Origin of the sequence: Actinophytocola sp., from assembly GCF_036555685.1 — a bacterium.
In the GTDB taxonomy this organism is placed as follows: Bacteria; Actinomycetota; Actinomycetes; order Mycobacteriales; family Pseudonocardiaceae; genus Actinophytocola.
Window position 1 is genome coordinate 1 of sequence record NZ_DATBKY010000161.1, and the last position, 56,337, is coordinate 56,337.

56 protein-coding genes (1 of these 56 only partly in view) are annotated in these 56,337 nt (G+C 71.9%); 11 read left to right on the plus strand and 45 right to left on the minus strand.

The features are described from left to right. The 5 genes from carB to pyrR form a co-directional block, all read right to left on the minus strand. The coding region (gene carB, locus VH969_RS15505; protein WP_331974638.1) for a carbamoyl-phosphate synthase large subunit at positions 1-2,066 on the minus strand (2,066 nt) is incomplete at its 3' end. Next, positions 2,053-3,174, minus strand: a complete 1,122-nt coding sequence (gene carA, locus VH969_RS15510) for a glutamine-hydrolyzing carbamoyl-phosphate synthase small subunit (protein WP_331974641.1) — start codon at positions 3,172-3,174, stop codon at positions 2,053-2,055. The genes carA and carB, both read right to left, overlap by 14 nt. Further along, a complete protein-coding gene (locus VH969_RS15515; RefSeq protein WP_331974643.1) occupies positions 3,171-4,460 on the minus strand; it encodes a dihydroorotase in 1,290 nt (429 codons plus the stop codon). The genes carA and VH969_RS15515 overlap by 4 nt, the downstream gene beginning before the upstream one ends. Continuing rightward, complete coding sequence (locus VH969_RS15520) at positions 4,457-5,392, minus strand: aspartate carbamoyltransferase catalytic subunit (protein ID WP_331974645.1); 936 nt, start codon at positions 5,390-5,392, stop codon at positions 4,457-4,459. Before VH969_RS15520 ends, VH969_RS15515 begins: the two co-directional genes overlap by 4 nt. Then, positions 5,389-5,976, minus strand: a complete 588-nt coding sequence (gene pyrR, locus VH969_RS15525) for a bifunctional pyr operon transcriptional regulator/uracil phosphoribosyltransferase PyrR (RefSeq protein ID WP_331974647.1) — start codon at positions 5,974-5,976, stop codon at positions 5,389-5,391. Before pyrR ends, VH969_RS15520 begins: the two co-directional genes overlap by 4 nt. Before the next feature lie 256 nt (positions 5,977-6,232). Here pyrR and bldD point away from each other — a divergent pair, with 256 nt between their 5' ends. Further along, positions 6,233-6,721 (plus strand): transcriptional regulator BldD, encoded by a 489-nt coding sequence (bldD, locus tag VH969_RS15530; RefSeq protein ID WP_075123575.1) that lies wholly within the window; start codon positions 6,233-6,235, stop codon positions 6,719-6,721. 63 nt (positions 6,722-6,784) lie between these two features. Here the strand turns inward: bldD and VH969_RS15535 are convergent, their stop codons facing one another. The 4 genes from VH969_RS15535 to VH969_RS15550 all read right to left on the minus strand — a co-directional run bounded on the left by VH969_RS15535 (position 6,785) and on the right by VH969_RS15550 (position 9,905). After that, positions 6,785-7,708 (minus strand): DMT family transporter, encoded by a 924-nt coding sequence (locus VH969_RS15535; RefSeq protein ID WP_331974651.1) that lies wholly within the window; start codon positions 7,706-7,708, stop codon positions 6,785-6,787. A gap of 73 nt (positions 7,709-7,781) precedes the next feature. Beyond that, a complete protein-coding gene (gene nusB / locus VH969_RS15540; protein WP_331974653.1) occupies positions 7,782-8,201 on the minus strand; it encodes a transcription antitermination factor NusB in 420 nt (139 codons plus the stop codon). Continuing rightward, complete coding sequence (gene efp / locus VH969_RS15545) at positions 8,202-8,765, minus strand: elongation factor P (RefSeq protein ID WP_331974655.1); 564 nt, start codon at positions 8,763-8,765, stop codon at positions 8,202-8,204. It abuts the gene before it with no gap. A 33-nt stretch (positions 8,766-8,798) separates the two neighbouring features. Next, positions 8,799-9,905 (minus strand): M24 family metallopeptidase, encoded by a 1,107-nt coding sequence (locus VH969_RS15550; RefSeq protein ID WP_331974657.1) that lies wholly within the window; start codon positions 9,903-9,905, stop codon positions 8,799-8,801. A 38-nt stretch (positions 9,906-9,943) separates the two neighbouring features. On the opposite strand from VH969_RS15550, the gene VH969_RS15555 reads away from it, so the two are divergent. Then, on the plus strand, positions 9,944-10,414 hold the full coding sequence (locus VH969_RS15555) for a B-4DMT family transporter (RefSeq protein WP_331974659.1): 471 nt from the start codon (positions 9,944-9,946) through the stop codon (positions 10,412-10,414). Here VH969_RS15555 and VH969_RS15560 read toward each other — a convergent pair. From VH969_RS15560 to VH969_RS15635, 16 genes are all read right to left on the minus strand, one after another. Then, entirely contained in the window at positions 10,378-11,907 is a 1,530-nt protein-coding gene (locus VH969_RS15560) for a glycoside hydrolase family protein (RefSeq protein ID WP_414638521.1), read from the minus strand. The two genes, VH969_RS15555 and VH969_RS15560, sit on opposite strands and share 37 nt — an antisense overlap. Before the next feature lie 57 nt (positions 11,908-11,964). Further along, positions 11,965-12,861 (minus strand): GNAT family N-acetyltransferase, encoded by an 897-nt coding sequence (locus tag VH969_RS15565; RefSeq protein ID WP_331974663.1) that lies wholly within the window; start codon positions 12,859-12,861, stop codon positions 11,965-11,967. Then, positions 12,858-13,286, minus strand: a complete 429-nt coding sequence (gene aroQ, locus VH969_RS15570; RefSeq protein WP_331974665.1) for a type II 3-dehydroquinate dehydratase — start codon at positions 13,284-13,286, stop codon at positions 12,858-12,860. Before aroQ ends, VH969_RS15565 begins: the two co-directional genes overlap by 4 nt. 59 nt (positions 13,287-13,345) lie before the next feature. Continuing rightward, positions 13,346-14,422, minus strand: a complete 1,077-nt coding sequence (gene aroB / locus VH969_RS15575) for a 3-dehydroquinate synthase (RefSeq protein WP_331974667.1) — start codon at positions 14,420-14,422, stop codon at positions 13,346-13,348. Between the two features lie 71 nt (positions 14,423-14,493). Further along, a complete protein-coding gene (locus tag VH969_RS15580) occupies positions 14,494-15,618 on the minus strand; it encodes a DNA glycosylase AlkZ-like family protein (RefSeq protein WP_331974669.1) in 1,125 nt (374 codons plus the stop codon). A gap of 46 nt (positions 15,619-15,664) precedes the next feature. Next, positions 15,665-16,204: a shikimate kinase gene (locus VH969_RS15585; RefSeq protein ID WP_331974671.1), complete on the minus strand. Its 540-nt coding sequence runs from the start codon at positions 16,202-16,204 to the stop codon at positions 15,665-15,667. Next, positions 16,201-17,388, minus strand: a complete 1,188-nt coding sequence (gene aroC, locus VH969_RS15590) for a chorismate synthase (RefSeq protein ID WP_331974673.1) — start codon at positions 17,386-17,388, stop codon at positions 16,201-16,203. The genes VH969_RS15585 and aroC overlap by 4 nt, the downstream gene beginning before the upstream one ends. 23 nt (positions 17,389-17,411) lie before the next feature. Then, on the minus strand, positions 17,412-18,050 hold the full coding sequence (locus tag VH969_RS15595; RefSeq protein ID WP_331974675.1) for a prepilin peptidase: 639 nt from the start codon (positions 18,048-18,050) through the stop codon (positions 17,412-17,414). 70 nt (positions 18,051-18,120) lie between these two features. Next, positions 18,121-18,405 carry a hypothetical protein gene (locus tag VH969_RS15600; RefSeq protein WP_331974677.1) on the minus strand — a complete coding sequence of 95 codons (285 nt, stop codon included), beginning with the start codon at positions 18,403-18,405 and terminating at the stop codon, positions 18,121-18,123. A gap of 39 nt (positions 18,406-18,444) precedes the next feature. Then, positions 18,445-19,290: a shikimate dehydrogenase gene (locus VH969_RS15605; protein WP_331974679.1), complete on the minus strand. Its 846-nt coding sequence runs from the start codon at positions 19,288-19,290 to the stop codon at positions 18,445-18,447. Continuing rightward, positions 19,280-20,476, minus strand: coding sequence for an endolytic transglycosylase MltG (mltG, locus tag VH969_RS15610; protein ID WP_331974681.1), 1,197 nt, complete (start codon positions 20,474-20,476; stop codon positions 19,280-19,282). Before mltG ends, VH969_RS15605 begins: the two co-directional genes overlap by 11 nt. Further along, entirely contained in the window at positions 20,473-20,961 is a 489-nt protein-coding gene (ruvX, locus tag VH969_RS15615) for a Holliday junction resolvase RuvX (RefSeq protein WP_331974683.1), read from the minus strand. Before ruvX ends, mltG begins: the two co-directional genes overlap by 4 nt. A 19-nt stretch (positions 20,962-20,980) precedes the next feature. Next, positions 20,981-23,650: an alanine--tRNA ligase gene (gene alaS, locus VH969_RS15620; RefSeq protein ID WP_331974685.1), complete on the minus strand. Its 2,670-nt coding sequence runs from the start codon at positions 23,648-23,650 to the stop codon at positions 20,981-20,983. Positions 23,651-23,725: 75 nt separating this feature from the next. Further along, on the minus strand, positions 23,726-24,052 hold the full coding sequence (locus tag VH969_RS15625) for a hypothetical protein (RefSeq protein WP_331974687.1): 327 nt from the start codon (positions 24,050-24,052) through the stop codon (positions 23,726-23,728). Between the two features lie 73 nt (positions 24,053-24,125). Beyond that, a complete protein-coding gene (locus VH969_RS15630; RefSeq protein WP_331974689.1) occupies positions 24,126-24,539 on the minus strand; it encodes a DUF948 domain-containing protein in 414 nt (137 codons plus the stop codon). Positions 24,540-24,666: 127 nt separating this feature from the next. Further along, on the minus strand, positions 24,667-26,007 hold the full coding sequence (locus VH969_RS15635) for a replication-associated recombination protein A (RefSeq protein WP_331974777.1): 1,341 nt from the start codon (positions 26,005-26,007) through the stop codon (positions 24,667-24,669). A gap of 184 nt (positions 26,008-26,191) precedes the next feature. On the opposite strand from VH969_RS15635, the gene VH969_RS15640 reads away from it, so the two are divergent. Together VH969_RS15640 and VH969_RS15645 are read left to right on the plus strand one after the other, a co-directional pair. Then, complete coding sequence (locus VH969_RS15640; RefSeq protein ID WP_331974691.1) at positions 26,192-27,523, plus strand: ankyrin repeat domain-containing protein; 1,332 nt, start codon at positions 26,192-26,194, stop codon at positions 27,521-27,523. A gap of 28 nt (positions 27,524-27,551) precedes the next feature. Continuing rightward, a complete protein-coding gene (locus VH969_RS15645) occupies positions 27,552-28,121 on the plus strand; it encodes a hypothetical protein (RefSeq protein ID WP_331974693.1) in 570 nt (189 codons plus the stop codon). Here VH969_RS15645 and VH969_RS15650 read toward each other — a convergent pair. Beyond that, positions 28,118-29,107 carry a methyltransferase gene (locus VH969_RS15650; RefSeq protein ID WP_331974695.1) on the minus strand — a complete coding sequence of 330 codons (990 nt, stop codon included), beginning with the start codon at positions 29,105-29,107 and terminating at the stop codon, positions 28,118-28,120. The genes VH969_RS15645 and VH969_RS15650 overlap by 4 nt on opposite strands. 114 nt (positions 29,108-29,221) lie before the next feature. Between VH969_RS15650 and VH969_RS15655 the strand changes: the two genes are divergently transcribed. Further along, positions 29,222-29,983 (plus strand): metallophosphoesterase family protein, encoded by a 762-nt coding sequence (locus VH969_RS15655; RefSeq protein WP_331974697.1) that lies wholly within the window; start codon positions 29,222-29,224, stop codon positions 29,981-29,983. Here VH969_RS15655 and VH969_RS15660 read toward each other — a convergent pair whose 3' ends face one another. The 4 genes from VH969_RS15660 to aspS form a co-directional block, all read right to left on the minus strand. Further along, positions 29,984-30,445: a hypothetical protein gene (locus tag VH969_RS15660; protein ID WP_331974699.1), complete on the minus strand. Its 462-nt coding sequence runs from the start codon at positions 30,443-30,445 to the stop codon at positions 29,984-29,986. Positions 30,446-30,484: 39 nt separating this feature from the next. Further along, positions 30,485-31,684, minus strand: a complete 1,200-nt coding sequence (locus tag VH969_RS15665) for a hypothetical protein (RefSeq protein ID WP_414638522.1) — start codon at positions 31,682-31,684, stop codon at positions 30,485-30,487. A gap of 120 nt (positions 31,685-31,804) precedes the next feature. Then, a complete protein-coding gene (locus tag VH969_RS15670) occupies positions 31,805-32,746 on the minus strand; it encodes a DUF389 domain-containing protein (protein ID WP_331974703.1) in 942 nt (313 codons plus the stop codon). 3 nt (positions 32,747-32,749) lie between these two features. Continuing rightward, complete coding sequence (gene aspS / locus VH969_RS15675; protein WP_331974705.1) at positions 32,750-34,540, minus strand: aspartate--tRNA ligase; 1,791 nt, start codon at positions 34,538-34,540, stop codon at positions 32,750-32,752. Between the two features lie 423 nt (positions 34,541-34,963). Between aspS and VH969_RS15680 the strand changes: the two genes are divergently transcribed. Beyond that, positions 34,964-35,764 (plus strand): hypothetical protein, encoded by an 801-nt coding sequence (locus tag VH969_RS15680; RefSeq protein WP_331974707.1) that lies wholly within the window; start codon positions 34,964-34,966, stop codon positions 35,762-35,764. Between the two features lie 241 nt (positions 35,765-36,005). Here VH969_RS15680 and VH969_RS15685 read toward each other — a convergent pair whose 3' ends face one another. From VH969_RS15685 to pqqA, 8 genes are all read right to left on the minus strand, one after another. Then, positions 36,006-37,925, minus strand: a complete 1,920-nt coding sequence (locus VH969_RS15685; RefSeq protein WP_331974709.1) for an intein-containing Rv2578c family radical SAM protein — start codon at positions 37,923-37,925, stop codon at positions 36,006-36,008. A 161-nt stretch (positions 37,926-38,086) separates the two neighbouring features. Further along, complete coding sequence (locus VH969_RS15690) at positions 38,087-39,067, minus strand: FAD-dependent oxidoreductase (protein ID WP_331974711.1); 981 nt, start codon at positions 39,065-39,067, stop codon at positions 38,087-38,089. Between the two features lie 105 nt (positions 39,068-39,172). Beyond that, positions 39,173-39,748 (minus strand): isopentenyl-diphosphate Delta-isomerase, encoded by a 576-nt coding sequence (gene idi / locus VH969_RS15695; protein ID WP_331974713.1) that lies wholly within the window; start codon positions 39,746-39,748, stop codon positions 39,173-39,175. A gap of 69 nt (positions 39,749-39,817) precedes the next feature. Beyond that, positions 39,818-40,699, minus strand: coding sequence for a pyrroloquinoline quinone biosynthesis protein PqqB (gene pqqB / locus VH969_RS15700; protein WP_331974715.1), 882 nt, complete (start codon positions 40,697-40,699; stop codon positions 39,818-39,820). Continuing rightward, positions 40,696-41,781: a pyrroloquinoline quinone biosynthesis protein PqqE gene (gene pqqE / locus VH969_RS15705; RefSeq protein WP_331974717.1), complete on the minus strand. Its 1,086-nt coding sequence runs from the start codon at positions 41,779-41,781 to the stop codon at positions 40,696-40,698. Before pqqE ends, pqqB begins: the two co-directional genes overlap by 4 nt. After that, complete coding sequence (gene pqqD, locus VH969_RS15710; protein WP_331974719.1) at positions 41,772-42,029, minus strand: pyrroloquinoline quinone biosynthesis peptide chaperone PqqD; 258 nt, start codon at positions 42,027-42,029, stop codon at positions 41,772-41,774. The genes pqqE and pqqD overlap by 10 nt, the downstream gene beginning before the upstream one ends. Positions 42,030-42,032: 3 nt before the next feature. Next, positions 42,033-42,734, minus strand: a complete 702-nt coding sequence (gene pqqC / locus VH969_RS15715; RefSeq protein ID WP_331974721.1) for a pyrroloquinoline-quinone synthase PqqC — start codon at positions 42,732-42,734, stop codon at positions 42,033-42,035. A gap of 58 nt (positions 42,735-42,792) precedes the next feature. Further along, positions 42,793-42,894, minus strand: coding sequence for a pyrroloquinoline quinone precursor peptide PqqA (pqqA, locus tag VH969_RS15720; protein WP_331974723.1), 102 nt, complete (start codon positions 42,892-42,894; stop codon positions 42,793-42,795). Positions 42,895-43,048: 154 nt separating this feature from the next. Between pqqA and VH969_RS15725 the strand changes: the two genes are divergently transcribed. Then, positions 43,049-44,323: a YibE/F family protein gene (locus VH969_RS15725; protein ID WP_331974725.1), complete on the plus strand. Its 1,275-nt coding sequence runs from the start codon at positions 43,049-43,051 to the stop codon at positions 44,321-44,323. On the opposite strand, the gene VH969_RS15730 is transcribed toward VH969_RS15725, so the two are convergent. The 4 genes from VH969_RS15730 to VH969_RS15745 form a co-directional block, all read right to left on the minus strand. Continuing rightward, positions 44,295-44,924 (minus strand): hypothetical protein, encoded by a 630-nt coding sequence (locus VH969_RS15730; RefSeq protein ID WP_331974727.1) that lies wholly within the window; start codon positions 44,922-44,924, stop codon positions 44,295-44,297. The two genes, VH969_RS15725 and VH969_RS15730, sit on opposite strands and share 29 nt — an antisense overlap. Positions 44,925-44,926: 2 nt before the next feature. Next, positions 44,927-45,625 carry an MBL fold metallo-hydrolase gene (locus VH969_RS15735; RefSeq protein WP_331974729.1) on the minus strand — a complete coding sequence of 233 codons (699 nt, stop codon included), beginning with the start codon at positions 45,623-45,625 and terminating at the stop codon, positions 44,927-44,929. Positions 45,626-45,766: 141 nt separating this feature from the next. Then, positions 45,767-46,381 (minus strand): GGDEF domain-containing protein, encoded by a 615-nt coding sequence (locus VH969_RS15740; RefSeq protein ID WP_331974731.1) that lies wholly within the window; start codon positions 46,379-46,381, stop codon positions 45,767-45,769. 330 nt (positions 46,382-46,711) lie between these two features. Beyond that, a complete protein-coding gene (locus VH969_RS15745) occupies positions 46,712-47,287 on the minus strand; it encodes an LOG family protein (RefSeq protein ID WP_331974733.1) in 576 nt (191 codons plus the stop codon). 67 nt (positions 47,288-47,354) lie between these two features. On the opposite strand from VH969_RS15745, the gene VH969_RS15750 reads away from it, so the two are divergent. Next, positions 47,355-48,308 carry a nucleoside hydrolase gene (locus tag VH969_RS15750; RefSeq protein ID WP_331974735.1) on the plus strand — a complete coding sequence of 318 codons (954 nt, stop codon included), beginning with the start codon at positions 47,355-47,357 and terminating at the stop codon, positions 48,306-48,308. Positions 48,309-48,311: 3 nt separating this feature from the next. Here VH969_RS15750 and VH969_RS15755 read toward each other — a convergent pair whose 3' ends face one another. Beyond that, positions 48,312-50,546, minus strand: coding sequence for a tetratricopeptide repeat protein (locus VH969_RS15755; protein WP_331974737.1), 2,235 nt, complete (start codon positions 50,544-50,546; stop codon positions 48,312-48,314). Positions 50,547-50,758: 212 nt separating this feature from the next. Here VH969_RS15755 and VH969_RS15760 point away from each other — a divergent pair, with 212 nt between their 5' ends. Together VH969_RS15760 and VH969_RS15765 are read left to right on the plus strand one after the other, a co-directional pair. Then, a complete protein-coding gene (locus VH969_RS15760; RefSeq protein WP_331974739.1) occupies positions 50,759-51,598 on the plus strand; it encodes a peptidylprolyl isomerase in 840 nt (279 codons plus the stop codon). A gap of 175 nt (positions 51,599-51,773) precedes the next feature. Continuing rightward, entirely contained in the window at positions 51,774-52,511 is a 738-nt protein-coding gene (locus VH969_RS15765; protein ID WP_331974741.1) for a helix-turn-helix domain-containing protein, read from the plus strand. On the opposite strand, the gene VH969_RS15770 is transcribed toward VH969_RS15765, so the two are convergent. Further along, the gene (locus tag VH969_RS15770) at positions 52,487-54,799 is read right to left on the minus strand and encodes a RelA/SpoT family protein (RefSeq protein ID WP_331974743.1); all 2,313 of its coding nucleotides are present in this window, start codon (positions 54,797-54,799) and stop codon (positions 52,487-52,489) included. The genes VH969_RS15765 and VH969_RS15770 overlap by 25 nt on opposite strands. Positions 54,800-54,899: 100 nt before the next feature. Between VH969_RS15770 and VH969_RS15775 the strand changes: the two genes are divergently transcribed. Continuing rightward, entirely contained in the window at positions 54,900-55,673 is a 774-nt protein-coding gene (locus tag VH969_RS15775; RefSeq protein ID WP_331974745.1) for a dioxygenase family protein, read from the plus strand. Positions 55,674-55,872: 199 nt separating this feature from the next. Here the strand turns inward: VH969_RS15775 and VH969_RS15780 are convergent, their stop codons facing one another. Further along, positions 55,873-56,337: the 3' portion of an adenine phosphoribosyltransferase gene (locus VH969_RS15780; protein WP_331974747.1), read on the minus strand. It continues 57 nt past the right edge of the window; only the last 465 of its 522 coding nucleotides appear in the window; its start codon lies off the right edge, out of view; it ends in the stop codon at positions 55,873-55,875.

Sequence of the window (56,337 nt, forward strand, 5' to 3'; positions counted from 1 at the left end):
AGCCGGGCGCAGAGCGCGGCCCAGCGCTCGCGGTCCTCGGCCAGGTCGATGGACTCCGGAGGCGTGCCCAGCACCAGCTCGGCCGGCAGCTGGTCGGCCAGCTTCAGCGGCGTCTGACCGCCGAGGCTGACGATGACGCCGCGCAGGTCGCCGTCGCGGGACTCGGCGTCGATGACGTTCTGCACGTCCTCGAAGGTGAGCGGCTCGAAGAACAGCCGGTCGGAGGTGTCGTAGTCGGTCGACACCGTCTCCGGGTTGCAGTTGACCATCACGGTCTCGAACCCCGCCGCCCGCAACGCCATCGCGGCGTGCACGCACGAGTAGTCGAACTCGATCCCCTGCCCGATCCGGTTCGGGCCGGAGCCGAGGATCACCACCTTCGGCCGCTCCCGCTGCTCGCTCACCTCCGACTCCGCGTCGGGGTCGAGCTCGTAGGCCGAGTAGTGGTACGGCGTCCGCGCGGCGAACTCGGCCGCGCACGTGTCCACGGTCTTGAACACCGGCCGGATGCCGAGCCGGTGGCGCAGCGTCCGCACGCCGTTCTCGCCGGCGAGCTCCGGGCGCAGAGCGGCGACCTGCCGGTCGGAGAACCCGGACCGCTTGGCGCGGCGCAGCAGGGGCTCGTCGAGCACCGGCGCCGCCCGCACCTCCGCCCGCAGCTCGACGAGCGAGGCGATCTGGTCGACGAACCACGGGTCGATGCCCGACACCTCGCTCACCTCGGCCACGCTCACGCCGAGCCGCAGTGCCCGCTCGACGGTGTAGAGCCGGCCGTCGTGCGCCACGCGCAGCGCCGCCATGACCGACTCGACGGTCAGCGGGTCGGGGTCGGCGGTGGTCCAGAAACCGGCCGCCTTGGTCTCCATCGAGCGCAGCGCCTTGCCGAGCGCCTCGACGAAGTTGCGGCCGAGGGACATGGCCTCGCCGACGGACTTCATCGTCGTCGTGAGCGTCGGATCCGCGCCCGGGAACTTCTCGAAGGCGAAGCGGGGCACCTTCACGACCACGTAGTCCAGCGTCGGCTCGAACGACGCCGGCGTCTCGGCGGTGATGTCGTTGCGGATCTCGTCGAGCGTGTAGCCGATCGCCAGCTTCGCGGCGATCTTGGCGATCGGGAACCCGGTGGCCTTCGACGCGAGCGCGGACGACCGCGAGACCCGCGGGTTCATCTCGATCACGACCAGCCGGCCGGTCTGCGGGTGCACGGCGAACTGGATGTTGCAGCCCCCGGTGTCGACGCCGACCGCGCGCAGCACGTCGATACCGACGTTGCGCATGTGCTGGTACTCGCGGTCGGTCAGCGTCATCGCGGGCGCGACGGTCACCGAGTCGCCGGTGTGCACGCCCATCGGGTCGATGTTCTCGATCGAGCAGACGACCACGACGTTGTCGTGCCGGTCGCGCATCAGTTCGAGCTCGAACTCCTTCCAGCCGAGCACGCTCTCCTCGATCAGCACCTCGTGCACCGGGCTCTCGGTGAGCCCGGCCGAGGCCATCCGCTCGAGGTCCTCCTTCGTGTGCGCCATGCCGGAGCCGAGCCCGCCCATCGTGAACGACGGCCGGATCACCACGGGCAGGCCGAGGTCGTCCACGGTGGAGCGGACGTCGTCCATCGTGTGGCAGACGGCGCTGCGCGGGGTCTGCGCGCCCACCTGCGCCACGATGTCCTTGAACCGCTGGCGGTCCTCGCCGCGCTGGATCGCCTCGATGTCCGCGCCGATGAGCTCGACGCCGAACTTCTCCAGCACGCCCCGCTCGTGCAGGGCGACCGCGGTGTTGAGCGCGGTCTGCCCACCGAGCGTGGCGAGCAGCGCGTCCGGGCGCTCCGTCGCGATCACCTTCTCCACGAAGTCGGCGGTGATCGGCTCGATGTACGTGGCGTCCGCGAACTCCGGGTCGGTCATGATCGTCGCCGGGTTCGAGTTGACGAGGCTGACGCGCAGACCCTCCTCGCGCAGCACGCGGCAGGCCTGCGTGCCGGAGTAGTCGAACTCGCAGGCCTGGCCGATGACGATCGGGCCCGACCCGATCACCAGAACGTGGGAGATGTCGTCACGCTTGGGCATCTCTCGCCTCCATCAGGCCGACGAACTCGTCGAACAGCGGCGCGGCGTCGTGCGGGCCGGCCGCCGCCTCCGGGTGGTACTGCACGGAGAACGCCGGCACGTCGAGCGCGCGCACGCCCTCCACGCAGCCGTCGTTGGGGCAGTAGTGGCTGATCTGCGCGGCGCCGAACGGCGTGTCGAACCGCTCCCCCGCCTCCCCCTCGAGCGCGAAGCCGTGGTTCTGCGCGGTGATCGCGACCCGGCCGGAGTTCACGTCGATGACCGGGATGTTGATGCCGCGGTGCCCGTAGCGCATCTTGTAGGTGCCGCGGCCGAGCGCGCGCCCCAGGATCTGGTGGCCGAAGCAGATGCCGAACAGCGGTATCCGCCGGCTCAGCACCTCACGGGTGAGCGCGACCGGTCCCTCGGCCGTGGCCGGGTCGCCCGGGCCGTTCGCGAGGAACACACCGTCCGGCTCGACCGCGAGCAGCTCGTCGATCGTGGCGCCGACCGGCAGCACGTGGGTCTCGATGCCACGCGCGGCCAGCATCCGCGGAGTGTTGGTCTTGATGCCGAGGTCCAGCGCGGCGACCCGGAAGCGGCGCTCGCCGTCCGCCGGGACCACGTAGGTCGCGTCGGTGGTGACCTCGCCGGCGAGATCGGCGCCGGCCATCCGCGGGCTCGCCAGCACCCGCTCGACGAGCGTGTCCTGGTCGGTGAGCGCGTCACCGGAGAACACGCCGCCACGCATCGCGCCGCGCTCGCGGATGTGCCGGGTCAGCGAGCGGGTGTCGACACCGCTGACCCCGACCACGCCCTGCTCGGCGAGCGCGTCGTCGAGCGGGCGGCGGGAACGCCAGTTGGACGGCACGCGGGCCGGGTCGCGCACCACGTAGCCCGCCACCCAGATCCGGCGGGACTCGTCGTCCTCGTCGTTCCAGCCGGTGTTGCCGATCTGCGGGGCGGTCGCGACGACGATCTGGCGGTGGTAGGACGGGTCGGTCAGCGTCTCCTGGTAGCCGGTCATGCCGGTGCAGAACACGACCTCGCCGAGCGTGGCGCCGGTCGCGCCGAACGCCTCGCCGCGGAAGACCTTGCCGTCCTCGAGGACCAGTGCGGCCGGCGTCATGCGAGTACCTCCCCTTCGTGTGCGGTGATCCGCCCGCGCAGCAGCGTGGTGACCACCCGGCCGGGCAGCGCCATGCCCTCGTACGGGGTGTTCGCCGCGATGCTGGCGAGCTCGGCGCCGCGGACCGTCCAGCTCGCGGCCGGGTCGACCAGCGTGAGCGTGGCCGGCTCGCCCGCCTCGAGCGGCCGTCCCTGGTCGGGCAGGCCGGCGATCTCGGCGGGGCGCTCGCTGAGTACCCGCGCCACGCCGCGCCAGTCCAGCAGCCCCGGCTCCACCATCGTGCGTATCACGACCGGCAGGGCGGTCTGCAACCCCAGCATGCCCGGACGTGCCGCGGACCACTCGCAGTCCTTGTCCTGCGGGGCGTGCGGCGCGTGGTCGGTGGCCACGCAGTCCAGCACGCCCTCCGCCAGCGCCTCGCGCAGCACCTTCGCGTCGGCGGCGGTGCGCAGCGGCGGGTTCACCTTGTTCACGGGGTCGTAGGTCGCCAGGCGCTCGTCGTCGAGCAGCAGGTGGTGCGGTGTGACCTCGGCGGACACCCGGATGCCCTGCGCCTTCGCCCAGCGCAGCAGGTCCGCGGCACCGGCCGTCGAGACGTGGCAGACGTGCAGCCGCGCGCCGGTATGGCGGGCGAGCAGGCAGTCCCGCGCGATGATCGACTCCTCGGCGGCCGCGGGCCAGCCGGCGAGCCCGAGCCGCGCGGCGAGATCGCCCTCGTGGGCCTGCGCGCCGACGGTCAGCCGGGGCTCCTCGGCATGCTGGGCGATGACGGCGTCCAGCGCGGTCGAGTACTCCAGCGCGCGGCGCATGAGGAGCGGGTCGGCGACGCACCTGCCGTCGTCGGAGAACATCCGCACCCGCGCCCGCGAGCCGGCCATCGTGCCGAGCTCGGCGAGCTTCTCGCCCGCCAGCCCGACGGTGACCGCGCCGACCGGGTACACGTCGACGAGGCCGACCTCGCGGCCGCGGCGCCACACGTGCTCGACGATCACCGCGTTGTCCGCGACCGGGTCGGTGTTGGCCATGGCGAACACGGCCGTGTACCCGCCCAGGGCGGCGGCCGCCGAGCCGGTGGCGATCGTCTCGGTGTCCTCGCGGCCGGGCTCGCGCAGGTGGGTGTGCAGGTCGACGAAGCCGGGCAGCGCCACGAGCCCGTCGCAGTCGCGGACCTCCGCGCCGTCGGTGTCCACATCGGAGCCGAGCGCGGCGAGCACGCCGTCGCGGATCTCCAGGTCGACCGGGTCCTCCCCGTAGGGCCGGACCCCGCGCAGCACCAGGCCGGTCACGACCGCACCTCCTCCTCGTGGGCCAGCAGGTGGTAGAGCACCGCCATCCGCACGTGCACTCCGTTCGCGACCTGCTGGGTGATCGCGGCGCGCGGCGAGTCGGCGACCGAGGACGCGATCTCCATGCCGCGCAGCATCGGGCCCGGGTGCAGGACGACCGCGTGCTCGGGCAGGGCGGCGAGGCGGGCCTCGCTCATGCCGTAGGCGATCGAGTACTCGCGGGCGGACGGGAAGAAGCCGCCGTGCATCCGCTCGGCCTGCACGCGCAGCATCATCACGGCGTCGAGGCTGGGCAGCTCGGCGTCGAACGTGTGCGAGACCGTCACGGGCCAGCGGTCGACGTGTGCGGGCAGCAGCGTCGGCGGGGCGACCAGGACGACCTCCGCGCCGAGCGTGGTGAGCAGGTGGACGTTGGACCGGGCGACCCGGCTGTGCAGCACGTCGCCGACGATCGCGACCCGCTTGCCCGCGAGGTCGCCGAGGCGTTCCCGCAGCGTGGCGGCGTCGAGCAGGGCCTGCGTGGGGTGCTCGTGCGTGCCGTCGCCCGCGTTGACCACCGACGTGCCCGCCTCCTGCAGCCAGCCGGCCAGGCGGTGGGCCGCGCCCGAGGCCGGGTGGCGGACGATCACGCAGTCGGCGCCCGCGGCCGCGAGCGTGAGCGCGGTGTCCCGCAGCGACTCGCCCTTGCCCACGCTGGAGCCGCTGGCGGAGACGTTGACGACGTCGGCACTCATCCACTTGCCGGCGATCTCGAAGGAGACCCTGGTCCGGGTGGACGCCTCGTAGAACATCGTGATCACGGTGCGGCCGCGCAGGGTCGGGAGCTTGCGAACCTCGCGGCCGAGCAGCGTGCGCTTGAGCTCCTCGGCGGTGTCGAGCACGGCGGTGGCGGTCGCCGCGTCGAGCCCCTCGGTCGCCAGCAGGTGCCTCATGCCGGGTCCTCCATCCGCCGCAGCAGGACCGCGTCGCGGCCGTCGACCTCGTGGAGCTGGACGTGGACCTCCTCGGTTCGCGCGGTGGGCACGTTCTTGCCCACGTAGTCCGCGCGGATCGGCAGCTCGCGGTGGCCGCGGTCGACCAGGACGGCGAGCTGCACAGCGCTGGGGCGACCGGCGTCGCGCAGGGCGTCGAGGGCGGCGCGGACCGTCCGGCCGGAGAAGAGCACGTCGTCGACGAGGATGACGAGCTGGTCGTCGACGCCGCCCGGCGGAAGCTCGGTGGTGCCGAGCGGGCGGGTCGGGCGGCGGCGGAGGTCGTCGCGGTAGAGCGTGATATCGAGCACACCGGTGGGGACCCGGGCCCCGGAGAAGTCGGCGATCCGGGCGGCTAGCCGGTGTGCGAGCGGCGCGCCGCGGGTGGGGATCCCGAGGAGAACGACAGGTGCGGCGTCGGCTGCGCCGAGCGAGGTGCGCTCGATGACCTGATGGGCCATTCGGGCGACGGTGCGTGCGACGTCCCCGGCGCTGAGCAGCTCTCGCCCGGCCGGTTCCGCCGCACCGCGGTTGCGCGGTGCCACGGCTGACCTCCTTCCCCGCCTCGCTGGACGGGTCCTTAAAGGACGTCTGATCTGCGCCTTTGTCGGGCGCGGTAGCACCGTACCAGGAGCAATGGATCCACCAAGCGAGTGGTAATCCGGCGATTCGTCAAACTCTGTTCACAGATCAGCTTGACCTGGTGACAACTGTGGGTAACCATTACTCTGCGTGTTGATATGCGGCTACCCGCGGCACCCATCGATAGGCCAGCGGGGCGAATGAATGGAGAATCGCCATATGGGCGACTACGCCAAGGCGCTGGGGAGCAAGCTCCGCGGCATCCGCCAGCAGCAGGGCCTGTCCCTGCACGGCGTTGAGCAGAAGTCCGGCGGCCGGTGGAAGGCCGTCGTGGTCGGCTCCTACGAGCGGGGCGACCGGGCCGTGACCGTGCAGAAGCTGGCCGAGCTGGCCGACTTCTACGGCGTGCCGGTGGTCGAGCTGCTGCCCGAGGGCCGAGTCCCTTCGGGTGCCGAACCCGCCACCAAGATCGTGATCAACCTGGAGCGGCTGCAGCAGCTGCCCGCGGAGAAGGTCGGCCCCCTCGCCAGGTACGCGGCCACGATCCAGAGCCAGCGCGGCGACTACAACGGCAAGGTGCTCTCCATCCGCACGGAGGACCTGCGCTCGCTCGCGATCATCTACGACATGACCCCGGGCGAGCTCACCGAGCAGCTCATCGACTGGGGCGTGCTGCCGCCCGAGGCGCGGCCGTCCAAAGAGGACTAGTTCGACCGGGAACACACGACGCCGGGATCGGAGCGATGCTCCCGCTCCGATCCCCTTCCACGTTCAGGTTGCGGCCGTGGCGGAGGGCTCCGCCGGGGCCGGCGCCCCGCTCCGCCTGCGAGGGCGGGCCCGGGTGATCGCCACACCCGCGAGGCACAGGACGCCGCCGGCCAGCGTCAGCCAGCCCGGGACCTCGTCGAGGAGCAGCCAGGACATCACGATCACGATGGCCGGAACGGCGTAGGTCGTCGCGCCCATCTTGGCGGCCGTGGTGCGGGCGAGGGCGTATGCCCAGGTGATGAACGCCAGGGCGGTCGGGAACACGCCGAGGTAGACGACGTCGAGCGTCGCCGACAGCGGCGCCGCGCCGGCCTCGCTGACGAGCTGGCCGGCGAACGGCAGGCAGGCGACCGCGCCGACGAGGCAGCCGAACGTCGTCACCTGCACCGCGGACGCGTGCCGCAGGGCCGGCTTCTGGCTGGTCACGCCGATCGCGTAGGTCGCCGCCGCGACCACGCACAGGACGACGCCGAGCACGGAGGCCGACCCGCCGCCAGACGTCGAGAACCCGACAACCACGGCGCCGGCGAACGACACGCCGATGCCGGCCAGGACCCGGCGCGGGAAGCCCTCCCGGAGCAGCCAGCCGGAGAGCAGGGCGATCAGCACGGGCCCGACGTTGACGACCATCGCGGCCGTGCCCGCGTCGACCTCCCGCTCACCCCAGTTGAGCGCGATCATGTAGACGCCGAACCAGAGCAGCCCGGAGGCGAGGATCCCCGGCCACGCGGCGCGCGGCGGCCATCCTTCCCGCCGCACGAGCAGGATGAGCACGAGCACCGCGGACCCGGACAGCAGCCGCCCGAGGGCGAGCGCGCCCGGCGAGTACGACTCCCCCGCGTCCCGGATCGCCACGAACGCCGAGGCCCAGAACAAGACGGTGAACCCGGCGGCGACGAGGCTGCGACGGTCGACTGCTTCGCTCATGCCGCCAACATATGGCTGCCAACCGACAGAATCTCGCGAGATTCCGCCCTCTGGGACACCGCGCCGCGCGGGATTACAACGTGGCGCGGAGGCGTTCGGCGATCGTCGCGAGGCGGCCCAGGACGCCGTTGATGAAGCGCGGCGAGTCGTCCGTCGAGAGCATGCTGCCCAGCTGGACGGCCTCGTCCACGGCGACCACGTCCGGGACGTCCTGTGCCCACAGCAGCTCGTACACCCCGAGCCGCAGGATCGCCACGTCCACGAACGGCATGCGGTCCAGCGTCCAGCCCTCCGCGTGCTCGGCGAGCAGCTCGTCGATCCGTTCGCGATGCGCGACGACGCCCTCGAGCAGCGTCGCGGCGTAGTCGTTCGGTGCCGGCTGTTTCGACGCCTCCGTGCGCTCGGCGTACAGGGTCAGCGGGTCCGCGTCGCGCAGGGCGGCCGCGTACAGGACGTCGACCGCGCGCTTGCGTGCCTTGCTGCGCGCGCCCATCTAGGAGCTGACGCGCCCGAGGTAACGGCCGTCGCGGGTGTCGACCTTGACCTTCTCCCCTGTCGACAGGAACAGCGGGACCTGGATCTCCGCGCCGGTCTCGAGCGTGGCCGGCTTCGTGCCGCCCGTGGAGCGGTCACCCTGCAGGCCCGGATCGGTCTGCTTGATCACGAGCTCGACCGTCACCGGGAGCTCGACGTACAGCGGCGTGCCCTCGTGCGACGCGACGGTCGCGTTCTGGTTCTCCAGCATGAACCGCGACGAGTCGCCGACCACGTCGCCGTCGATGTGGATCTGCTCGTAGGTGTCGCCGTCCATGAACACGAACTGGGCGCCGTCCTGGTACAGGTAGGTCATCTCACGCCGGTCCACGGTCGCGGTGTCGACCTTCACGCCGGCGTTGAACGTCTTGTCCACGACCTTGCCGCTCAGCACGTGCTTGAGCTTGGTGCGCACGAAAGCCGGCCCCTTACCGGGCTTGACGTGCTGGAACTCGACGACGGACCACAGCTGCCCGTCGAGGTTGAGCACCAGGCCGTTCTTCAGGTCGTTGGTGGAAGCCACGGGGTAGGTCTCTCCTGTTACTCGCTGGCGGGGTCACACGACGACGAGCTGTTTGGTCGTCAGCGTGAGAAGCTCCGGCTCGCCGTCCCGCACGACGAGCGTGTCCTCGATTCGGACCCCGCCCCTGCCGGACAGGTACACGCCCGGCTCCACGGTGACTGCCATGCCGGCGGCAAGTCTACCTTTGCCGGTCTTGGCCAGGGCCGGGGCCTCGTGGATCTCCAGCCCCACGCCGTGGCCGAGCCCGTGCAGGAACTCCTCGCCGCGGCCCGCCCGCTCGACGACGTCGCGGGCCGCCGCGTCGACGTCGCTCACGTCGGCGTCCACCCGCAGGGCGGCCCGGCCGGCGGCCTGCGCGGTAGCCACGAGGTCGTACAGCTCACGCTGCCAGTCGGCCGGACTGCCCAGCACGAACGTCCGCGTCATGTCCGAGTGGTAGCCGTCGACGAGCGCGCCGAAGTCGAGCTTCACGAAGTCGCCCTGCGCCAGCACGGCGTCGGTCGGCCGGTGGTGCGGGACCGCGGAGTGCGCGCCGGTGGCGACGATCGTCTCGAAGGACGGGCCGCCCGCGCCGTGGTCGAGCATGCGGCTCTCCAGGTCGCGCGCGACCTCGCGCTCGGTGCGCCCGGCCGCCAGCCCCCCGTGCTCGATGAGGTCGGCGAGCGCGCGGTCCGCGGCCGCGCACGCCATGCGCAGCGCCTCGATCTCCGCGTCGTCCTTGACCATCCGCAGCCGCTCGACGAGTCCCGGCGAGCGGACCAGCTCGGCCCCGCCCGCAGCGTCGGTCAGCGTGTCGAGCTCCTCGACGGTGACCCGGTGGCTCTCGTACCCGGTACGCCGGTACGCCGCCGAGGCGGCGGCACGCGCGAGCAGCGCGGGCGGGCACGGCCGGTCGATCAGGCGCTCGAGGTCGGGCACCTGCTGCCCGGACTGGGTCAGGTAGCGCCCGTCTGTGCAGAACACCGTGCGCCCCTCGCGGCCCGGTTCATCGCCGGCGTGCACCAGCAGCGCGGCGTTCGACCCGGTGAACCCGGTCAGGTACCGCACGTTGCGCAGGTCGACCACGAGCAGGGCGTCCAGGTCGCGCTCACGCAGCTGAGCGCGCAGCGCCGCACGGCGGCGCACGTGGGTCTCGGGCATGCGTGCGAGCTTAGTAGGCGGGCGCATACGCTGTGGCGATGCGAACGACCCCGCGGAGCTGGCTGTTGCGCGGTGGCGTGCTGGCCGTCGTGCACGCCGCGGCCGAGACCGTACGGACCGGCTTCGGCGTCCACCACCCGACCTCACGCACGCTCTTCGAGGCGATCGTGCTCGGCGTGCTGGTCGCGGTGGCCGCGGTGTGGGGCGCGGTGGACACCTGGCGCGACGTGCCCGAGCGCGGCAAGGTCTGGCTGATCGCGTCGCTCGTCGCGGGCTGGGGCGCCGCGATCCTGGGCATCGTCGGCAAGTCGATCTTCGTGGACCAGAGCGGGGTGGCCGACCTCGGCGCCGCGCTGACCGGCGGTGCCGCGTTCACCGCCCTGCTGGTCCTGGTGCCGGCGTGCATCGGTTTGGTAGTGGGGCGGTGGATTCACGTTTCGGGCCGCGGGAGCCGCGAGGAGCCGGACGTGCCTCAGCGCGACGGGTCGAGGTCGGGCCCGCGGTCGTAGGCGTCCCAGTCCTCGTCGGACACCTGCCGCGGCGAGGACGAGTTCATCGCGGCCACGTCGGCCGAGTCGAACCGCCAGAGCCTGTGGTCGATGACGAACCCCGTGCCGCGGCCGGGCGCGGCGACCGCCTCGGCGCCCGGTCTCAGCCGCGCGGCCACCTTGACGTCGTCGAGTGACGGGACCCGGCCGTCGAGTACGCGCACCGCGAGCTTCTCGGCCACCGACCGCCGGTCGACGCGGACGAGCTCGCCGTTGATCACGAGGTCGATCGTGCGTTGCGGGGAGGGCATGGCGAACCCGTCGAGCGCGAGCAGCGCGCGGCCGGTGGTCTTGCAGGCGTCGAACCCGCCGACGTCCAGCCCGAAGTGGCGCAGGTCCGCGGGTCCGTGGCGGCCTTCCTTGGTGGCGCGCACGAGGTCGAGCGGCAAGGTGCCGCATGGGTCCTCTGTAGACACGATGGCGTGCCCGTCCGGCCGGCGGACCAGGCCCGGGCCCTCGCGCCAGATGCCCGGCACGAGCACCGGGTCGTACGGGTTGGTGTGGAAGTCGATGTCCCAGAAGGTGAGCAGCGTGCCGTTGCTGGTCTCGTGCGCGACGGCGAACGCCGCGAGCGAGTCCACCCACATCCAGTCGGCGCTGAACGCGTCGACGATCGTGCGGCCGCGGGCGCTCGTGTCCGGCACCTTCTCGAACCCGTCCGGGCCGAGCGCCTCGACGCCCTCGGAGAACTTGGGATCGCGGGAGCGCAGGACGAACTGGCCGGCGCCGTTGCGACCGGCGCCCTCGCCCGTCGTGTCGGTGAACATCAGGTAGAACTTGTCGCCCAGGAACAGCACGGATGGCTGGCCGGCGCCGTAGGTGTTGCCGTTCGACACGTGCCGCGCCGACCTGACGATCGGCTTGCCCTCGTTGACCCGCGACCACACCCGGCCGTCGCGGCTGACGGCGAGGCCGATCGCGTTGCCGTGGGCGTGGTCGCCGGCGGCGCCGGTGTAGTACATGTAGTAGACGCCGTCCACCCGGACCACCGACGGGTCACAGGTGTGCATGGCGTCGAAGCCGCCGGGCCGCCCGGAGAAGATCGGCGTGGCGCGCTTGCCGTCGGGGCCGGCGAACGGCCCGTCCATCGAGCGGGCCTCGGCCATCACGATGTCGTCGCCCGCCGGGTTCGCGACGCCGAGCTGGCTGCACCACCACATCCGGTACCGGCCGCCGTCGAGCAGTACGGACGGGGCGTAGTCGTACGGTGCGTCGCCGCCGCCGTAGGCGACCGTCTTGTCGCTCTTGCGGCCGCGGAAGGTGACCAGCGGGAGCGGGCTCTGCTTGCCCTGGCCGGGCTTCGCGGACGGGGACGGGGTCTTCCCGGGCACGACCTCGATCTCGGGGCCGTTCCCGGGCGCGGACGCCTCACTGGTCGTGCACGCGGCGATGAACGTCAGCGCCAGGAGCGCGGCGGACACGGCGGCCCGTCTTCGACGGTGCGTGGCGCGCATCGCGGAAGTGCCTCTCGACGTCGTCTGCCCGGTTGAATCCACGAAAGAGTCTAAGGATCACCCGATCGGTTCGCTTGCCACCAGCTCCACCTCGAAGCCGTCCTCGTTCTCCAGGTAGGCCGCCACGTGGTCGGGGCCGCCCGCGTGCGGGTGCCGGTCGGCGAACATCAGCCGCCAGCCGTGCTCGGGCGCGGCGGCCGTGATCCGGTCCAGTTCGGCCCGGTCGCGAACGTGCAGGGCCAGATGGTTCAACCCGGGCCGGACGCGCTCGTGGCGGTCGCCGCGCCGGTCCGGCGAGTCCTCGACGACGACGTAGGAGGCGCCGCGCCGCCAGCTCACGCCACGGGGCCAGCGCTGGTACTCGCGCCAGCCCAGCTCGGTGAACAGCCAGCCGAACGAGCGCTCCGCGCCCGGCAGGTCGGCGACCCACAGCTCGACGTGGTGCACGCCGGCGGGCTTGGCGAGGTCGACGTACACGTGATGGAAGCGGCCGCGGTGCTCGCGAGAGCCGACGCGGACGAAGCCGAGCCGCTCGGTGAACGCGCGGCCGCGCGGGTTGTCCTCGCGTACCAGGGAGAACACGGCCGGTGCGCCGAGCGTGTCGTGCGCGTGGTCGACGATCGCGCGGGCGGCCTCGTGCGCGAGGCCGGTGCCGCGGTGCGCACGGCCGACGTACCAGCCGCACTCGAACGTGCCCGCGACGTCCTTCGAGAGGCGCAGCTGGCCGATGCCGATCGGCACGCCGTCGAGCTCGATGACCCACTCGCCGGTGCCCTCCGGGCCGGGCGCGCCCAGCCGGCGCCGGACGAGCGTGGCCACGACCTCGGTGTTGGTGAGGTCGTGTTCCGGGTCGCGCTCGTCCTCCGGGTCGTCGGCGAACATGGCGAGGAGGGCGTCGGCGTCGTCGCGCCGCAGCGGTCGGAGGACGAGCCGGTCGGTCCGGAGCGTGGTCATGCGTTGGCGGCGAGCCAGCGCAGCGCGAGCGGGTAGCCGTCGACGCCGAGGCCCACGATGACGCCGCTGGCCACCGCGGAGATGTAGCTGTGGTGCCGGAACTCCTCGCGCTTGTGGACGTTCGTGATGTGCACCTCGACCAGCGGCGCGGTCAGCTGCGCGCAGGCGTCCCGGACGGCGATCGAGTAGTGCGTCCAGGCACCCGCGTTGAGCACGACGGGGATCTTGTGCGTCGCGGCCTCGTGCAGCCAGCCGAGCATCTCGCCCTCGTGGTCGGTCTGGCGGACGGTGACCTCGACGTCGAGCTCGCGGCCGGTCTTCTCGCACAGCTCGACGAGGTCGGCGTAGGTGGTGCGGCCGTAGATCTCCGGCTCGCGCGTGCCCAGCCTGCCCAGGTTGGGTCCGTTGAGCACCAGCGCCTTCATGTGCGGGCCCCTTCAGGAGTAGCGACGGGGCAAGGGTAGCCAGGCCCGCACGCACCCGCTCATGGCCTGCTGATCGCCGCGTACGCGGTGGTCAGCAGGCCCGGCTCGGGGTCCTCCAGCCGGCCCGGCCGGGCGAGCGCGTCGAGCACCACGAAGCGGAGCACGCCGGCGCGGGTCTTCTTGTCGCCGCGCATGGCCTCGACCAGGTCCGGCAGCGCGTCGCGCTCGTAGCCGGTCGGCAGGCCGATCGACTCGAGGACGGCGCGGTGCCGGTCCGCGGTGCCGTCGTCCAGGCGGCCGGCGTGGCGGGCCAGCTCCGCGGCGAACACCAGGCCGACGCTGACCGCCGCGCCGTGCCGCCACCGGTAGCCCTCGCGGCGCTCGATCGCGTGGCCGAGGGTGTGGCCGTAGTTGAGGATCTCGCGCAGGCTCGACTCGCGGAGGTCGGCGGCCACGACGTCGGCCTTGACCTGGATCTTGCGCCGCACCAGCTCGGCCAGCACGTCGCCGTCCGGGTCGAGCGCCGCCTTCGGGTCCGCTTCGACGAGCTCGAGGATCCGTGGGTCCGCGATGAAGCCGCCTTTGATCACCTCGGCCATGCCCGCGGCGAGGTCGTCGGCCGGCAGGGTGCGCAGGATGTCGAGGTCGGCGAGCACGGCGGACGGCTCGTGGAACGCGCCGACGAGGTTCTTGCCGGCGCCGATGTTGATGCCGGTCTTGCCGCCGACCGCGGCGTCCACCATGCCGAGCAACGTGGTCGGCACGTTGACCAGCCGCACGCCACGCATCCACGTCGCCGCCACGAAGCCGCCGAGGTCGGTCACCGCTCCCCCGCCGTAGGCCACGACCGTGCCGCCACGGTCCATGCCCACCGCGGCGAGGGCGTCCCAGCACTGGCCGGCGACCTCGAGGCTCTTGCCCTCCTCGGCGTCGGGGATCGCTATCAGGTGCGCGTCTACGTCCGCGGCGCGCAGCCGGCCGCGTAGCGTCTCGGCGCCGTCGACGAGCGTCGGCGGGTGGATGATCACGACCTTCGGCGCTCCGGCGACCTGTGCCACGAGCTCGTCCGTGAGGTCCCGCCCGACCACGACCTCGTACGGCCGCTCGGTGGCCACCCTGATCCGCGCCGGCTCCACTGCCTCACTCCTCGCCGTCCATTGGTGTGGATGAGCATCGCACCGGGGCCTCGTCCATGTTCAGTTGGGGATCAGTCCAGTTCCACCTCCGTCGTGCCGTCGTGCCCGCGTGCCGCGGCGACGAGGTCGCCCTGCTCCTCGATCTTCGTGTGCTGCCTGGTGGTGATCTCGCGGGTCACGGTGACGGCCAGCCGCAGCACGCGGCCCGACCTGCGGGCACGCCACGTGCCGGCGATGTCGCCGTCGACGAGCACGATGCCGGGGCTGCCGACCGGCCGCCACACCGTCCTGGCGACAGCCCGGTCCGGCACCAGGAACGCTCGGTTGCCCAATGCGATGGCGTCCCGTGGCGGCAGCAACAACACCGGCGGCGCAGCGGGCGCGGCGCCGACGGCGGCCAGCGCGTCGGCGTGTGCGCGCAATGCCATACCGTCGATCCGCACGTCCTCGAGCTCGCCGGCGAGCTCGTCGAAGCTCGGCTTCAACCAGTCCGGTGGCGTCGTGACCGACCGGGTGTCCAGCCACGTCACCAGGTCGCGGAGCGTGGCCGGGCCGGCGAGCCGGAGATAGGCACGCAGCAGCTCGGTCGTCTTCCGGCCACGCGCGATCGCCGGCTCGCCGGGCGCCACCCGGAACAGCAGGCGCCGGCCGTCCCGCGGAACCACCTCGAGGCCCGCGTACAGCGTGCCGAGCCGGAACAGCCCCTCGGCCACGTGCGCGACGCCGCACCCCACGCACCACGGCCGAGCGATCTCCGGTAACCGGGGGCTGACCGCGCCGGACAACTCGCCCTTCGTGGCCACCTCACCGGGAAAGACCTCGCGCAGTCGCGCGGCGACCTCTTCGAGTAACGCCGGCCCGTCCGCACCGGAGGCGATCAGCTCGTCGCCGTAGCCGCCCAGGTACGCCCGCAGCGTGTCGTTGTCCCGCGGCCACAACGCGGCGCGTATCAGCGGCAGGTCGGCCCGCCGGTGCAGGTGCGGCGAGCCGCGCACGGTCAGCGCGAGCGCCAGCTCCGGCCGGTCGAGCCCGGGATCCCCGGTGCGCTGGTGGAGGGCGTGCGCTGCCGAGCCGGCAGGGGTGTCCTGCAGGCCGACCGCGAGCACGTCAAGATCGTCGAGGGGTGCGCCGCCGTGCAGGCCCTGCGCCCACACACGATGCGCGAGCACGGCACGACGATCGAGTTCGACTGCCATGCACCATGCCTAGCAGCGGGCACCGACAGGTCCGAACCGGTCGCGCTCAGTCCTGGGTTACCGGCATGCTCGCGAGCACGTCGGCCAGAACCTCCTGCGGGGTGCGCTCGCTCGTCTGCACGGTCGCCGCGGCGACTTGCGCGTAGACCGGGCGGCGCGTGCCCAGCAGCTCCTTGAGGTGCGCGCGTGGGTTCGGCAGCAGCCACGGGTGCAGCGGAACCAGGCCCTCGCGGCGCAGCAGGTGCTCGAGGTCGACGTCGAGGAAGACGACGTGGAACGGCGCCAGCAAGTCCGGCACGCCGGGTGCCGTCGGCGTCCCGCCCCCGAGCGCGAGGACGCCGGTGAACCCCGGTAGCAGCGTGGTCAGCAGCTCGCGCTCGGACTCCTGGAACCGCTCCCGGCCGAGCTGGACCACGAGCTCGCCCGCGGGCAGCCCGTGCGCCCGCTCGAGGTCGTCGTCGAAGTCGCGGAACTCGACGCCCAGCCGCTCGGCGGCGAGCCGGCCGACCGTGCTCTTACCCGAGCCGGGCGGGCCGACGAGGATCAGTACGGGACCGCGTCCGGTCGGTGTCACTGTTCCGGTCACCACCGTTCCTGCAGTGCCTTGAGGTAGCCCTCGGCGTTGCGCCTGGACTCGGTGAGGGAGTCGCCGCCGAACTTCTCCAGCGCCGCCTCGGCGAGTACCAGCCCCATCACCGACTCGAGAACCACGCCCGCCCGCGGTACCGCGCACACGTCCGAGCGCTGGTGGATCGCCACCGCCGGCTCACCCGTCACGACGTCTACTGTGGATAGTGCACGTGGGACGGTCGAGATCGGCTTCATGGCCACCCGGGCGACGAGCGGCTCACCGTTGGTGATGCCGCCCTCGAGGCCACCCGCGCGGTTGGACCGCCGCGTCACACCCGTGACGCCGCCGGCCGGGTCGATCTCGTCGTGCGCCTTGCTGCCCCACCGCCGCGCGGTCTCGAACCCGTCGCCGATCGCCACGCCCTTCATCGCCTGGACGCCCATGAGGGCACCGGCGAGCCGGGCGTCGAGCCGGCGGTCCCAGTGCACGTGCGAGCCGAGCCCCGGCGGCAACCCGTAGGCGATCACCTCGATGACGCCGCCGACCGTGTCACCCGCCTCCTTGACCGCCTCGACCTCGGCGACCATCGCCTCGGTGGCCCTCGGGTCGAAAGCGCGGACCGGGCTCTCGTCGATCGCCGCGAGGTCCTCCGGCTGCGGAGCCGGTCCGTCGGGCGCGTCTGCCGTGCCGATCGAGATCACGTGGCTGAGCACCTCGACGCCGAGCAGCTGGCGCAGGAACGCGCGGGCCACGGTGCCGAGCGCGGTGCGGGACGCCGTCTCCCGCGCGCTCGCCCGCTCCAGGACGGGGCGGGCCTCGTCGAAGCCGTACTTCTGCATGCCCGCCAGGTCGGCGTGCCCGGGACGCGGGCGCGTGAGCGGCTCGTTGCGGGCGAGGCCGGCCAGCTCGCCGGGGTCGACGGGGTCGGCGGCCATCACCTTCTCCCACTTGGGCCACTCGGCGTTGTCGATGCGGACCGCGATGGGGCCGCCCTGCGTGACGCCGTGGCGGACCCCGCCGAGGAACTCGACCCGGTCGGTCTCGAAGCCCATGCGCGGGCTGCGCCCGAACCCGAGCCGGCGGCGGGCGAGCTGCTCGCCGACGTCCGTCGTGGTGACCTCGACACCGGCCACCATGCCCTCCAGCACGGCGACGAGCGCGGGGCCGTGGGACTCCCCAGCGGTGATCCAACGCAACACCTGCTGATCCTGTCATGCCGTTCTCAAACCCCTCTGAACAGCCCGGGCGGGAAGATGGTGAACAGGCACGTGGCCGTCAGCAGGCCCGGCCCGTGCGGGATGCCCTCACGCCGGCCGTCGGCGGTCATGGCGGCACCCAGCAGCAGGGTCCCCACCGCGGCCACGACCGCGGCCAGGGCCAGGGCGGGCCAGCCGGCCGCGGCCAGGGTGAGGCCGACGCTGCCGGACAGCTTCACGTCACCCGCACCCAGCGACGCCGGCCGCGCCAGGTGGACGAGCAGGTGGAGCGTGAGGTACACGGCCCCACCCAACGCCGCCCGGACGGTTATCGCCCAGTCGTCGCCAAGGCACGCCGCGACCACGGTGGCGGCCGCCAGCGCCGGGTACGCGGGGAGCGTCAGCGCGTCGGGCAGCCGGGCGTGGCGAGCGTCGACCACCGCGAGCAGGACCGCGAACCACGTCAGGACGAGCGGCACGGGCAGCCACCACACGGGCAGCTGTCCACTTGCGACCCGCCACGCGACCACAACCCACAGCACCGCGACCGCACCAGCTAACCATCCACTGTGGACATGGGTGCCACGGCGGAGGCGGGCGAGCAGGAATGCGCCCGCCGCACCGGACGCGGCGCCGGCCAAACCACAGAACACGACTAGAGCCATGACTCCACGGTGGCCCCGGATTCCTTGTGCGGCAAGGACGAACCCGTGCGAATGGTCCATTGGCACGGGTTCACGCGAGCGGCAGGCCCGCCCGTGCGTGGATGTCCTTGATGACGTCGGTCTTCGCGTCGGCGTAGTTCTGCACGTACTTCCACTCACGCTCAGCCAGCTCGCGCCGCGTGCCTGCGGGAGAACACGTGCGAGTTCGCGTCGTGCGGATCGCCGTCCGCGATGCGGCGGTGCGGCAACCGGTGCTCGAACCAGCCCGGCTCGCGAACCCGCGGCTGGTAACCCACGGCCTCGAGAGCGGGTCGTAGTCGACTACCGGCACCGCGTACGGCTCCATCTCCCCCACGTCCGCGGCGCGGATGCTCTCCTCGTCCGTGCCGCCCCGCTAGATCGGCAGCGGCACCATTCCGCCGGTCGCCTCGTGCAGCGCGTCCCGCATCGTCGAACGCGGGGCCGACAGCCCGGTGAACAGCTCGACCTGGCCGAACGCCTGGTGCAGCAGCATGTCCAGGCCGGTGGCCAGCCGCCCGCCGTGCGCGCCGACCGCGGCCGCGAGCTTGGTCGGCCACGGGTGGTAGATCACGTCGAGCACGCACGGGGCGAGCGCCAGCGCGGGCACGTGGGGCTCGATCGCGTCCGCCGGTGCGGTGTTGACCAGCACCGACGCATCCCGGGCCAGCGCCTCCCACGGCACGGCGGCCCACCGGAGCACCTCGACCGCCAACCCGAGCTTCGAGCCGCACCGGCTGGCGGGCTCGGCGCGGCCCGGCTCCCGGGCCACCACGTACGCCTGCTCGAAGCCGAGGTCGGCCAGGCCCGCGAGCGCGGCGCACGCGGTCCCGCCCGCGCCGAGGACCACCCCGTAGCCGGTCCCGGCGAACCCGGCCGCACGCAACGCGCCGACCACGCCGTCGACGTCCGTGCAGTCCGCGCGCCAGCCGGACTCCTGGCGTACCAGCGTGTTCGCCGCCCCGACCGCGACGGCGCGGGTGGTCGCGTCGGTGGCGACCGAGAGCGCGGCCTGCTTGCCGGGCATGGTCACCGACAGCCCCACCCACGAGTCGTCCAGGGACGAGACCAGGCCGGGCAGCGCGGCGGCGTCCGCCTCCACCCGCTCGTAGGTCCAGCCGGTCAGGCCGAGCGCGCGATAAGCCGCGAGATGCAGTACCGGTGACAACGAGTGCGCCACCGGGGAGCCCACGACGGCAGCACGGCGTTGCCTAGTACGCATCGCGGTCCTGGGCGAGGGCCACGTTCTTGTCGTGCTCCGCCTGCGTCGAGGCGAAGCAGGAGGAACCGTCCTTCTGGCAGCGCACGAAGTACAGCCACTTCCCCTTCGCCGGCGAAGCGGCGGCCTTGAACGCCTCCGAGCTCGGCGCGGATATCGGGGTCGGCGGCAGGCCCGTGTTCTGGTAGGTGTTGTACGGCCCCGCCTTGTCCCGGTCCGCCCCGTTCGTGCGGATCGTCGGCCGGTCCAGCACGTAGTTGATCGTGGAGTCGTACTGCAGCTCCATCCGCTGGGCGAGCCGGTTGTAGGTCACCCGGGACACCTTCGCGAAGTCCTTCTCGATGGCCTCGCGCTCGATCAGCGACGCCATGATCGTCAACTGGTACGGGGTGAACCCGGTGTCCTGGGCGATGTTCGGCATGCCCACGGCCTGCAGCTGCGTCGTCGAGTTGCTCACCAGCTGCTGCCACAGCTCGTCGGCGCCCGAACCGGGCTTCACGTCGTACACACCAGGCATGATCAGGCCCTCGAGCCGCCGCTCCGGGTCGGCCTTCTGCGCGTACGGGATCGCCCAGTCCGGCACGCCGAGCTTGGCGAGGTCGGCCTTCTTCACGCTCGCCCACAGCTGGTCGGGCTTGACGCAGGTGCTCTTGCCGTTGAGCTTCGCGCACGACGCCTGGGACAGCTCGGTGACGATGCCCGGCGTGACCTTGTTGCCGTTCTTGATGTCGTGCAGCTGCGTGCCCGCGGTGATCTGGAGGTTCCCGACCTTCGCGTCCTTGGCGACGATCTGGGTCACCGCTGCTTTGCCGGACGACTTGGTCTTCACCACGTAGTAGCCGGGCTGGATGGCCCGGACCCGCTCGTCGGACTCGGCGGCGGTGACGAACGCCCGCGAGCTCGCGACGACGTCCGCGTCGGCGAGGGTGGCGGCGATGTCACCGGTGGACTCGCCGTTCTTGACCTGCACCACGACCTGGTTCTCGCCGTTGCCCGCGTAGTCGTCGTAGTCGCCGATGCCCAGGAGCTGCTGTAAGCCGAAGTACCCGGCCACGGCGATCAGCCCGAGCACGACCACCATGCTCACCCACAGCACGACCCGCCGGCGTTTGCGCTTGCGCGGCTTGCGTACCGGCCGCTGGCGCTCGGTGCGGGAATCGGTGAACAGGTCGAGCTCTTCGTGGGTCATGGTTGTGACGCCTCCGGAGGCAAGTGCCGGGCCCGGCCGTCCAGCCAGGCCTGCAAGATTTCGACGGCCGCGGCCTGGTCGACCACCGCTCGCTGCTTCTTGCCGCGCACCCCCCGATCGCTGAGCATCTTCGTGGCGCTGACCGTGGTGAGCCGCTCGTCGGCCAGGCGAACCGGCACCGGACGGATCCGCTTCGCGAGCCGCCTGGCGTATGCGGCGGCTCCGGCCGCCGCCTTGCCGTGACGGGCCGCGAGGGTTCTCGGTAATCCGACCACCACTTCGACCACCTCGTGCTCGACAACGAGCTCGGCCAGCCGGTCGAGATCGCTACCCGAGCGTTCGTCGCGAGACAGAGTAACCAGTGGAGTGGCGAGAACGGGACCGGGATCGCTCAGAGCGACCCCCACCCGCACCGACCCGACGTCGACGCCGAGCCTGCGGCCGGGTCCCGGATCACCGAGACCCGGCTTGTCAGGCTGGGTCACGTGGCATCCCCCGGCTCCCTCACGAACCGCCTTCCGCCAGTGTCCGGCGCAGCGCGCCGACCGCGTCGGGCACGCCCGCCGGGTTGCCGCCGCCACCCTGCGCCATGTCCGGCTTGCCGCCGCCGCGACCGCCGATCGCCGGCGCGAACGTCGGCACCAGCTTGCCGGCCGCGAGGCCGCGGTCGCGCGCCGCCGACGTCGTGGCGACCACGAAGCTGACCTTCGCGCCATCCGCCGAGAACAGCGCCACCACCCCGGGCCGCGCGCCCAGGCGGTTGCGTACCTCGGACGCGAGCGAGCGCAGGTCGTTGCCGCCGATTCCGTCCGGCGCCGCGACCGCGACGAGCGCGACACCGCCGACGTCCTCCGCCGCGTCGGCGAGCGTGCCCGCCGACGACAGCAGCTGAGCGCCGCGCAGCTTCTCGAGCTCCTTCTCCGCCGCGCGCAGCCGCTCGACGGTCTGCCCGATGCGCTCCGGCAGCTCCTCCGCCGGCACCTTGAACTGCTCGGCGAGCTGGCCGACCAGCACGTGCTCGCGCGCCAGGAACCGGAACGCGTCCAGCCCGACCAGCGCCTCCACGCGCCGCACGCCCGCCCCGATGGACGCCTCGGACAGTAGCTTGACCACGCCGATCTCGCCGGAACGGTGCACGTGCGTGCCGCCGCACAGCTCCTTCGAGTAGTCGCCGATCGTGATCACGCGGACCTTGTCGCCGTACTTCTCGCCGAAGAACGCGATCGCGCCCTGCTTGCGCGCCTCGTCGAGCGTGGTGATCTCCGCCCGCACGTCGTAGTCGTTGAGCAGCACGTCGTTGACCTCGTCCTCGACGTCGGCCAGCACGCTGACCGGCACCGCGCCGCCGGGCGAGGTGAAGTCGAACCGCAGCCGGCCCGGCGCGTTCAGCGAGCCCGCCTGCGCCGCCTGGGTGCCGAGCGCGCGACGCACGCCCGCGTGCACCAGGTGGGTGGCCGAGTGGGACCGGGAAACCGCGCGCCGGCGCGTCTTGTCGACCTCCGCGTGCACCGTGGCGTCGAGCGTGATCTCGCCGGAGACGACCTTGCCCCGGTGCACGTTCAGGCCGGCCACCGGGGACTGCACGTCCCGCACCTCGACCTCGAACCCGTCGCCGACGATCCGGCCGGTGTCCGCGAGCTGGCCGCCGCCCTCCGCGTAGAACGGCGTGCGGTTCAGCACGACCTCGACCTCGCTACCCGCGCCCGCCACGACCGCCGGCTCGCCGTCGAGGAGCAGGCCGACGACCGTGGCCTCGGTGCTCAGCTCGCGGTAGCCGAGGAAGTCGGTCACGCCGTGCTTGTCCAGCACCGACCGGTACGCGCCGCCGTCCGCGTGCCCGACCTTGCGCGACGCCGCGTCGTCCTTCGAGCGCTGGCGCTGCTCGGCCATCAGCCGGCGGAAGCCCTCCTCGTCGACCGCGAGGCCCTGCTCGGACGCCATCTCCAGCGTCAGGTCGATGGGGAACCCGTAGGTGTCGTGCAGCTGGAACGCCCTGTCACCGGGCAGCACCGTGCCGCCGGACTTCTTGGTCTCGGTCGCCGCGAGATCGAAGATCCGCGAGCCGCTGGTGAGCGTGGTGAGGAAGGTGTCCTCCTCGTTGCGCACCACGGACTCGATGCGGTCGAACTGGCTGACCAGCTCGGGGTAGGCCGGGCCCATCGTGTCGCGCACGACCGCCGCGAACTCGGGCAGCACCGGCTCGTTGACGCCGAGCAGGCGCACCGAGCGGACGATGCGGCGCAGCAGCCGGCGCAGCACGTAGCCGCGCGCCTCGTTGCCCGGGGTGACGCCGTCGCCGATCAGCATGACGCCGCTGCGCGCGTGGTCGGCGATGACCCGGAAGCGCACGTCGTCCGCCGGGTCGACGCCGTAGCGGCGGCCGGACATCTCCTCCGCCTTGGTGATCACCGGGCGGACGAGGTCGGTCTCGTAAACGTTGTGGACGTCCTGCAGCAGGAACGCGACACGCTCTATCCCGAGACCGGTGTCGATGTTCTTCGCCGGCAGCTCGCCGATCGGCGGGTGGTCCTCCTTCGGGGACAGCTCGCCGCGCTCGTCCTGCATGAAGACGAGGTTCCAGATCTCGAGGTAGCGGTCCTCGTCGACGACCGGGCCGCCGTCCCTGCCGAAGTCCGGGCCGCGGTCGTAGTAGATCTCCGAGCAGGGACCGCCGGGACCGGGCACGCCCATGTCCCAGTAGTTGTCCTTGCCACCGCGGCGCTGGATGCGCTCGTCGGGCAGGCCCGCGATCTTGCGCCACAGCTCGATGGCCTCGTCGTCGGTCTTGTAGACGGTGACCCAGATGCGGTCGGGGTCGAAGCCGTAGCCGCCCTCGGACTGGCTGCCGGTGGCGAGCTGCCACGCGTGCTCGATCGCGCCGGCCTTGAAGTAGTCGCCGAAGGAGAAGTTCCCGGCCATCTGGAAGAACGTGTTGTGCCGGGTGGTCTTGCCGACCTCGTCGATGTCGCCGGTGCGCACGCACTTCTGCACGCTGGTCGCGCGCGGGTACGGCGGCGGCTCCTCACCGAGGAAGTACGGCTTGAACTGCACCATCCCCGCGTTGACGAACAGCAGGTTCGGGTCGTCGAGGATGAGCGAGGCGCTGGGCACGAGCGTGTGCCCGGACGCCTTGAAGTGGTCGAGGAATCGCTTGCTGATCTCGTGTGTCTGCACGGTGAGTCCTAGGAAGGTGTGGAACCGACGGAGTCCGGGTCACGGCGGGCAGCCGCGCGCCACTGCGGGCGCGGCTCAGCTACCCGCCCGGCGAGCTCGCGCGTCGCGGGCCGCGGGCACCCGCCGCGCCGCCTGCTCGTCGCGCACACCCAGCGCGTGGCGGGCCACCGGACTGACGCCCGACCGCTGCTCCACCACTTCGGACAACTCCTCTTCGCGTTCGACCATCCCGGCCCGGACGTCCGCGCCGAACGAGCCGATCGCGCCGGCCAGCTCGCGCATCGCCTCGCCGAGGTTGCCGGCGATGCCGGCGGGGGTGGCCTGACGTGCGGTTTCCTTCGCCTTGCGGGTCAAGGCTACGCCGGTGGCGATTCCGACCCCAAGCCAAAAAAGCCGCTTCACGACGTCCCCTCGCAGGCTCGGTGACGCCGCTCGCGGTCGCCCCGTGTCGAATCGTTCGCTGCGCAGGCTTCGCTCACCGCTTGGCTCCCTTGTTGCGCTTGCCGCGGCGCGCGTGCTTGCCGTCGCCGGCCTCCCTGGCCTTGCGACGGGCCCTCAGCGCCTTGTTGACGCCGTAGGAGAACGCGGCCGCCTTGACCAGCGGGCCGCCGAGCGTGGCGGTGAACACCGAGGTCAACGCCGAGACGTTGCCCGTAACGGCCTGCGTGTTCGCGGTGATGCCGTCGACGCGCTCGAGCTGGGTGTTGACGTGCGTGAGCGTGGTGTTGGCCTCGTTGAACAGCGGATCGGAGTTCGTGTGCGCCTTGCGGATGGCGATCGTGGCCTCGTCGAGCGTGCGCCCGAGCTTGATCAAGGGGATCGCCAGCAGTAGCACGAGCAGTACGAACGCGCCGGCCGCGATCAGCGCGGCGAGCTGCCCTGCCGACACGAGTCCTCCTAGGTGCCATACATGACGTCGTGGGAATCGCCGGTCAGGTTACCGCGCGGCCGCGACGGTGGCCTGTCCGGATCACTGGCGAGCCCGACCGGGTGACCGGCGTCGCCGGGAGGCGCCCTCAGCTCTCGCCCCGGACCACTCGGCGGAGCTTGGGCAGGCGCTCCGCGACCGCGCGCTCGGCGCCGCGGGTGGTCGGCTCGTAGTAGTCGCGGCCGACGAGCTCGTCGGGTGGGTACTGCTGTTCGAGCACGCCCTCGGCGGCGTCGTGCGGGTAGCGGTAGCCGGTGGCGTTGCCGAGCTTCTTCGCGCCGGCGTAGTGGCCGTCGCGCAGGTGGGCGGGCACGGTGCCGGCCGCGCCCTGCCGGACGTCGGCCATCGCCTGGGAGATCGCGGTGGTCACCGCGTTGGACTTGGGCGCGGTGGCCAGGTGCACGGTGGCGTGGGCGAGATTGAGCGTGCACTCGGGCAGGCCGATCAGCTGGACGGCCTGGGCCGCGGCCGTCGCGGTCTGCAGGGCCATCGGGTCGGCCATGCCGACGTCCTCGCTCGCGAAGATCACGAGGCGCCGGGCGATGAACCGCGGGTCCTCCCCCGCCTCGATCATGCGGGCGAGGTAGTGCAGCGCGGCGTCGACGTCCGAACCGCGCATCGACTTGATGAACGCGCTGATGACGTCGTAGTGCTGGTCGCCCTGCCGGTCGTACCGTACGGCCGCCTTGTCCACTGTGGATTCGACGGTGGCGAGGTCGACGACGCCGTCGTTGGTGGCGAGCGCGGAGTCGGCGGCGGCCTCCAGGGCGGTGAGCGCACGCCGCGCGTCGCCGCCGGCGAGGCGGACGATGTGGTCCTCGGCGTCCTGCTCGAGGGTCACGGTGTCGCCCAGCCCGCGCTCGTCGGCGAGCGCGCGGCGCACGAGCGTGCGCACGTCGTCGTCTTCGAGCGAGCGCAGCTGCAGCACGAGCGAGCGGGACAGCAGCGGGGAGACGACCGAGAAGAACGGGTTCTCCGTGGTGGCCGCGACGAGCAGCACGATGCGGTCCTCGACCGCGCCGAGCAGCGCGTCCTGCTGGGTGCGGGAGAATCGGTGGACCTCGTCGATGAACAGCACGGTCGACTCGCCGGAGTGGGTGAGCCGGCGGCGCGCGTCCTCGATGACGCCGCGGACCTCCTTGACACCGGCGGACAGTGCCGAGAGCGCGACGAACCGGCGGCCGATCGCGCTCGACACCAGCATGGCGAGCGTGGTCTTCCCGGTGCCGGGCGGTCCGTACAGCAGCAGCGAGGCCGGGGCGGCGCCCTCGACGAGCCGGCGCAGCGGGGCGCCGGGGCCGAGCAGGTGGTCCTGGCCGAGCACCTCGCTCAGGTCGGCCGGCCGCATGCGCACGGCGAGCGGCGCGTTCGCCGCGATCCGCGCGCTGCCACCCGGGTGCACGTCGGGCGGGCTGTCGAACAGCTGCAGGTCGTCCACGTCGTGGACGCTACTCGGCGGGTCCGACAGCCGTTACGATCGACCCGCGCGGCCCGGGGCCGCGTCCCGTCCGCGGGCAGGGCCGAGCCCACCCCGGTCTGTTCGACGCATGCCCGCACCTTCTGCCCCGCCCGGTGCCAGCGGACCTCGGGCGATTCGGGTAAGGAGGTTTGCCGTGTCGCTACCCGCTGCCGTGAGCCTGGAGCAGCTGCGCAAGCAGGCGAAGGACCTGCGCAAGGCGCGCTCGCTGAAGCTCTCCGAGGCACAGCTCGAGATCGCCCGCCGGTACGGGTTCCCGAGCTGGCCGAGGCTTCGTTCCTATGTCGACCGCGTGGCGACGGCCGGGCCGTCGCTGCAGCACGCGTTCTCCGATGATCCGGCGTACTACGCCGAGCGGGCCGAGGGGCTGCTGGCGTCGGCGTCGGATGGCACACCGGACGCGGTCGCGGCGTTCACGCGTTGGTCGGCGCCGTTGACACCCGCCGGGGCACGGCAGGTCGTCGCCCGCAACCACGGGTTCACGTCGTGGGCGTCGCTGCGCCGGCACGTGGCCGACCTGCGCGCGGAGCCGTTCGCGCGGGCGTTCCGGGCGTTGCGGGCGCGCGACCTCGACGGCCTGCGCGCGTTGCTGGACCGCTTTCCCGAGCTGGCCACCGCGTCCGGCACGAACGGCAACGACCTGCTGGGACTCGCGTCGGCGACCTGCGACGAGCGGCTGGTGTCGGTGTTGCTGGAGGCGGGTGCGGACGTGGCTCGCGCGAACGCGCACGGGTGGACCGCGCTGCACCAGGCCGGGTACTCGAACCTGCCGCACATGGCGCGGTTGCTGCTGGCGCACGGCGCGCCGGTGGACGTGTCCGGGCGCGGCAACGGTGGCACGCCGCTCGCGGCCGCCTTGTTCTGGGGCAACACCGAGGTCGCTGCGGTGCTGGCCGAGCACGGAGTGGTGCCACGCAACCTGCGGACGGCGGCCGGGCTGAACGACGTGGCACTGGTGGAGGAGCTGTGGTCGTCGCCGTCGGCGGGCGCGCACCGCGGGTTCTACCGGCCGCACAGCGGTTTCCCCGCCTGGCGGCCGTCGTCGTCGCTGACAGAGATCCGCGACGAGGCGATGAGCTGGGCGGCGCGCGCGGACGCGGTCGACGCGATCGCGGCGCTGTACCGGCTGGGCGCGTCGCTCGAGGCGAACGTGTACCAGGGCACGCCGCTGACGTGGGCGGCGGCGCGCGGCCGGTCGCGTGCGGTGCGGCTGCTGCTTTCACTTGGTGCCGCGCCGTCGGCGACGGGCACGTTCGGCGGACCGACGCACGGGGTCGGCACGACGGCGCTGCACCACGCCGCCGAGAGCGGGCATCTGGAGGTGATCGAGGCGCTGCTCGACGCGGGCGCGGACCCGACGATCTCCGACGAGCTGTACGGCGGGACACCCGCGAACTGGGCCGCGCACGGCGGTCACGAGGATGCCCGGGCGCTGCTGCTCCGCCGGGGCGGTACCGAGCGCGATTAGCGCGTATCCGCGGGGATACGCTGCGCAGGTGGAGCGAACGTCCCGGATCCCGGGTGACGTCAAGGTGGTGGTGCCACCGGCCCGGGCGGGCGTGTTGCGCGACCAGCTGCCGCCGCTCGCGGTGATCACGCTGACCGTGGTGGCCGCCGGGTTCGGGCTGGCCGCGACCGGGGCGGTCGCGTGGCTCGTCGTCGGCGCGGTGTGCGTGGTCGGGATCGCGTTGCAGCTCCTGTCGATGCGCTCCGAGCTAGCGCTGGGCCCGGCGTTCGCGGCCGACGCGGACCACGTGTGGGTGCGCCTCGGCGGGTTCTTCGCGCCGCGGTCGGTACGCCTCGACTGGCCGGAGATCACCGGCATCGGCATCCGCGAGTGGCAGGGCCACCGTCGTAGCGCGCGGGCGCGGTTCCTCACGGTCCAGTTGACCGGCGACGCACTCGCGGCGCTCTCCCGGCTGCCGGGTCGGCGGCGACGCGATGTCAGCGGCACGCTCGGCGCACCGCTCGCGATCTCGGACCAGCGCAAGGCGATCAGCCTCGACGAGGCGTTCCGCGGACTGCGCTTCCTCGCCCCCGACGGCGTCCGCTTCACGAACGACTAGCTGTCGGCACGCAGCTCCAGCACTGCGATCTCGCCCTCGGTGTGTACCGCCGCCACCGCGAGGCCCGCGGCCTCGGCGAGGGCGGTCAGCTTCGCCTCGTCGCGGATCTTGCCGCCGAACCAGGCCAGGTTGCGCAGGTCCGCCTGCGTGCGGGTCGGCTTCGCGATCCGTTCGATCACGAACACCGCGCCGTCCTCGCCGGCGGCCTCCCGGCAGTTCGCCAGGATCCGGCGCGCTTCGTCGTCGCCCCAGTTGTGGATCACCGCGGAGAGCAGGTAGCCCTCCGAACCGGGCGGCACCCGCTCGAGGAAGTCGCCCGCCATCGCGTCGGCCCGATCGGACAGGCCCGCGGCGTCGATCATCTTGCGGGCCGTCTCCGCCGGGCCGGGCAGCTCCAGCACCGTGCCACGCAGCTCGCGGAACTCGTTCAGCAGCGCGATCAGCAGCGTCCCGTTCCCGCCGCCGAGGTCCATCACGTCGCCGAGGGCACCCCAGTCGTAGGCCGCCACGATGCTCGGCGCCGCCACGGTCGCAGTCGCGGCGCGCGCGTCGTCGAACGCCTGCGCGCGGGCCGGGTCGGCCGCGAGGTCGATCCAGTACGGCTTCCCGAACTGCGCGGCGAAGGCCGGCTCCCCGGTACGCACGCTGTGCAACAGCGCGGCGAGCGACAGATCGCCGCGCCCGAACGGGCCGTCGATGTCCAGATCGGTACGCAGGTCGGCCGGATCCCCGTCGCACAAGGCCCCGCCAAGCTCGGTCGCGGTGAACCCGCCCACCTCGTCACGGCGGAGCACGCCGACGGTGACGAGGTGACGCATCAGCCGCTCGAGCGCATCCGGGTCGGCGCCCGTCTCCCCGGCGAGCTCCGCCGCGGTGCGCGGACGGTCCAGCCGGTCCGCGAGACGCAGCGTCGCCGCCACCCGGATCGCCATCGGGGTCACCAGGTCCGCCATCGCGCTGAGTGTCTCGACCTCCTTGTCGCCCATGGCCTCACGTTATCGCCGGCCCGTACCCGTCGCAGATCAGTCGCCGTGGCGGAATCCCGTCCGCCCGCCGCGAACTCGCTGGCCCACGGCGGTCACCGGGCCGATGCTGACCGCATGCCTGACACGGTCGCGGTCCTTTCCGACATCCACGGCGTCCTGCCCGCGCTCGAGGCGGTGCTCGCCGAGCCCGCCGTGCGCGACGCGGACGTCATCGTGCTGACCGGCGACATGGCCACCGGCCCGCAGCCCGTGGCGACCCTCGATCGGCTCGTGGGACTCGGCGACCGGGTCCGCTGGGTCAAGGGCAACTGCGAGCGCGTCCTCGTCGAGCAGGCCCGCGGCGCCGGGCCGTCGCCGTTCGCGATCAGCGACTGGGCGGCCGAGCAGCTGCGCCCGGATCAGGTCGAGCTGCTCGACGGGCTGCCCGCGACCCTCACCCTCGACGTCGACGGGTTCGGCGACGTGCTGTTCTGCCACGCCACCCCGCGCGACGACGAGGAGATGGTCTTCGTCGACAGCGACCTGCCGCGGTGGGCGGAAGTGCTCGCGGGCGTCCCCGACGACGTCCGCACGATCGTGTGCGGGCACACCCACATGCCGTTCACCCGCCTCGTCGACCGGCGCACGATCGTCAACGCGGGGAGCGTCGGCATGCCCTACGGCACGACCGGCGCGCAGTGGGCACTGCTCACGAACGGCGCGGTCACCTTGCGCCGCACGGAGTTCGACCGTGCGGCCGCGTGCGCCACCATCGAGGCCGACAGCAGCACCTGCCCCGGCATCGCCGAGTGGACGAACGACTTCGTCCGCAATCCTCCTTCCGACAGCGAGGCGCTGACGTCCTTCAAGGAACAGCTCGCCCGGAAGGCGAACTGATCACGGGCGACCGACCGGGCCTTCAGGCAACCAGTCGGCGAGGTAGGCGTCGAGATCTGGCCGCCGCGGCTGCAACAGGTGGCGCACCCACGCGGAGCGCTCGTGCGCGAGCGCGGGTAGCTCCCACACGCAGCCGATCAGCGGCTCGGTTAACTCGCTGAAGCTCGTGGGCGCGGCGAGTGACGCGTTGGCCGCGCGGCAGTGCAGGATCGCCTCCTGGACCCAGGAGTACAGGTTGAGCCAGAGCGCGTCCACTCCCTTGTGCAGCACGGAGAACGCCACCTGGGGCGTGTCGTCCACCGCCGCGGCCGCGGGCAGCAGCTTCGGCAGGAACTGCTCGGCCGCGGTCAGCACCGGCTCCCCGATCGGCTCCTCGCGCACGGTCACGCGGTACTGCTTGACCTGCCACCCGGATACGGTGACCACCCCGCCGGGACGCAGGTGACGTTCGTCGAATCCCATGTGCCGCAGGCTATCCGCGGGCACCGACAATTTCGCGCGTCAGCGGAAGGCGGGGTAGAGCGGCAGCGGTTCGTCGGTGCCGAACCGCTCGCGCAGCGCCGCGCACATCCGGCTCGCGTGCTCGGCGACGTCAGCGAGCCGGGCCACCTCCGCGTCCACGGCGAGGCGGCGCCACCGCTCGACGAGCACCAGCGTGTCGGGTGGTGTGTCGGCCAGCGCCGAGGAGTGGGACTGCGCCGCCTCGGGCCGGGAGAAGAACTGCCAGGTGGTGAGCCACACCCAGAACAGCTGGGCGTCGAGCAGCCGCGGCAGCAGCACCGAGTCGTCGTCGAGATCAGGCCAGACGACCCGCACCTCCGCGCGCCAGCCGGCCAGCATCGCGTCGGTCATCCCGGCGGGCAGCGCGAACGGGCACCAGCAGGACGGGAACGGCACGCGCAGGTACGCCGCGTCGAGGATCGCGTTGCGCACGCAGCCGCCCTCGAAGTCGAGGAACCGCACTCCCCTGTCGGTGATCAGGTTGTTGTCCGGACACGAGTCCGACGGGCTGAACGCGCGGTGCCGCCCGGTCTCCATGAGCCGGCGGCTCTTCGCCGCGTGCTCGACCGCCTGCGCCGGCGTCGGCAAACCGAGCTCCGACTCAAGCAGCGCGGGCAGCTCCTCGAGCGCCGTCGCGCCGTCGACCGCGAGCGGATCCTTGAGATCGGGCGGGGTCAGCCGCCGCTCCAGCGCGTCGAAGTCGGCCTCCCGGCCCGCGGTCGTCGCGTGCAGGCGGCCCAGCGAACGCGCCCACGACAGCAGCGCGCGCTCCGCACCCCGCGCGTCGTGACCGAGCAGCTTGTCGGCGAGCGTCGGCGCGCCGCCGAGATCCTCGAGCACGACGAGCCGGCTGTCCGGCGCGTGCGCGAACAACTCGGGGCACATCCGGTCCTCGGACGCGAGCGCGGTGAACAACTGGTAGCTCGCCGCCTCGCGGACGAAGCTGTCGCAATGCCGCTCCGGCGGCTCGAGATAGCGCTTGAGCACGAGCGTGCGCGGCAGCGAGAAGGGGCTTGCCGCCACCCGCACCCGCAGCACCACTGACCGCTCGCTGCCGCCGAGATCAACGGGTTCGGACAGCTTGATCTTCGCGCCGAATCGCCGGCTGAGCACCGACTCCGCCGCGACAACGGTCGCCAACACCTCGGGATCCGCTTCGCCACCTACAGCCGGTGGGTCGGCGGCGGTTTCCACACTCATCTCCTCAGACCCTACTCCCGCTCCTAGCACCGACCGTAGTCGTGTCCATCGATCAAGTAGCCAGTGATTCGGGGACAAATAACGAAAACAGGTTCATGTCGAGTACATTGCGACCGGAAGTCAACCGGCCGAGAGCGGCCGGCCCGCGTCGCGGCTCCGCCACGAGTCCCGCCGGAGGATGAGCACCACGGCGGCGGCCACGACGATCCCCACCAGGTTGACAGCGAGCTGTCCCACCGACTGCCCGAAGCGACCCCACTCGCCGAGAATCGCGGCAACGCTCGCGTACCCGGCGGCCGGCACGGTGGTGACCGAGATGAACACGCCGACGAGTGCCGCGGACTTGGCGGAGGTCATCGACAGCATGCCGGCGGCGCCGGCGAGCAGCGCGACGATCAGCGACCACGGCCCGACGTCGTAGACGAAGTCCACCTGGTGCTCGCCGAGCAGCGCGCTCGTGTTGAACATGCCCGCCGCGTTGCCGGCCAACGTGCCCAGCGCGGTGATCAGCATCGCGGCCGGGAAGCCCACGGCGAGCGCGGCCACCGCCCGCCGCAGCAGGTCCCAGCGCCGGCGCACCAGCCCGACCGCGATCGCGGCGAGCGGTCCGAACTCCGGACCGACGACCATGGCGCCGACGATCGTGACCGGCGAGTCGGTGATCACGCCGACCGCCGCCAGCAGGCACGCGATCGACAGGAACGCGACGAACGTGACGTTGAGCCGCGACTCCTCGCCGGTGCGGGCGAGCAGCTCCTCCCATACGACCGCGTCAGCCGGGTCTCCCGGCGCGTCCTTCTCCGCCCGGTACGCCGCGTCGGACAGGGCGGTGTCGATCTCCTCCAGCGTGATGCCGCCGGAACGGTCGACGCCGAGCTCGCACAACGCGGAGATCACATCGTCGGCCGACTCCCGGGCGACGTCCGCCTCGACGACGTCGCCGGCAGGGGCGATGGCCGCGCCGGGCAACCTGACGAGGTGCGTCGCGCCGGCGTGCCCGGTAAGCAGCCCGACGACGTCCTCGGTGACCGCCGGCGGGCTGATGACCCGCAGGTGCAGCACCGGCTACTCCGTGGCAGGCGCCGGTTTCGCCGGTTTCACATCGACACCGGCCTCCTTGCGCTGCGCGGCGGTGATCGGCGCGGGCGCGTTGGTCAGCGGGTCGAAGCCGCCACCGGTCTTGGGGAACGCGATCACGTCGCGCAGCGACTGCTCGCCGGCGAGCAGCATGACGATGCGGTCCCAGCCGAACGCGATGCCGCCGTGCGGGGGCGGGCCGTACTTGAACGCCTCGAGCAGGAAGCCGAACTTCTCCTCGGCCTCCCCAGCGGAGATGCCCATGACCTCGAACACGCGCTTCTGCACGTCGGCTCGGTGGATACGGATGGACCCGCCGCCGATCTCGTTGCCGTTGCAGACGATGTCGTAGGCGTAGGCGAGCGCGGCCGCCGGGTCCTCCTCGAAACGGTCGATCCAGTCGGGGTTGGGCGAGGTGAACGCGTGGTGCACGGCGGTCCACCGGCCGCCGCCGACCGCGACGTCGCCGGCGCTGCGGGCGGCCTCGGCCTCTTCGAACAGCGGAGCGTCGACCACCCAGACGAACGACCAGGCCGACTCGTCGATCATGCCGAGCCGGCGGCCGATCTCCAGCCGCGCGGCGCCGAGCAGGGCGCGGGCGTCGGACGGGGTGCCGGCGGCGAAGAAGACACAGTCGCCGGGCTGGGCGCCGGTGGCCTTGGCGAGACCCTCGCGCTCGGCCTCGGACAGGTTCTTCGCGACCGGTCCGCCGAGCGTGCCGTCCTCGGTGACGAGCACGTAGGCCAGGCCCTTGGAGCCGCGCTGCTTCGCCCACTCCTGCCACGCGTCGAGCTGGCGGCGCGGCTGGTCGGCGCCGCCGGGCATGACGACCGAGCCGACGTAGGGCGCCTGGAACACGCGGAACGGCGTGTCGGAGAAGTAGTCGGTGAGCTCGGTCAGCTCGAGCTCGAAGCGCAGGTCGGGTTTGTCGGTGCCGAAGCGGGCCATCGCCTCCGCGTAGGTCATCCGCCGGATCGGCAGCGGGATCTCGTGACCGGCGAGCTCGCGCCACAGCGCGGCGACGACCCGCTCCCCGAGCGCGATCACGTCGTCCTGCTCGACGAAGCTCATCTCGATGTCGAGCTGGGTGAACTCGGGTTGGCGGTCGGCGCGGAAGTCCTCGTCGCGGTAGCAGCGGGCGATCTGGTAGTACCGCTCGAGGCCGCCGACCATGAGCAGCTGCTTGAACAGCTGCGGCGACTGCGGCAGCGCGTACCAGGAACCGGGCTGGAGTCGCGCCGGCACGAGGAAGTCGCGGGCACCCTCGGGCGTGGAGCGGGTGAGTGTGGGCGTCTCGACCTCGACGAAGTTCTCGTCGTGCAGAACCTCGCGTGCGATGCGGTTGGCCTCGCTGCGCATGCGCATGGCGCGCGCCGGACCGGGCCGGCGCAGGTCGAGGTAGCGGTGACGCAGCCGGACGTCTTCCCCGACCGTCAGGTGCTCGTCGAGCTGGAACGGCAGCGGGGCCGCCTCGCTCAGTACGTCGAGCTCGTTGACCAGCACCTCGACGTCCCCGGTGGCGATCTCGGGGTTCTCGTTGCCCTCGGGTCGTCGCGACACCTCGCCGGTGACCTTGACGCAGTACTCGGCGCGCAGCTGGTGGGCGCGCTCGGCCATCTCACCCTCGCGGAACACGATCTGCACGACGCCCGACGCGTCGCGCAGATCGATGAAGATGACCCCACCGTGATCGCGCCGGCGCGCCACCCAGCCGCTGAGCGTGACGGTCTGTCCGGCATGGTCGGCGCGAAGCGTCCCGGCCTCGTGCGTGCGGATCACGGCGTGCTCTCTCCTGTCGGGACTTCTATGGAACGAGAGCAGGCTAGCCAACCGTCACATGGTCCGGTCCAGCAGGTTTACGGGGCGTACCATCACCGTATGCAGTAGCCCGATCACACGCGGATTTGACGGGATGGCTACCACGGCATCGCGTCAACCCGTAAGGTGTCGGTTACCAGGTGGTAGGAACGCTGGGGGGCGAAACGCAGGGAGACCACGATGGGTGGCGGCGCGACTCGCGAACCAGTTCGGGAACTGCACCGGGCAACCAATGGGGACGTCCGACGTGCCCTCGCCTCCCACCCTGCCGACAACCTCGCGGCTGATGCCTTTCCCACCGCGCTTCGCCAGGCGATTCAGGCCAGTGGCTTATCCCTCGACCGCATCCAGTACCGGCTGCGCGCGCGTGGCGTGTCGGTCAGCGTGACCGCCCTGAGCTACTGGCAGTCCGGCCGGCGCCGGCCGGAGCGCGCCGAGTCGCTCGCGGCGCTCGGCCACCTGGAGTCGGTGCTCGGCGTTCAGCCGGGCTCGCTCATCGCGCTGCTCGGGCCGCCGCGGCCGCGCGGCCGCGTGCAGCGCGAGTCTTCCCGGCTGCCGATCGAGGCACTGTGGCCCGAGCGTGAGCCGGTCTCGAAGCTGCTGAAGCGGATCGACTTCACGACCGAGACCGCCCTGACCAAACTGAGCCAGCACGACCGGATGGATGTCGCCGTGGACCGCGGCGAGAAGCGCATCGCCGTACGCCAGGTCGTACGAGCCGAACGCGACGGCGTCGACCGGACCGTGATGGTCTACGACCTCGAGCGCATCGGCCGGCCGTTCCCGGAGATCACCGCACTGCAGTCGTGCCGCATCGGCCGGGTCGCCCGGGACGAGGCCGCGGGCCTGATCGCCGCCGAGATCGTGCTGGAGGCTCCGTTGGCTCGCGGCGACACCGCGATCGTCGACTACGCGCTGAACCACCCCGGTCCGCCGTTCTCCCGTGGCGATGACAGCTATTGCCGCAAGTTCACCACTCCCGTTCGTGAGTTCGTACTGGAGCTGCGCTTCGACCCACGCGCGCTGCCTGCGTACTGCGAGCTCTACACGGTGGACCCGGACGAGCAGACGACCACCCGCCGCAAGGTCGACGTCAACGCGGCCGGCGAGGCACACGCGGTGGCGCTCGACTTCGGCCCGGGCACGTTCTGCGTGCGCTGGGACTGGCCTCGCGACCGCACCTGACGAGCCGTCAAGGCGAGTCAGTACAGTAATGAGACGGTCGAGTAACTCGGTTCGCGCCCGCTAAGGGCTCCGCACCGCCGGCAAGGCCATCAGCGCAGCACCACTGCCACCGGCCAAAGCCACTCGCGTGCCGCCCCTCGCACCGGCCAAGCCCACTCGCGCCAGGACCAGCAGAGCCGAAGCAACCACCCACCCCGGCCCCTCCGCGCCCGGACACCCGGACACTCCGGACGCTCGGAAGTCAGAGCAGCTCCAGCTGCTCCTGCTGCACCGGCGCCGCCTGTTCCGGGATGGACACCAAGCTGCCCTCGGGCCAGGTGGGCTCCGTTCGCGCCTCGCGCGCCTCCTTCGCCGCCAGGCCGTGCCGACGTAACAGCGGTCCCACTCGCCGTCCCAGCCACCGCCGGTAGCGGATGTCGGCGTTCGAGCCGCGGGCGTAGATCTGGCGGTAGCTCGGCACCAGCTCCGGGTGTTCGCGGGCCAGCCACTCGGCGAACCACTCGCGGGCGCCCGGACGCAGGTGCAGCGGCAGGACAGTGGCACCGCTGGCTCCGGTCTCGGCGATCGCCGCCAGCAGGGTGTCCAGCCGCTCGATCGTGTCGGTCAAGCCCGGCAACACCGGCGCGACGAAGACGCCGCACGGCAGGCCCGCCTCGGTGATCTTGCGGACCAGCTCCAGCCGCGCCTGCGGGCTCGCGGTGCCCGGCTCGAGGCTGCGTTGCAGCTCCCGGTCGACCAGTGCGATCGACACGCCCAGACCGACCGGCACCTGCTTGCTCACCTCCGCCAAGAGCGGCAGGTCCCGCGACAACACCGTGCCCTTGGTCAGGATGTTGAACGGCGTGCCGCTGTCGGCCAGTGCGCGGATGATCCCCGGCATCAGCTTGTACCGGCCCTCCGCCCGCTGGTACGGGTCGGTGTTGGTGCCCATCGCCACGTGTTCGTGGGTCCAGCGTGGTGAGCGCAGCTGCGCGGTGAGTACCTCGACCGCGTTGACCTTCACGATCACCTGGGTGTCGAAGTCGTGGCCGGCATCGAGGTCGAGGTAGGTGTGCGAGTTGCGCGCGAAGCAGTTGTGGCTCACCACGCCGTTCGCGATGAAGTCGCCCGTGCCGGTGGTGATGTCGAACAGCGGCAGCTCGAGGCCGAGCGGCTCGACCGTCTCGATGCCCAGGCGCTCAGCTGCCCGCAGCGCCACGCCGGACAACTCGGCGGCCCCGGTGCGCGCCGGGTCGACGGTGTGCAGGAACCGGAGGTACTCGGGTAAGCCGCCGAAGAGACGGACCCGCTGCACGCCGCTGCGAAGGCCGAGCTCGTCGAGCACGAACCGGAAGTTCAGGCGTAGCAAGGCATCGCTGATCAGGCTGACGTTGGCCCGGCTTGCGCGCGCGACGCGCAGGTGCCCGCGACCGAACTCACCGTCCACATCGAAAACAGCCGCGAGGTATCCCTTGTGCCACTCCTCGCTCGGCACAAGGGGTCGCTCGATCGGCAGGCTGATCGGCTCGTCGCCGGTCAGGTAGTCCCGGGCGCGCTCGAGCACCCGGGGATCGGTCGGCTCGCCGTCGCCGTTCGCGATGCCGGAGAGGTAACCACAGCGGTAGTCGAGCAGCCCCTTCGGGCCCGAGGCGAACCCACCGGTGCCGACCAGCTTGTCGCCGGTCGCCAGCACGGTCCGGCGGCGGTCCTCTTTCTCGGCCACGTGCCGCCAGCCGCGGTCGGTCAGGAAACGGTGGTCGCCGCTCGCGATCAGCTGGGTGCCGTCGCGGAGGGTGAGCCGGTACGCGGGTTTGACCGTGGACCAGTGCGCGAGGACGCGCGTGGTGACGTACCGGCGGCGGTTGCCGCGTCGCTCGGTGCCGTAGATCAGGTCGCCGACCTGGAGCTCGGCGAGCGGCCGGGTTCGCCCGTCCGCCATGAGAATCGGCGTGTCGCCGGCGAGGCAGTACCGGCACGCGTGGCTGCACCCGCGGTACGGGTTGACCGTCCAGCGGAACGGCATCGGCGAGGCGCCGGGCACCTTGTTCAGCACCGACTTCGCGCGCACCTCGTGGAAGACGATGCCGCTGAACTCGGGCGTACGAACGCTGCGCACCAGGCCCGGCAGGCCGGGTAGTGTTTGCTGTTGTTGCTGGTCGACACGCTGGCTGTCCCATCGCACGATCGCTAGTCGAACACACGTTCGAACGCCTGTCAAACGCGATCACTCAACCGAGCGACGCCCGGCGAAATTGTCAGACCCCCGCTCTAGCTTCGGCGCCATGACCAGCACGCCGCCCCGCCGACGGGCCCTTATCACCGCGCTTGCCGAGGCCGTGCCGACTACCGGCGGCCTGCCGGCTCGTCGCGCTGCTGGGCGGCCAGCGCGGCCGCCTCGCGGGCGCAGCCCCACGACAGGCTGACGCCGTTGCCGCCGTGGCCGTAGTTGTGCACCACACGCGTGTTGCCCAGCGGTTCGGCCTCGACGCGGACCGCCGACCGCACGGGGCGCAGTCCCGTCTCGACCTCGATCAGCTCGGCGTCGTTGAGCCGCGGCTCGATCGCGCGGACCCGGCGCAGAATCCGCTCGGTCAGGTCCGGGTCGGGCGTGCGGTCGGTCCGGCCGGGGATGCGGATGCCGCCGCAGACGACGCGGGTCGGATGCGGGAAGAAGCTGGTCCACTCGGCGTCCATGGTCAGCTCCATGAACAGGAGGTCGAGCCCGGGGTTGGACAGGACCACGCTCTGGCCGAACACCGGCTCGAGCTCGGTGTCGCCCAGGAGGTCACGCGAGCCGAGGCCCGTGCAGTTGGCGACGACGGGCGCCTCGTCGGCGGCTTCGTCGAGTGAGTGGACCGTGCGCTCGTGGATCTCGACGCCCGCGCCGGTCACCCGCGCGACGAGGTGGTCGAGGTAGCGGGGCATGTCGACGAGGGGCATCGTCGCGCGCGAGCCGCCGGCGAAGCCTTCGGGCACCTCGTCCGGCTCGGCCGGCCGCAGGTCCGGAATGGACCGTGCCTGCGGCGGGATCTCGCCACCGGATGGGCCGCCGACGGTAAGCGCGGGCGCCATGCGCACCCCGGTTGCGGGATCGCCGGCGAGCGCGACGAAGTCCTCCAGGGACCGGTTGGTCCAGCTCATGGTCTTGGCCATGGGTTCCTGGAACGACGGGCCCCACATGGCCCCGGCGACGACCGAGGTGGTCGAACGCGGCGGCTCGGCCGACCACACCTGAACCGTCCACCCCGCCTCGGCCAGACAGGCGGCGGTGGTCAGCCCACTCACGCCGGCACCGACAACCACCGCCTGCTCTGTACTGGTCACGACGAAGACGATAGCGCTCAGCGGGATCGGAGATGGCGAGTCAGCACGTCGCCGGGTGGCGCGGTGTACGCGGCCATGGTGCGGACGGCGGCGGCCCCGGGCCGCTCAGAGAACGGCGGCTGGCGGCAGTTCGGCGGCGTCGGCGACGGGCCAGCCGAGCGGGTCGCGACCGAGCGTGGCGAGCTCGTCGACCTGCTCCCGGGCCCACGGCGAGACGGCAAGCTCGCCGCCCGTCACCATGCTCACGAAGAGCGGCCACGACACCCAGCCGAACTCGTCGACCTCCGCGGCGGCGGGCCGGGGCGCGTCGTCGCACAACGCGCGGAACACCGGGCACAGCTCGTTCTCCACGACACCGTTCGCCATCTCCGCCCGGTACCGGAACCGCGGCAGCACGAGATCCACCGACGACACGGCCAGGCCCAGCTCGTCGGCCAGGCGCCGGACGACCGCGGCGGCGAACGACTCGCCCGGTGCGGGATGTCCGCAGCAGGAGTTCGTCACCACGCCCGGCCAGGTCCGCTTGGCACGCGCCCGCCGGGTGACGAGCAGCGAGCCGGCCGAACTGAACACGTAGCACGAGAACGCCAGGTGCAGCGGCGTGTCCCGGTCGTGCACCGTGGCCTTGTCCGCCGTGCCGATCCCCCGTCCCTGCTCGTCGAGCAGGACCACCTGTTCCATCGCGTCTCCTCGAAGGCCGACCCAGCCGGGCAAGGTGTCCAGCATGCCCCGGGTGGCCCGGGCGCGCCTTCAGAGGTCCAGCGTGGCGCCGTCCTCGGGCACCTCGACGCCGGCCGACGTGACCGCACGGAACTGCGGCGATCGCCGGTCGAGCAGCGGGTTCGTGTTGTTGAGGTGCGTGTACAGCCACCGCGTGCCCGAGCCGGCGTGTGCGCGGATCCGTGCCAGGCTCCCGGCGGGGCCGGCGACCGGGACGTGACCCATCGCCCGCTGCGCGGAGGTCGACGTGCCGGTCCCGGTCATCTCCTCCGCGGAGTAGAACGTCCCGTCCAGCAGCACGCAGCTCGCCCCGCCGACGAACTCGTCGAAGCCGGCCGGCCACGTGGCGAGGCACGGCGCGTACACGAGCACGCCGCCGGTCGCCGGGTCGTGCAGCCGGTACGCGACCACCCAGGAACCGTCCACCGTGGAGTCACGGGCGTACTTGGGCCGCTTGTCGCTCACCGCGAGGACGGACACCGCGAGGTCGGGGAACTCGTCCGGTGGCGCCCACTGCCACGAGCCGTACCCCGCCACGATGTCCCGCACCGGGAGCCGCGTGCGCAGCGCGTCCAGCACGGCAGGCGGCGCCCACACCGACAGCCCGCGGCTCTCGCGCAGCTGCATCAGCCCGAGCGTGTGGTCCAGCTCCGCGTCGGTCAGCAGTGCCCCGCGCAGCGGCGTGTCCCGCGGGCCCGGACCCGGCGTCAGTGGCGGCGCGGCCAGCACCTGCGCCCGGATGTCCGGCGAGGCGTTGACGAGGTACCAGTCCTTCCCTTGGGGACTGATCGCCAGGCAGTCCTGCGTCCGCGCCGGCACCGACGGCGTGCCGGCCAGGCCGCACAGCGCGCACGCGCAGTTCCACTGCGGGAAGCCGCCGCCGGCCGCGGTGCCGAGCAGCCGGACCTTCACCGCACGGCCGCCGGGCCGCGCATCACGAAGGGAGTGTCCACATCGGACTCGGTGGCGATGATGTCGGCCACGACGCCGCGGTCCGGCGACAGCGAGCACACCGGGTCGGTGGCCGCCGCGTCGCCGGTCAGCAGGAACGCCTGGCACCGGCACCCGCCGAAGTCCACCGAGCGGCGCTCGCAGGTACGGCACGGATCGCGCATCCAGCCGTCCCCGCGGAAGGCGTTGAACGACTCCGAGTGGTACCAGATGTCCGAAAGGGACCGCCGCTGCACGTTCTCCACCGGCAGCGTCGTGATCGCCGACGCCGCCGGGCACGGCAGCACGTCACCGCCGGGCGCGACCGTCAGCTGCCGCGCGCCCCAGCCGTACATGCACGGCTTCGGGTACCGCTCGTGGTAGTCGGCGACCACGTACACGATCTCCATGCGGCCGCGCAGCCGCTCGGCCGCCGCACGCACGACCGGCTCCGCCGCGGCGAGCTGCTCACGGGTCGGCATCAGCGCGGCTCGGTTGCGCAGCGCCCAGCCGTAGTACTGGGTGTTCGCGAGCTCGAGCCGGTCCGCCCCCATCCGCTCGGCCAGCGCGATGAGCGCACCGACCTGGTCGTGGTTCGCCCTGTGCAGCACCACGTTCACGCTCAGCGGCAACCCCGCCGCACGCACGGCGGTGGCCGCCTCGAGCTTGCGGTCGTGCGCCCGCGCGCCGGCGATGCGGTCCGCCCGGGCCGCGTCGGCACCTTGCATGGACAGCTGGACGTGTGCGAGCCCGCGGTCGACGAGGCCGGCCAGCCGCGAAGGCGTCAGGCCCAGCCCGCTCGTCACCAGGTTCACGTAGCAGCCCAGGTCGGAGGCGCGACCGACCAGCTCCGGCAGGTCCGGGCGCAGCAGCGGCTCGCCGCCGGACATGTGCACCTGCAGCACGCCGAGGTCGCGCGCGGCGTCCAGGACGGACAGCCACTGCCCGGTGGTCAGCTCGTCTCGCCGCGCGGTCAGCTCCACCGGGTTCGAGCAGTACGGGCAGTGCAGCGGGCACCGGTGTGTCAGCTCGGCCAAGAGCCCGAGGGGCGCGCTCACGTCCATTCGACGACCCTTCGCTCCGCGAGCCGCTCCAGCACGTTCGCCACGTCCGCCGCGCGCACGCCGCGGAACCGCGTGCCGAGCCGCGACGCGATCTCCCGGACCGTCGTCGAGCCATCGCACTCCCGCAGCACCGCGGCCGCCGTCCCGTTCGGCACCAGGACGCCTTCCGGGTACAGCAGCACGTGCGTGGCCCGGACCTTGTCGTACGAGAGGCGGACGCCGCGGCGCAGGCGGGGCCGGTCGGGCATGAGCTACTCCTTCGCCGCGCGCTCGATGGCGTCCAACATGGACCACAGCACGTCGCACTTGAACGACAGCGCCGCGATCGCCCGGTCCTGCTGGTCCCGCGTCACGCAGTACCGGACCACGATGTCCAGAGTGGACTTACCCTCGCCGGACACGGCCTCGATCCGGTTCGTGAAGTACGCGAGGTCCGCGCGGCTGATCCAGTCGTAGTGGGCGAGCATGTCGCCGACCCGCCGCTGCATGAGGTGCCCGGAGAACATCTCCGTGAGCCCGGAAGCGACGGCCTCCACCCACGGCCGCGTCCGCGCGAAGTTCACGTACGCGTCCACGGCGAACCGGACGCCCGGGGCCACGTGCCGCTCGTCGAGTACCTCGTCACGGGTCAGCCCTACCGCCTCGCACAGCCGCAGCCACCGCTCGCGGCCGCTGTCCCCGCCGTCGCCCGATCCGTCGTGGTACACGATCCGGTCGACCCAGGCGCGGCGCACGGACGGCTCCGGGCAGTTGCTGATGATCGCCGCGTCCTTCTGCGGCAGCACGCTCTGGTAGTACCACCGGTTCGCCGCCCAGACCCGCAGCTCGCGCTCGGTCAGCTCGCCGGCGTGCATGCGATCGTGGAACGGGTGCGTCCCCCAGTACCGGTGCGACAGGCCGCGCAGGGCGGCGACGAACTCCTCGCCGCCGCGCGCGGCGATCGTTTCGGACACGTGGCACCTCCGCGGTGGAGCCGGCGGCCGGGAACCGGCCGCCGGGCTGGCGAACCGGTCAGTCCTCCATCCGCGCCGCGTAGGCGGTGACCTCCATCGGCGTCTCGTACTCCACGAAGTCCGGCGTGGTCCAGACCTCCAGCTCGATCGTGGCGTCCATCTGTCCTCCTCCGGGTGGTGGCCCTGCCTGCGAGTTCGAGGGTATCGGCGAGATTTCCGAATTCCGGCAGGATCGGTCGAGGTCCGGTCAAGACACTCCACAATGGACTGGAGGCGCGTCCGCCACGCCCTCGGCCGCCTGGGAGACTGTCGCGGTGCACGACAGCGAGACCGCGCCGATCCCGAAGATCGGCCACGGCGGTCAGCACGGCCATCACCACGACCACGCACCACCGCCGCCTGCCTCGAAGCGCGTTCGCACGCTGCTGGCCGTCCTGGTGGTGCCGTTCGCGCTCGCGGCGGTGGTCGGCACGGTGCTGCTGTTCCCGTTCGGCGTCCACGCCGACGCCAAGAAGCCGGCCGGCACCCCCGTGCACGGCGTGGTCACCGGCGCAGAGACCGGCCCGTGCAGCGGCCGGGTCCAGGTCGGTGACCAGCCCGGCGGCGACGACTGCCTCGTCGTCACGGTCAGGCTGTCCGACGGGGACGCGCCGGAGCAGCAGATCCGCACGGTCGTGCCGCTGGAGCCGAGCACGCCGCGGTTCGCGGTGGACGACAAGGTCGTGCTCGCCTACGCCGGCGGCAACCCGAGCGACGGCCGCTCCTACCAGCTCGTCGACTTCCAGCGGGACGTCCCGCTGGTGCTGCTGGCCGCGCTCTTCGCGATCGTCGTGCTGGTGCTCGGCCGCTGGCAGGGGCTCAAGGCACTGCTCGCGCTCGGACTCAGTTTCGCCGTGCTCGCGCTGTTCGTCCTGCCGGCCATCGTGTCGGGCGAGAACCCGCTGCTGGTCGCGATCTTCGGCGCCGGGCTGATCATGTTCGCCGTCCTCTACCTCACCCACGGGCTGACCGCGCGCACGTCGACGGCCGTGCTCGGCACGATGGTCAGCCTCGCGATGATCGGCGTGCTGGGCGCGCTCTGGGCGGCGTTCGCCAGGCTCACCGGGCTCGACGACGAGACCGCGACCCTCGTCGGGCTGCTCAACACGCCCATCGACACGCGCGGTCTGCTGCTCGCCGGCGTCGTGATCGGCTCGCTGGGCGTGCTCGACGACGTCACCGTGACCCAGACCAGCGCGGTGTGGGAGCTGCGCGCCGCCAACCCCGCGATGGGCCGGCTCGAGCTCTACGCCTCGGCGCTGCGCATCGGCCGCGACCACGTGGCCTCGGCGGTGAACACGCTGGTGATGGCCTACGCGGGTGCCGCGCTGCCGCTGCTGCTGTACTCGTCGATCTCCGGCGTGGGGCTGGGCAACATCCTCGCCTCACAGGTGATCGCCCAGGAGATCGTGCGCACGCTCGTCGGCAGCATCGGACTCGTCGCCGCCGTGCCGATCACGACGATCCTCGCGGCGACCGTGGCGGCGACGGAAACCGTGCCGGTGCCGAAGAAGAAGCCGGTCAGTCGAGCGTCGCGACGAACCGCGTGATCGCCTCCGGCTTGAGCCGCTGCGCGAGCCGGCCGCCGGGCGCAAGCGACGCGAGCCGGTAGAGCGGCCGGTCGGCCGCCGCCTCGCCCTTCGCCTCGGCGCGCAGCTGGGCGACGAGCAGCTGGGAGAACACGAGGCCGGTGGTGTTCTCGTTGCCGGCGAGGATGTCGGCCAGCCGGCGCAGCACGAGGATGCCGAGCTCGCGGCCGCCGGTGCCGGAGTAGATCGCGAGCGACAGGTTGATCGTCTTGCCGCCGCCGGCCACGAGCAGGCCGATGGTCCGGGTGCCGCGGATGTCGGTGACGAGCAGCTCGATCCGCTCGGCGTGGCGCAGGTCGACGGACTTCGTGCCGACCGCCTTGGCCATCACGCGGTCGCTCTCGAGCCAGATCGTGCGGCGACTCGATATCCAGGACAGCGCGGACAGCAGCAGCACGACGACCGCGGCGGTGACGAGTGCCGCGGTCTGGTTCGCGAGCAGGCCGACGATGCCGCCGACGGCGGCGCCGAAGACGAGCGCGACGGCGACGGACACGCAGCCGCGGCGGCGGGCACTGGTCTGGTCGGTGAGAGTGAGCGGAATCCGTTCGGGTTCGGTCACCGTCACAGTCCCCTGCCCGGGCCGGCGATGGTCTCGTCGTCCAGGCCCAGCAGGAACGGGTTCGACATCCGCTCCCGGCCGATCGTGGTGCTCGGCCCGTGTCCGGGCAGCACGACCGTGTCGTCGGGCAGCGGCAGCATCTTGGTGCGCAGCGTCGTGTTCATCGTGCGCATGTCGCCGCCGGGCAGGTCGGTGCGCCCGATCGAGCCGGCGAACAGCGTGTCCCCGGCGAACATGACGCGGCCGCCCTCGTCGAGCTCGGTGCGGAACACGACCGAGCCGCGGGTGTGCCCGGGCGTGTGGTCGACGGTCAGCGACAGCCCCGCGAGGTCGAGCGCCGCCCCGTCGGTCAGCTCGCGGACCTCCTTGGGCTCGCGCATCTCGAGCTTGCCGCCGAAGAAGTCAGCCCCGCCGAGGGAGATGCCCTGCAGCGGGTCGGTGAGCATCCCGCGGTCCTCCGGGTGGATCCACGCGGGGATGTCGTTGCCGTCGCAGACCGGCGCCACGGCGAAGACGTGGTCGAAGTGCCCGTGCGTGAGCAGCGCCGCGACCGGCGACAGCCGGTGCTTGCGCAGCGCCTCCGTGATCGGTTCGACCGCGTCCTGCCCGGGATCGACGATCACGCAGGGTTCGCCCTCACCGGGCGCGACGAGATAACAGTTGGCCTGGAAGGCACCAGTGGGGAAGCCGACGACGAGCACGACGCGAAACTTACACGCCGCGATGGCGGCGAACTTCGGAGAGCGAGCGCTGGTGCCCGCACAGGCCGTTCGGGCTGCGGCCGCAGGTCCGGACGGTCCGCCGGACGGCCCGGCACCGGGCGTGCAATCACCGAAGCGCTCTCAGACCGAGCGAAGCCTCCGGAACCGGGACCACGACGCCAGCCTGCGGTCGGCGCTGGACCCGCCGGCCTGGTCGGCGGTGACGTCGACATTGGCCACGCAGATGCGGTCGCGGCCGTGCCGCTTGGCCGCTCGCAGCGACACGTCGGCGTCGAGCATCAGGTCCTCGAGGTCGAGCTCGGCGAGGTCTCCCAGGCAGTAGGTGGCGACGCCCATCGACGCGGTCTGGCCCTCGATGGTGGCGGAGAGGTCGCGCGTGACCTTCGCGGTGACCGACATGGTCATGATGCCGTGGCGGATGCGCTCGGCCACGGCCAGCGCGTCGCGCAGGTCGGACTCGGGCAGCAGGACCATGAACTCGTCGCCTGCCGAGCCGCCGTAGCGGCAGGCCAGGTCGCCGTCGCGGGTGTGGCGGCGGATCACGTCGGCGACCCCGCGCAGGATCGCGTCACCGGCGAGGTGGCCGTAGTTGTCGTTGACGTCCTTGAAGCGGTCGAGGTCGATCATGATCAGAGCGATGGACAGACCCTGGCCGCGGGCGCGCGCGATCTCCTCGGCGGCGATCTCGTCCCAGTGCCAGCGCTCGATCAGCCCTGTCGGACGGTCCTCCAGCACCTGACCGCACGAGTCGCAGCGGCGGTGGGTGGGTACGGATTGCAACGGTCGTTCGCCGGATCTCGGCGCGACGATCTCGGGTTGGTCGTGTTCGGAGTGGGTGCCGGCGGCCCCCGTCGCCGTCCCGTGTCCCGAACCCGCTTTCGCGGAGCTCATCACCGTCTCCCCTGCAGTGGCTCAACCTGTGGGTTTACGTCCGGTCCCCGGTCGAGACGCCCTCACCGGCCGTATATGCGTAACTATCGGGAGTCACAGATGGGCTGAACAGTGTTGAAGTGTTGACGGTTTCAGGAAACACCGAATGGATGAATGGGCAACCAAGCGTGCTCGTCACTTACCGTGTTCGAGCGACCACTTCTCGCGCGGCGGCTGGTGCTCGGTGTACCGATCGAGTACCGCCGCCACGTCCGTGTCGACGATGAGCATGTCCCGATATTCGGGTCGCAGGAAGCCCTGTCCCGCCATGTGGTCGAGGAACCGCAACATGGGCTGGTAGTAGCCGTCGACGTCGAGCAGCGCGATCGGCTTGTCGTGCAGGCCGAGCTGCGCCCACGTGAACACCTCGAACAGCTCCTCGAGGGTGCCCGCGCCGCCGGGCAGGGCGAGGAACGCGTCCGCGAGCGAACCCATCATCGCCTTGCGTTCGTGCAGGTCGGCGACCACGTGGAGGTCGTCGACGCCCTGGTGGGCGATCTCCCGGTCGACGAGACTCTGCGGTATCACGCCGGTCACCCAGCCGCCCGCCCTCAGCGCGGCGTCGGCCAGCACACCCATCGTGCCCATGCGCGCGCCGCCGTAGACGAGCCCGATGCCGCGCTCGGCCAGCGTGCGGCCGACGTGATCGGCGGCGTTGCGATACCTGTCACCGGTGCCTGTGGACGAACCGCAGAAAACACATACGCGCATACACGTGATCACATCACAACACCCCGGGCTTTCATTGCGACCGGGTTGTCTGGTTGAGTGCGACAGCGTGCGACTCATTCTCGACACTGATCCGGGGGTCGACGACGCCCTCGCGATCATGTACCTGGCGGCCCAGGAGGACGCCGAGATCGTTGCCGTCGGCAGCGTCCACGGCAACGTGGCCGCCTCCGTCGGGGCGCTCAACGCGTTGCGTGTCCTGGAGCTGGTCGGGCTGAATCCGCCGGTGGCGGTGGGGGCGGCACGGCCGCTGGCCCAGCCGCTGCAGACGGCCGAGTTCGTGCACGGCCAGGACGGGCTCGGCGGCCACGCCGGCCCGCTGCCGAAGGGCTCCACCGTTGCGGGGTCGGCCGCCGAGCAGATCGTGCGCCTGGCTCGCGAGAATCCCGGCGAGCTCACCCTCCTCGCGCTCGGGCCGCTGACGAACGTCGCGCTCGCCGTGCTGCTCGAGCCCGACTTACCGAACCTGCTCCGCTCGGTCGTGGTCATGGGCGGCGCGGTCACCGTGCCGGGGAACATCACGCCGTACGCCGACGCCAATTTCTTCCACGACCCGGAAGCCGCCGACCTGGTTCTCGGCGCTGGCTTTACGGAACTGATTCTCGTCGCCCTGGACGCCACCGAGCAGGCCCGGGTCGGCACCGACTGGCTGTCCGCGCTGGCGGAGGTCCGCGGTCCGCGCGCGGATTTCGCGAACAAGCTCCTAGACCACTATGGACAGTTCTATTCGAATATGTTCGGCGAGCATTCCTGCACGCTGCACGATCCGCTCGCGGCGGCCATCGCGCTGGACCAGAAGCTGGCCACCTACCGGACGATGCCGCTCGGTGTCGAGCTGACCGGAACGCACACGCGCGGTCAGGTCGTGTCCGATCTCCGGTCCATTTCCAGCGACGCATACATTTCCACGAACGCGGGTACCGGGCGCGTTCCGGTGAAGGTGGCGGACACCGTGGACGTGCCGACTTTCCGCGATCTGATGTTCAAGTCTCTGAAAGGCTGACGCTCAGGCGTTCTTCGTCAGCAGATCGCGCACGTCCGCCGCCCGCGGGTCGCCCAGCTCGTCGAAGATGGAGAACGCCTCGCGCAGCGACTCCAGCGCGAGATCGGCCTGACCGCTGTCGAACAGCACCAGGCCCCGCTTGTGCAACGTCTCCCCCACACCCCACCGGTCGCCGAGCTCGCGTCGGGTGTCCAGCGCGCGCTGGAAGCAGTCGAGCGCGTCGGCCTGCCGGGCGAGCTCGGAGTAGGTCTCGCCGAGCTTGACGAGCGTGTAGCACTCGCCGTAGCTGTCCTCGATGTCGCGGAACAACGCGAGCGCCTGCTCGAGCGCGTCGACCGCGCGGTCGTAGTCGGACAGGCAGCGGTAGGCGTCGCCGACGTTCGCGAGCGCGATGCCCTCACCGTGGCGGTCGCCGACCTCGCGGAAGATGTCCAGCGCCTCGCCGAAGTGCAGCGCGGCCGCGTCGAACCGGCTCTGGTCGAAGCCGATGAACCCGATGCCGGTGAGGCTCCACGCCTGGCCGACCCGGTCGCCCACCTCCGTGCGCAGCGCGCGGGCCTGCATGAAGCATTCCTTGGCCTCGTCGGTGCGGCGCAGCTCGCGGTAGGCGACGGCCAGGTTGTTGAGCACCCACGCCTCGCCGTAGCGGTCACCGGCCCGGCGCGCGCCGAGCACGCCGACCTCGTGCGAGGCCACCCACGCCGTCCACCGTTTGCGCAGGTGGAGGTAGTTGAACGAGCCGGCCGGCAGCTGCCAGGCCGCGACGTTCTCGCCGATCTCGACCGCGGTGCGGGTGGCCGAGGCGATGTTGGTCATCTCGAACTCGCACCAGGCGAGCGCGGACTCGTAGTCGAACTCGGAGACGTCCACCTTGAACGCGGAGGAGTCCAGCACGGGGTCGTGCCGCTGCGGGGCGAGCGCGTGGTTGGCCGCGTAGGTGTTGCGCAGGTACCAGTCGACCATGCGACGCAGCGCGATCAGCCGCTCCTCGTCGGACTCCTCCTCCGCGGCCTGCTCGGCGGCGTACACGCGCAGCAGGTCGTGCATCCGGTACCGGTCGTTGCCCAGGCCCTCGAGGAGGTGCACGCCGGTGAGCCGGTCGAGCACCCGGCGCGCCCGCACGAGGGGCTGGCCGGCCAGCGCGGCGGCCGCGCCGGTGCGGATGTGCGAGCCGGAATGCAGGCCGATCAGCCGGAACATCCGCGCGGCGTCGGCCGGCAGGTCGCGGTAGGACCACGAGAAGACCGTCTTCACCGCGACCGAGTCGTCGGTGGCGAGCGCCTCCAGGCGCTGCTCCTCGGTGGCGAGCTCCTCGACGAGCAGGCTCACCGAGTGGTGCGGGTGCGTGGCCACACGCTCGGCCGCGATCCGCAGGGCCAGCGGGAGGTGGCCGCAGCGGCTGGCGAGCGCGCGCACGGCCTCCGGCTCGGCGTCGGCCCGCTCCTTGCCGATGACCTTGCACAGCAGCGTGGTCGACTCCTCCTCGGCCATGGGACCAAGTGTCATGCGGCGGTCACCCTGGACCGCGAGACCACCGAGGCGCTTGCGGCTGGTCACCACGACGCCACAGCCGGACGAGCCGGGCAGCAGCGGCTCGAGCTGCTGGGAGTCGGCCGCGTTGTCCAGCACGACGAGCACGCGGCGGTCGGCGAGGACCGAGCGGTAGAGCTTGGCGCGTGCTTCGAGTCCGGCCGGGATGACCTCCATCTGCACGCCGAGGGCGGTGAGGAACTCCTCCAGCACCTCGTCGACGACGCGCGGCTGGCCGTCCGGCGAGTAGCCGCGCAGGTCGACGTAGAGCTGGCCGTCGGAGTACTGGTCGGCCACCGAGTGGGCCACGCGCAGGGCGAGCGCGGTCTTGCCGGCGCCGGGCGGCCCGTCGATCGCGACCATCTGCGGGGTGCCGGGCTCGCCCTCGTAGGACAGGATCCCGGACAGCGCGTACAGCTCCGCCTCGCGGCCGACGAACGTGGCGGCCGCGGCGGGCAGCTGGGCCAGCCGGACGGGGCCGCCGGTGGCGGCGGCGAGCGCGATCAGCTGGCCGTCGGCCTCGAGGACCTGGTCGCACTTGCGGGCCAGCTCGGCGGACGGCGGCGCGCCGTGCTTGATCTTGGACAGCCAGCTCGGGGTGTACCCGATGAGGTCGGAGAGACGACGCCAGGACAGGCCGCGCTTGCGCAGCAGCCGCTCGAGCTCATCGGCGAACGGCGAGGTTCCGTCGTCCCGCCTGTCTTGCATGTGCCCACCTAATCAGTCCGGGCCGCCGGACACCAGTCACCGAGCTGCCACGCCTAGTATCCAGTTTTGCACTCCCGGGCGACACCGTTCACACCGCCTGCGGATGCGATTCTGGCAACTCCCTGAGATTTTGTGGACCTCCACACGGGCCTTACCCCCGGTACCCATAGACTTCCGCCCGGCAAGGACGTCAGAGGTCAGGAGGGTGCCCGGTGCCGAGCAACGAGCAGCGTCGGCAGGCAGCCAAGCGCAAGCTGGAGCGCCAGCTCGCCCGCCGGGCGGAACGTGCGAAGCGCCGGCGGATCTGGGGTGTCGGCGCGACCGTCATCGTCGTCATAGCGCTGGTCGGCCTCGTGTTCTGGCTGTCCAACCTGGGCCCGGACGACTCGCAGGCGGCCACCAAGCCGTCGGACACGCCGCCCGCGGAGAAGACCACCGACGGCCCGTGCGGGTACAAGGAGAGCCCCGCCGACAAGCCGGCGAAGGATCCCGGCATGCCGGAGGACCCCAAGGACACGCCCAAGAAGGGCACGGTCAAGGTCGACCTCAAGACCAACCAGGGCGCCATCGGCATGACGCTGGACCGGCAGAAGGCGCCGTGCACCGTGCAGAGCATGGAGCACCTGATCAAGGAGAAGTTCTTCGACGGCACCAAGTGCCACCGGCTGGTCGCGTCCTCCGGTCTCAAGGTGCTGCAGTGCGGCGACCCGAAGGGCGACGGCACGGGCGGCCCCGGTTACGCGATCCCCGACGAGCTGCCGAAGGACCTCACCGAGGCGCCCGGCGGGCAGGCCGGCCAGCCGCTGAGCCTGTACGAGCGGGGCATGCTCGCGATGGCCAACGCCGGGCCGAACACCGGCGGCAGCCAGTTCTTCATCGTGTACGGCGACTCGACCCTGCCGCCCAACTACACGGTGTTCGGCGAGGTCAGTGAGGCGGGCCTGAAGGTCGTCGACAAGATCGCCAAGGGCGGCATCACGGCGGGCAACAGCCCCGAGGACGGTGCGCCGAAGCTGCCGGTGAACATCGAGACCGCGACGGCCACGAGCTAACGGGGGCGGCTGGCAGCGGGCGCGTCGCCGGCCGGTCCCCGCCGAGCCGGCCGCCGGTGGCGTCGGGCCGGGCGGGCTGTCACCGCAGGGCGGCCCGCAGGTGACGCCGGCCGGCATCACGTCGGCGGAGGTCGGCTGAGGCGTTCTTGTCGGTGGTCCCTGCCAGACTGCCCACATGGACGTCTACGCGGAGAAGCCCCTTCGCACCGCACTGCTGCGCTGCGCCTGGTCGCGGCGGGTCTCCGGGGCGTCCGCGTCCCCGATGCGGATCGTGCCGGACGCGTGCGTGGACGTCATGTGGCACCGGGAGTCCGGCCGGTTGTTCGTGGCCGGGCCGGACACACGGGCGCACGTGGCGGCGTCATCGCCCGGCGAGATCGTCGGGGTGCGGTTCCGTACCGGATGCTCCCCCGCCGCGCTCGGCGTGCCCGCGGACGCCTTACGTGACGAGCGGGTCGGCCTGGCCGAGCTGTGGCCCGGCCGCACTGAGCGGCTCGCCGAGGACCTCGCGGCGACACCGTCGACCGAGGCCGCCCAGGCCGTGCTGGGCTCGGCCGTGCTGGCCGGGGTGCGTGCGGGCCCCGACCCCGCGGTCCCGGCGTTGCTGACGCTGGCCCGAGGCGGCACGCGGGTCGGCGCGATGGCCGACGCGATCGGGCTCACCGAGCGGCAGCTGCACCGCCGGTGCCTCGCGGCGTTCGGGTACGGGGCGAAGGCGCTGCAGCGGGTGCTGCGGTTCGACCGGGCGATCCGGCTCGCCCTGGACGGCGCGAGGCTGGCCGACGTCGCGTACCGAGCCGGGTACGCCGACCAGGCACACCTGTCGCGGGAGGTGCGGGCGCTGGCCGGGCTCAGCCCGTCGGAGTACCTCGGGGACCGGGCTGTGGCTCAGGATGCGGAGGTGACCCGGTAGACGTCGTAGACGCCCTCGACGCTGCGCACGGCCTTCAGCACGTGGCCGAGGTGCTTCGGGTCGCCCATCTCGAAGCTGAAGCGGCTCACGGCCACGCGGTCGCGTGACGTGGTGACGGACGCGGACAGGATGTTGACCTTCTCGTCCGCCAGCACCTTCGTGATGTCCGACAGCAGGCGGTGCCGGTCGAGCGCCTCGACCTGGATGGCGACGAGGAACACCGACGAGTCCGAGGGCGCCCATTCCACCTCGACGAGGCGCTCCGGAGAGGCGAGCAGCTCGCCGGCGTTCGTGCAGTCGCGGCGGTGCACCGAGACGCCGCCGCCGCGGGTCACGAAGCCGAGGATGTCGTCGCCCGGGACCGGCGTGCAGCAGCGCGCGAGCTTGACCCACACGTCGCTCGCGCCCTTGACGATCACGCCGGCGTCGCCGGTCGGGCGGCGGCGGTGGACGGTGGACGGCGTGGCGCGCTCGGCGAGCTCGTCCTCGGCGTGCTCGACGCCGCCGAGCAACGCGACCAGCCGCTGCACCACGTGCCGGGCCGAGGTGTGGCCCTCGCCGACGGCCGCGTACAGCGCGCTGACCTCGTTGTAGCGCAGCTCCCGGGCCAGCGCGGCCATGGAGTCCGCCGAGACGAGCCGCTGCATGGGCAGGCCGACCCGGCGCACCTCCTTGGTGATCGCGTCCTTGCCGGCCTCGATCGCCTCTTCCTTGCGCTCCTTGGCGAACCACTGCTTGATCTTGGCGCGCGCGCGGGGCGAGGCGGCGAACGCGAGCCAGTCGCGGGTGGGGCCCGCGCCCTCGGCCTTCGACGTGAAGATCTCGACCACGTCGCCGTTCTCGAGCTTGCGCTCCAGCGCGACGAGCCGGCCGTTGACCCGGGCGCCGATGCAGCGGTGGCCGACCTCGGTGTGCACGGCGTAGGCGAAGTCCACCGGAGTCGAGCCGGCGGGCAGCGTCTGGACGTCGCCCTTTGGCGTGAAGACGAAGATCTCGCGGGCGGCGAGGTCGTAGCGCAGTGAGTCGAGGAACTCGCCCGGGTCCGCGGCCTCTCGCTGCCAGTCGAGGAGCTGGCGCATCCAGGCCATCTCGTCGATCTCGACGGCCTGGCCGTCGTGGGTGCCCTTGGTCTCCTTGTAGCGCCAGTGCGCGGCGATGCCGTACTCGGCCGTACGGTGCATCTCGTGGGTGCGGATCTGCACCTCGAGCGGCTTGCCGTCCGGCCCGATGACCGTGGTGTGCAACGACTGGTAGACGCCGAACCGGGGCTGGGCGACGTAGTCCTTGAACCGGCCGGGCATCGGCTGCCAGAGCGCGTGCACGACGCCCATCGCGGCGTAGCAGTCGCGCACGTCGTCGACGAGGATCCGCACGCCGACGAGGTCGTGGATGTCGTCGAAGTCGCGGCCGCGCACGATCATCTTCTGGTTGATCGAGTAGTAGTGCTTGGGCCGGCCCTCGACCTTGGCGTTGATCCGCGACGCCTCGAGGTGCGAGGTGAGCTCGTCGGTGACCTTGTGCAGGTAGGTGTCGCGGGAAGGCGCGCGGGTGGCGACGAGGCGGACGATCTCGTCGTACTTCTTCGGCTGCAGGATCGCGAAGGCGAGGTCCTCGAGCTCCCACTTGACGGTGGCCATGCCGAGCCGGTGCGCGAGCGGGGCAAGGACCTCGAGCGTCTCGCGGGCCTTCTTCGCCTGCTTCTCCGGCGGCAGGAAGCGCATCGTGCGCATGTTGTGCAACCGGTCGGCGAGCTTGATCACCAGCACGCGCGGGTCGCGGGCCATCGCGATGACCATCTTGCGGATCGTCTCCGCCTCGGCCGCGCTGCCGAGCTGCACCTTGTCCAGCTTGGTGACGCCGTCGACGAGCCGGGCGACCTCCTCGCCGAAGTCGTCGTGCAGGTTCTTCAGCGAGTAGTCGGTGTCCTCGATCGTGTCGTGCAGCAGTGCCGCGACGAGCGTGATCGTGTCCATGCCGAGCTCGGCGAGGATCGTGGCGACCGCCAGCGGGTGGGTGATGTACGGGTCGCCGGACTTGCGCCGCTGGCCGCGGTGGGCTTCCTCGGCGACGTCGTAGGCGTGTTGCAGGAGCGCGAGGTCGGCCTTGGGGTGAAGCTCGCGGTGTACGGCGGCGAGCGGCTCGAGCACCTGCTTGACGGGCGCGGAGCGCTGCGCGGTGATGCGCCTGGCCAGGCGCGCCCGAACCCGCCGCGTGGCCGACGGCGCCCGCGGCGGGGTCTGTGCTGAGGCGGCGTCGGGTTGCGCGCCTGTTTCGACGTTTTGGCTCACTCGCGGCTCCTCTGCCCTGAGAATAGCTGCGAATCGATCCCGGAATGTCCAACGGGTTGGTGCTAACCTGTTGTTGAAGGTTCAACATACGGAGTAGCCCATGTCGATGCCGGTGCTCTACCTCAGCCACGGCGCCCCTCCCCTGGCCGATGACCAGGTGTGGACCGCCCAGCTGGCGACGTGGTCCGCCGACCTGCCCAAGCCGAAGGCGATCCTGATCGTCTCCGCACACTGGGAGAACGCCCCGCTGACCCTCGGCGCCACGACGACCGTGCCGCTGGTCTACGACTTCTGGGGCTTCCCGGATCGGTACTACACCGTGACCTACTCAGCCCCGGGCGCGCCCGAATTGGCCGCGTCCGTCCGAAAGCTACTAGCCGGTCCGGGCATGCCGGTGCACGAGGACCCGGCGCGCGGACTGGACCACGGCGCGTACGTGCCGCTCGTGGAGATGTATCCGGACGCGGACGTGCCGGTGCTGCAGATCTCGATGCCCTCCCTCGACCCGACGGTCCTCATGGAGGTCGGCCGCCGCCTGGCGCCCCTGCGGGACGAGGGCGTGCTGATCATCGGCAGCGGTTTCTTCACCCACAACCTGTCGAAGATCACGATGGCCGACCCGGCGGTGCCGGCGCCGTCGTGGTCGGCGGAGTTCGACATCTGGGGCCAGGAAGCATTGGCCTCCCGGGACTTCGACTCGTTGATCGACTTCCTGCACAAGGCGCCGTCAGGGCGGGTGGCTCATCCGCGGACCGAGCACTTCGCGCCGTTGTTCGTCTCCATCGGAGCTTCGGTCGACGGGGGCGACCCGGTCCGGTCGGTGATCGACGGGTACTGGTACGGGCTCTCGAAGCGATCCGTCCAGTTCGCCTGAGGCCGGTCTCAGGCGCGCGCACCGTCCACGTCGGTGATCGTCACTATCGTGGAGTTCGGGGGCCGGAGGCCGTCGTTGATCTTGATCCGGCGGCCGCCGTGGCCCTGGCACATCGGCAAGTGAGCGACGGCCGGCCGGCGTGCGGCTCAAGACCGCTCGGTCGGCCGTGGAGTCGGGGCTTGCTTCTCTTCGCCTCGGGCTAGATGGCTTGTAGTGCGTGGACTTCGCGGCCCCCCAGGCGCTTCCTGCCGCCCAGTGCCTCCAGCTCCAGCACCACCGAGATCGACACGACCACCGCGCCCGCGTTCTCCAGCAGCTCGCACGTCGCCGCGACCGTGCCGCCCGTTGCCAGTACGTCGTCGACCACCGCGACCCTCGTACCCGGGGTGATGGCCTCCGCCGGGAGTTCGAGGACCGCCGTGCCGTACTCCAATGTGTACTCCACCCGGCCGGCCACCACCGGGAGCTTGCCCGGCTTGCGGATGGGGATCAGGCCGCGATCCATGGCCGTGCTCAACGCGCCGCCGAGCAGAAAACCCCGCGCCTCAACGGGAGCGATCACGTCCACATCGGACGGAATGCCGGCCGCCAGGGCGTCGACGATCGTCGTGAACGCGCTCGGCGACGCGAACACCGGGGTGAGGTCCCGGAACAGCACGCCCGG

What these genes read in the sequence shown, in the direction of transcription:
- idi (WP_331974713.1), bottom strand. Translation starts at nt 39,748, where the DNA reads ATGGAACAGGTGGTCCTGCTCGACGAGCAGGGACGGGGGATCGGCACG.
- VH969_RS15755 (WP_331974737.1), bottom strand. Translation starts at nt 50,546, where the DNA reads ATGCAAGACAGGCGGGACGACGGAACCTCGCCGTTCGCCGATGAGCTC.
- bldD (WP_075123575.1), top strand. Translation starts at nt 6,233, where the DNA reads ATGGGCGACTACGCCAAGGCGCTGGGGAGCAAGCTCCGCGGCATCCGC.
- VH969_RS15535 (WP_331974651.1), bottom strand. Translation starts at nt 7,708, where the DNA reads ATGAGCGAAGCAGTCGACCGTCGCAGCCTCGTCGCCGCCGGGTTCACC.
- aroQ (WP_331974665.1), bottom strand. Translation starts at nt 13,286, where the DNA reads ATGAAGGCGCTGGTGCTCAACGGACCCAACCTGGGCAGGCTGGGCACG.
- nusB (WP_331974653.1), bottom strand. Translation starts at nt 8,201, where the DNA reads ATGGGCGCGCGCAGCAAGGCACGCAAGCGCGCGGTCGACGTCCTGTAC.
- VH969_RS15660 (WP_331974699.1), bottom strand. Translation starts at nt 30,445, where the DNA reads ATGGGATTCGACGAACGTCACCTGCGTCCCGGCGGGGTGGTCACCGTA.
- pqqD (WP_331974719.1), bottom strand. Translation starts at nt 42,029, where the DNA reads ATGCCCGACCGGCCCCGCCTGCGCCGCGGCGTCCGCCTCTCGTACGAC.
- mltG (WP_331974681.1), bottom strand. Translation starts at nt 20,476, where the DNA reads ATGACCCACGAAGAGCTCGACCTGTTCACCGATTCCCGCACCGAGCGC.
- pqqA (WP_331974723.1), bottom strand. Translation starts at nt 42,894, where the DNA reads ATGGACGCCACGATCGAGCTGGAGGTCTGGACCACGCCGGACTTCGTG.
- VH969_RS15745 (WP_331974733.1), bottom strand. Translation starts at nt 47,287, where the DNA reads ATGCGCGTATGTGTTTTCTGCGGTTCGTCCACAGGCACCGGTGACAGG.
- VH969_RS15560 (WP_414638521.1), bottom strand. Translation starts at nt 11,907, where the DNA reads ATGCGCGCCACGCACCGTCGAAGACGGGCCGCCGTGTCCGCCGCGCTC.
- VH969_RS15520 (WP_331974645.1), bottom strand. Translation starts at nt 5,392, where the DNA reads ATGAGGCACCTGCTGGCGACCGAGGGGCTCGACGCGGCGACCGCCACC.
- VH969_RS15550 (WP_331974657.1), bottom strand. Translation starts at nt 9,905, where the DNA reads ATGCCCGAGACCCACGTGCGCCGCCGTGCGGCGCTGCGCGCTCAGCTG.
- VH969_RS15595 (WP_331974675.1), bottom strand. Translation starts at nt 18,050, where the DNA reads ATGGCTCTAGTCGTGTTCTGTGGTTTGGCCGGCGCCGCGTCCGGTGCG.
- carA (WP_331974641.1), bottom strand. Translation starts at nt 3,174, where the DNA reads ATGACGCCGGCCGCACTGGTCCTCGAGGACGGCAAGGTCTTCCGCGGC.
- VH969_RS15580 (WP_331974669.1), bottom strand. Translation starts at nt 15,618, where the DNA reads ATGGCAGTCGAACTCGATCGTCGTGCCGTGCTCGCGCATCGTGTGTGG.
- pqqE (WP_331974717.1), bottom strand. Translation starts at nt 41,781, where the DNA reads ATGGACGTGAGCGCGCCCCTCGGGCTCTTGGCCGAGCTGACACACCGG.
- VH969_RS15775 (WP_331974745.1), top strand. Translation starts at nt 54,900, where the DNA reads ATGTCGATGCCGGTGCTCTACCTCAGCCACGGCGCCCCTCCCCTGGCC.
- VH969_RS15655 (WP_331974697.1), top strand. Translation starts at nt 29,222, where the DNA reads ATGCCTGACACGGTCGCGGTCCTTTCCGACATCCACGGCGTCCTGCCC.
- VH969_RS15765 (WP_331974741.1), top strand. Translation starts at nt 51,774, where the DNA reads ATGGACGTCTACGCGGAGAAGCCCCTTCGCACCGCACTGCTGCGCTGC.
- VH969_RS15650 (WP_331974695.1), bottom strand. Translation starts at nt 29,107, where the DNA reads ATGGGCGACAAGGAGGTCGAGACACTCAGCGCGATGGCGGACCTGGTG.
- VH969_RS15555 (WP_331974659.1), top strand. Translation starts at nt 9,944, where the DNA reads ATGCGAACGACCCCGCGGAGCTGGCTGTTGCGCGGTGGCGTGCTGGCC.
- VH969_RS15605 (WP_331974679.1), bottom strand. Translation starts at nt 19,290, where the DNA reads ATGCGTACTAGGCAACGCCGTGCTGCCGTCGTGGGCTCCCCGGTGGCG.
- VH969_RS15565 (WP_331974663.1), bottom strand. Translation starts at nt 12,861, where the DNA reads ATGACCACGCTCCGGACCGACCGGCTCGTCCTCCGACCGCTGCGGCGC.
- VH969_RS15665 (WP_414638522.1), bottom strand. Translation starts at nt 31,684, where the DNA reads ATGAGTGTGGAAACCGCCGCCGACCCACCGGCTGTAGGTGGCGAAGCG.